This is a genomic window from Streptomyces sp. NPDC028907 (assembly GCF_055564995.1).
On the sequence record NZ_JBVHVE010000006.1, the window covers coordinates 55363 to 112422 of the forward strand.

47 protein-coding genes and 3 pseudogenes (1 of these 50 only partly in view) are annotated in these 57060 nt (G+C 69.9%); 24 read left to right on the top strand and 26 right to left on the bottom strand.

From position 1 onward, the window contains the following. Window positions 1–4: 4 nt before the first annotated feature. Both ACZ4UU_RS19290 and ACZ4UU_RS19295 read left to right on the top strand, forming a co-directional pair. Window positions 5–1276 (top strand): amino acid deaminase, encoded by a 1272-nt coding sequence (locus ACZ4UU_RS19290; protein WP_468041236.1) that lies wholly within the window; start codon window positions 5–7, stop codon window positions 1274–1276. Between the two features lie 29 nt (window positions 1277–1305). After that, on the top strand, window positions 1306–2928 hold the full coding sequence (locus ACZ4UU_RS19295) for an N-acyl-D-amino-acid deacylase family protein (protein WP_468041238.1): 1623 nt from the start codon (window positions 1306–1308) through the stop codon (window positions 2926–2928). 11 nt (window positions 2929–2939) lie between these two features. On the opposite strand, the gene ACZ4UU_RS19300 is transcribed toward ACZ4UU_RS19295, so the two are convergent. Both ACZ4UU_RS19300 and ACZ4UU_RS19305 read right to left on the bottom strand, forming a co-directional pair. Continuing rightward, window positions 2940–3872, bottom strand: a complete 933-nt coding sequence (locus ACZ4UU_RS19300) for a S1 family peptidase (protein WP_468041239.1) — start codon at window positions 3870–3872, stop codon at window positions 2940–2942. A 487-nt stretch (window positions 3873–4359) separates the two neighbouring features. Continuing rightward, window positions 4360–5022, bottom strand: coding sequence for a hypothetical protein (locus ACZ4UU_RS19305; protein ID WP_468041241.1), 663 nt, complete (start codon window positions 5020–5022; stop codon window positions 4360–4362). A gap of 125 nt (window positions 5023–5147) precedes the next feature. Between ACZ4UU_RS19305 and ACZ4UU_RS19310 the strand changes: the two genes are divergently transcribed. Both ACZ4UU_RS19310 and ACZ4UU_RS19315 read left to right on the top strand, forming a co-directional pair. Beyond that, window positions 5148–6359 carry a pyridoxal phosphate-dependent aminotransferase gene (locus ACZ4UU_RS19310; protein ID WP_383460407.1) on the top strand — a complete coding sequence of 404 codons (1212 nt, stop codon included), beginning with the start codon at window positions 5148–5150 and terminating at the stop codon, window positions 6357–6359. A 104-nt stretch (window positions 6360–6463) separates the two neighbouring features. Beyond that, the gene (locus ACZ4UU_RS19315) at window positions 6464–6898 is read left to right on the top strand and encodes an SCO4983 family protein (RefSeq protein WP_468041243.1); all 435 of its coding nucleotides are present in this window, start codon (window positions 6464–6466) and stop codon (window positions 6896–6898) included. 379 nt (window positions 6899–7277) lie between these two features. Here ACZ4UU_RS19315 and ACZ4UU_RS19320 read toward each other — a convergent pair whose 3' ends face one another. After that, entirely contained in the window at window positions 7278–9101 is a 1824-nt protein-coding gene (locus ACZ4UU_RS19320) for a phosphoenolpyruvate carboxykinase (GTP) (protein ID WP_468041245.1), read from the bottom strand. A gap of 355 nt (window positions 9102–9456) precedes the next feature. Between ACZ4UU_RS19320 and trhA the strand changes: the two genes are divergently transcribed. From trhA to ACZ4UU_RS19335, 3 genes are all read left to right on the top strand, one after another. Then, window positions 9457–10203 (top strand): PAQR family membrane homeostasis protein TrhA, encoded by a 747-nt coding sequence (gene trhA, locus ACZ4UU_RS19325; RefSeq protein WP_468041247.1) that lies wholly within the window; start codon window positions 9457–9459, stop codon window positions 10201–10203. 119 nt (window positions 10204–10322) lie between these two features. Next, the gene (locus tag ACZ4UU_RS19330; RefSeq protein WP_468041249.1) at window positions 10323–10952 is read left to right on the top strand and encodes a TetR/AcrR family transcriptional regulator; all 630 of its coding nucleotides are present in this window, start codon (window positions 10323–10325) and stop codon (window positions 10950–10952) included. Window positions 10953–10985: 33 nt separating this feature from the next. Next, window positions 10986–11711 (top strand): Mut7-C RNAse domain-containing protein, encoded by a 726-nt coding sequence (locus ACZ4UU_RS19335; protein ID WP_468041251.1) that lies wholly within the window; start codon window positions 10986–10988, stop codon window positions 11709–11711. Here the strand turns inward: ACZ4UU_RS19335 and ACZ4UU_RS19340 are convergent. The 6 genes from ACZ4UU_RS19340 to ACZ4UU_RS19365 all read right to left on the bottom strand — a co-directional run bounded on the left by ACZ4UU_RS19340 (window position 11708) and on the right by ACZ4UU_RS19365 (window position 21801). Continuing rightward, entirely contained in the window at window positions 11708–14125 is a 2418-nt protein-coding gene (locus ACZ4UU_RS19340; RefSeq protein WP_468041252.1) for a galactose oxidase-like domain-containing protein, read from the bottom strand. The genes ACZ4UU_RS19335 and ACZ4UU_RS19340 overlap by 4 nt on opposite strands. Further along, window positions 14122–15327, bottom strand: a complete 1206-nt coding sequence (locus ACZ4UU_RS19345; protein WP_468041254.1) for a glycosyltransferase — start codon at window positions 15325–15327, stop codon at window positions 14122–14124. The genes ACZ4UU_RS19340 and ACZ4UU_RS19345 overlap by 4 nt, the downstream gene beginning before the upstream one ends. Next, window positions 15324–16982, bottom strand: a complete 1659-nt coding sequence (locus ACZ4UU_RS19350; RefSeq protein WP_468041255.1) for an ArnT family glycosyltransferase — start codon at window positions 16980–16982, stop codon at window positions 15324–15326. The genes ACZ4UU_RS19345 and ACZ4UU_RS19350 overlap by 4 nt, the downstream gene beginning before the upstream one ends. After that, window positions 16979–18268 carry a glycosyltransferase gene (locus tag ACZ4UU_RS19355; protein WP_468041257.1) on the bottom strand — a complete coding sequence of 430 codons (1290 nt, stop codon included), beginning with the start codon at window positions 18266–18268 and terminating at the stop codon, window positions 16979–16981. Before ACZ4UU_RS19355 ends, ACZ4UU_RS19350 begins: the two co-directional genes overlap by 4 nt. Window positions 18269–18470: 202 nt before the next feature. Then, window positions 18471–20504 carry a thioredoxin domain-containing protein gene (locus tag ACZ4UU_RS19360; protein WP_468041259.1) on the bottom strand — a complete coding sequence of 678 codons (2034 nt, stop codon included), beginning with the start codon at window positions 20502–20504 and terminating at the stop codon, window positions 18471–18473. After that, complete coding sequence (locus ACZ4UU_RS19365) at window positions 20482–21801, bottom strand: recombinase family protein (protein ID WP_468041260.1); 1320 nt, start codon at window positions 21799–21801, stop codon at window positions 20482–20484. The genes ACZ4UU_RS19360 and ACZ4UU_RS19365 overlap by 23 nt, the downstream gene beginning before the upstream one ends. A 172-nt stretch (window positions 21802–21973) precedes the next feature. Between ACZ4UU_RS19365 and ACZ4UU_RS19370 the strand changes: the two genes are divergently transcribed. Continuing rightward, the gene (locus ACZ4UU_RS19370; RefSeq protein WP_468041262.1) at window positions 21974–25174 is read left to right on the top strand and encodes a tetratricopeptide repeat protein; all 3201 of its coding nucleotides are present in this window, start codon (window positions 21974–21976) and stop codon (window positions 25172–25174) included. A gap of 70 nt (window positions 25175–25244) precedes the next feature. Here ACZ4UU_RS19370 and ACZ4UU_RS19375 read toward each other — a convergent pair whose 3' ends face one another. Beyond that, window positions 25245–25505 carry a hypothetical protein gene (locus ACZ4UU_RS19375; RefSeq protein ID WP_468041264.1) on the bottom strand — a complete coding sequence of 87 codons (261 nt, stop codon included), beginning with the start codon at window positions 25503–25505 and terminating at the stop codon, window positions 25245–25247. Next, the gene (mca, locus tag ACZ4UU_RS19380; protein WP_471905073.1) at window positions 25498–26358 is read right to left on the bottom strand and encodes a mycothiol conjugate amidase Mca; all 861 of its coding nucleotides are present in this window, start codon (window positions 26356–26358) and stop codon (window positions 25498–25500) included. Before mca ends, ACZ4UU_RS19375 begins: the two co-directional genes overlap by 8 nt. A gap of 168 nt (window positions 26359–26526) precedes the next feature. Between mca and ACZ4UU_RS19385 the strand changes: the two genes are divergently transcribed. From ACZ4UU_RS19385 to ACZ4UU_RS19400, 4 genes are all read left to right on the top strand, one after another. After that, window positions 26527–26925 carry a DUF4307 domain-containing protein gene (locus tag ACZ4UU_RS19385; RefSeq protein ID WP_468041266.1) on the top strand — a complete coding sequence of 133 codons (399 nt, stop codon included), beginning with the start codon at window positions 26527–26529 and terminating at the stop codon, window positions 26923–26925. A 256-nt stretch (window positions 26926–27181) separates the two neighbouring features. Further along, a complete protein-coding gene (gene greA, locus ACZ4UU_RS19390; RefSeq protein WP_234764774.1) occupies window positions 27182–27682 on the top strand; it encodes a transcription elongation factor GreA in 501 nt (166 codons plus the stop codon). Between the two features lie 498 nt (window positions 27683–28180). Beyond that, window positions 28181–29269, top strand: a complete 1089-nt coding sequence (locus ACZ4UU_RS19395; RefSeq protein ID WP_468041268.1) for a homoserine dehydrogenase — start codon at window positions 28181–28183, stop codon at window positions 29267–29269. Further along, on the top strand, window positions 29262–30692 hold the full coding sequence (locus tag ACZ4UU_RS19400) for an aldehyde dehydrogenase family protein (protein ID WP_468041270.1): 1431 nt from the start codon (window positions 29262–29264) through the stop codon (window positions 30690–30692). The genes ACZ4UU_RS19395 and ACZ4UU_RS19400 overlap by 8 nt, the downstream gene beginning before the upstream one ends. Before the next feature lie 116 nt (window positions 30693–30808). Here the strand turns inward: ACZ4UU_RS19400 and ACZ4UU_RS19405 are convergent, their stop codons facing one another. After that, the gene (locus ACZ4UU_RS19405) at window positions 30809–31270 is read right to left on the bottom strand and encodes an Lrp/AsnC family transcriptional regulator (protein ID WP_468041271.1); all 462 of its coding nucleotides are present in this window, start codon (window positions 31268–31270) and stop codon (window positions 30809–30811) included. Beyond that, a pseudogene (locus ACZ4UU_RS19410) lies at window positions 31234–31533 on the bottom strand (helix-turn-helix domain-containing protein); the annotation flags it as partial. The pseudogene ACZ4UU_RS19410 and the gene ACZ4UU_RS19405, both read right to left, overlap by 37 nt. Window positions 31534–32096: 563 nt before the next feature. Between ACZ4UU_RS19410 and solA the strand changes: the two are divergent. Continuing rightward, window positions 32097–33236, top strand: a complete 1140-nt coding sequence (gene solA, locus ACZ4UU_RS19415) for an N-methyl-L-tryptophan oxidase (RefSeq protein WP_468041273.1) — start codon at window positions 32097–32099, stop codon at window positions 33234–33236. 16 nt (window positions 33237–33252) lie between these two features. Next, complete coding sequence (locus ACZ4UU_RS19420) at window positions 33253–34224, top strand: succinylglutamate desuccinylase/aspartoacylase family protein (protein ID WP_468041274.1); 972 nt, start codon at window positions 33253–33255, stop codon at window positions 34222–34224. Window positions 34225–34527: 303 nt separating this feature from the next. Here the strand turns inward: ACZ4UU_RS19420 and ACZ4UU_RS19425 are convergent. The 3 genes and pseudogenes from ACZ4UU_RS19425 to ACZ4UU_RS19435 form a co-directional block, all read right to left on the bottom strand. Then, window positions 34528–35532: pseudogene (locus ACZ4UU_RS19425) on the bottom strand (transposase); the annotation flags it as partial. Between the two features lie 159 nt (window positions 35533–35691). Next, a complete protein-coding gene (locus ACZ4UU_RS19430; protein WP_471905074.1) occupies window positions 35692–36639 on the bottom strand; it encodes a helicase associated domain-containing protein in 948 nt (315 codons plus the stop codon). A gap of 284 nt (window positions 36640–36923) precedes the next feature. Further along, the gene (locus ACZ4UU_RS19435) at window positions 36924–37319 is read right to left on the bottom strand and encodes a hypothetical protein (RefSeq protein ID WP_355822719.1); all 396 of its coding nucleotides are present in this window, start codon (window positions 37317–37319) and stop codon (window positions 36924–36926) included. Window positions 37320–37404: 85 nt separating this feature from the next. On the opposite strand from ACZ4UU_RS19435, the pseudogene ACZ4UU_RS19440 reads away from it, so the two are divergent. After that, window positions 37405–37705, top strand: a pseudogene (locus ACZ4UU_RS19440) (transposase); the annotation flags it as partial. Between the two features lie 87 nt (window positions 37706–37792). On the opposite strand, the gene ACZ4UU_RS19445 reads toward ACZ4UU_RS19440, so the two are convergent. The 4 genes from ACZ4UU_RS19445 to ilvA all read right to left on the bottom strand — a co-directional run bounded on the left by ACZ4UU_RS19445 (window position 37793) and on the right by ilvA (window position 41187). Beyond that, on the bottom strand, window positions 37793–38593 hold the full coding sequence (locus ACZ4UU_RS19445; RefSeq protein ID WP_468041276.1) for an ABC transporter permease: 801 nt from the start codon (window positions 38591–38593) through the stop codon (window positions 37793–37795). Next, window positions 38590–38793, bottom strand: coding sequence for an integral membrane transport protein (locus ACZ4UU_RS19450; RefSeq protein ID WP_468041277.1), 204 nt, complete (start codon window positions 38791–38793; stop codon window positions 38590–38592). Before ACZ4UU_RS19450 ends, ACZ4UU_RS19445 begins: the two co-directional genes overlap by 4 nt. Then, window positions 38790–39770: an ATP-binding cassette domain-containing protein gene (locus ACZ4UU_RS19455; protein WP_468041278.1), complete on the bottom strand. Its 981-nt coding sequence runs from the start codon at window positions 39768–39770 to the stop codon at window positions 38790–38792. The genes ACZ4UU_RS19450 and ACZ4UU_RS19455 overlap by 4 nt, the downstream gene beginning before the upstream one ends. Before the next feature lie 187 nt (window positions 39771–39957). Beyond that, window positions 39958–41187 carry a threonine ammonia-lyase gene (gene ilvA, locus ACZ4UU_RS19460; RefSeq protein WP_468041280.1) on the bottom strand — a complete coding sequence of 410 codons (1230 nt, stop codon included), beginning with the start codon at window positions 41185–41187 and terminating at the stop codon, window positions 39958–39960. A gap of 163 nt (window positions 41188–41350) precedes the next feature. Between ilvA and ACZ4UU_RS19465 the strand changes: the two genes are divergently transcribed. The 3 genes from ACZ4UU_RS19465 to ACZ4UU_RS19475 all read left to right on the top strand — a co-directional run bounded on the left by ACZ4UU_RS19465 (window position 41351) and on the right by ACZ4UU_RS19475 (window position 42694). Then, window positions 41351–41857: a MarR family winged helix-turn-helix transcriptional regulator gene (locus ACZ4UU_RS19465; RefSeq protein ID WP_471905075.1), complete on the top strand. Its 507-nt coding sequence runs from the start codon at window positions 41351–41353 to the stop codon at window positions 41855–41857. A gap of 109 nt (window positions 41858–41966) precedes the next feature. Continuing rightward, on the top strand, window positions 41967–42449 hold the full coding sequence (locus ACZ4UU_RS19470) for a sigma factor-like helix-turn-helix DNA-binding protein (RefSeq protein ID WP_468041281.1): 483 nt from the start codon (window positions 41967–41969) through the stop codon (window positions 42447–42449). After that, entirely contained in the window at window positions 42446–42694 is a 249-nt protein-coding gene (locus tag ACZ4UU_RS19475; RefSeq protein ID WP_468041282.1) for a hypothetical protein, read from the top strand. The genes ACZ4UU_RS19470 and ACZ4UU_RS19475 overlap by 4 nt, the downstream gene beginning before the upstream one ends. Before the next feature lie 9 nt (window positions 42695–42703). Here ACZ4UU_RS19475 and ACZ4UU_RS19480 read toward each other — a convergent pair whose 3' ends face one another. Then, window positions 42704–43858, bottom strand: coding sequence for a cystathionine gamma-synthase (locus ACZ4UU_RS19480; protein WP_468041284.1), 1155 nt, complete (start codon window positions 43856–43858; stop codon window positions 42704–42706). 132 nt (window positions 43859–43990) lie between these two features. On the opposite strand from ACZ4UU_RS19480, the gene ACZ4UU_RS19485 reads away from it, so the two are divergent. From ACZ4UU_RS19485 to ACZ4UU_RS19500, 4 genes are all read left to right on the top strand, one after another. Continuing rightward, a complete protein-coding gene (locus tag ACZ4UU_RS19485) occupies window positions 43991–45109 on the top strand; it encodes a hypothetical protein (RefSeq protein WP_468041285.1) in 1119 nt (372 codons plus the stop codon). A gap of 104 nt (window positions 45110–45213) precedes the next feature. Continuing rightward, window positions 45214–45879, top strand: coding sequence for a peptide-methionine (S)-S-oxide reductase MsrA (gene msrA / locus ACZ4UU_RS19490; protein ID WP_468041286.1), 666 nt, complete (start codon window positions 45214–45216; stop codon window positions 45877–45879). Beyond that, window positions 45876–46361: a DUF3885 domain-containing protein gene (locus ACZ4UU_RS19495; RefSeq protein ID WP_468041287.1), complete on the top strand. Its 486-nt coding sequence runs from the start codon at window positions 45876–45878 to the stop codon at window positions 46359–46361. The genes msrA and ACZ4UU_RS19495 overlap by 4 nt, the downstream gene beginning before the upstream one ends. Before the next feature lie 87 nt (window positions 46362–46448). Beyond that, window positions 46449–46913, top strand: coding sequence for an SRPBCC family protein (locus ACZ4UU_RS19500; protein ID WP_468041289.1), 465 nt, complete (start codon window positions 46449–46451; stop codon window positions 46911–46913). 51 nt (window positions 46914–46964) lie between these two features. Here ACZ4UU_RS19500 and ACZ4UU_RS19505 read toward each other — a convergent pair whose 3' ends face one another. Next, on the bottom strand, window positions 46965–47900 hold the full coding sequence (locus ACZ4UU_RS19505) for a helix-turn-helix domain-containing protein (protein WP_468041290.1): 936 nt from the start codon (window positions 47898–47900) through the stop codon (window positions 46965–46967). A 172-nt stretch (window positions 47901–48072) separates the two neighbouring features. On the opposite strand from ACZ4UU_RS19505, the gene ACZ4UU_RS19510 reads away from it, so the two are divergent. Next, window positions 48073–49113 carry an NAD(P)-dependent alcohol dehydrogenase gene (locus ACZ4UU_RS19510; protein WP_468041292.1) on the top strand — a complete coding sequence of 347 codons (1041 nt, stop codon included), beginning with the start codon at window positions 48073–48075 and terminating at the stop codon, window positions 49111–49113. A 219-nt stretch (window positions 49114–49332) separates the two neighbouring features. Continuing rightward, window positions 49333–49716 (top strand): VOC family protein, encoded by a 384-nt coding sequence (locus ACZ4UU_RS19515; RefSeq protein WP_468041293.1) that lies wholly within the window; start codon window positions 49333–49335, stop codon window positions 49714–49716. 120 nt (window positions 49717–49836) lie between these two features. On the opposite strand, the gene ACZ4UU_RS19520 is transcribed toward ACZ4UU_RS19515, so the two are convergent. From ACZ4UU_RS19520 to ACZ4UU_RS19535, 4 genes are all read right to left on the bottom strand, one after another. Then, window positions 49837–53118, bottom strand: a complete 3282-nt coding sequence (locus ACZ4UU_RS19520) for a S8 family peptidase (RefSeq protein WP_468041294.1) — start codon at window positions 53116–53118, stop codon at window positions 49837–49839. A gap of 234 nt (window positions 53119–53352) precedes the next feature. After that, complete coding sequence (locus ACZ4UU_RS19525) at window positions 53353–54036, bottom strand: ABC transporter ATP-binding protein (RefSeq protein ID WP_468041296.1); 684 nt, start codon at window positions 54034–54036, stop codon at window positions 53353–53355. 290 nt (window positions 54037–54326) lie between these two features. Then, window positions 54327–55805: an ABC transporter permease gene (locus ACZ4UU_RS19530; RefSeq protein WP_468041297.1), complete on the bottom strand. Its 1479-nt coding sequence runs from the start codon at window positions 55803–55805 to the stop codon at window positions 54327–54329. A gap of 157 nt (window positions 55806–55962) precedes the next feature. Beyond that, a protein-coding gene (locus ACZ4UU_RS19535; protein WP_468041299.1) for a L,D-transpeptidase crosses the window boundary here: on the bottom strand, window positions 55963–57060 show its 3' portion. It continues 153 nt past the right edge of the window; only the last 1098 of its 1251 coding nucleotides appear in the window; its start codon lies off the right edge, out of view; its stop codon occupies window positions 55963–55965.

Consider the following 57060-nt stretch of genomic DNA (forward strand, 5'->3'; position numbering starts at 1 on the left):
TTCCATGAGCAGCGAGGCGCTCGCCCGTCTGGCCGAGGAACGCGTCGACCACCGCTTCAAGGGCCTCCCCCCGGACGCCGACGGCCTGACCGTCGCCGAACTGACGGCCCAGCGCCGCAACCTCTTCACCGACGGCTTCGCCACCCCCCTGCTCGCCCTCTCCGCCGAGCGCCTGGAGCACAACCTCGACCTCATGGAGACATACGCCGTCCGCCACGGCCTCACCTTCGCCCCGCACGGCAAGACGTCCATGGCGCCGCAGCTGTTCCGGCGTCAGATCGAGCACGGGGCGTGGGGCATCACGCTCGCGGTGCCGCACCAGGTGCGGGTGGCGCGCGCCTACGGCGTCCGGCGGATCTTCCTCGCGAACGAACTGGTCGACGCGGCCGCCCTGCGCTGGGTCGCCGCCGAGCTGGCGGCGGACGACGACTTCCGCTTCGTCACCTACGTCGACTCCGTGCGCGGCGTGGAGCTGATGGACGCGGCCCTGCGCGACGCCGGGGCCACCCGCCCCGTGGACGTCGTCGTCGAGCTGGCGGCGGGCGACGGCGCCCGTACCGGTGTCCGTACCGAGGCGGAGTGCGCCGCCGTCGCGGAGGCGGTCGCCGCCGTGGCCACGCTGCGGTTGGTCGGCGTCGCCGGATACGAGGGCGAGGTCCCGCGGGCGGACCCCGAGCGGGTGACGGCTTGGCTGCGCCGGCTGGTCGCACTGGCCGCCGAGTTCGACAAGGCGGGGCGTTTCGCGGGGCTGGACGAGATCGTCGTCAGCGCGGGCGGCAGCGCCTGGTTCGACGCGGTGGCGGAGGTGTTCGCGGAGATCCCCGAACTGTCCGCCCCCGTGCTGAAGTTGCTGCGCTCCGGCGCGTACGTCTCGCACGACGACGGCCACTACCGCAGGCTGACCCCGTTCAACCGGGTCCCCGCCGAGGGCGCCCTCGAACCCGCTTTCCGCCTCTGGGCCCAGGTCGTCTCCCGCCCCTCCCCCGACCAGGCCTTCGTCAACGCGGGCAAGCGCGACGCGGCGTACGACCTCGATCTGCCCTTCGCCCAGGTGGTCCGCCGCGACGGCGTCGAGCGCCCGGCCACCGGCGTCTCGGTGACCGCGCTGTCCGATCAGCACGCGTGGCTGCGGACGACCGGGGAGGCGGACCTGGAGGTAGGGGACTGGCTCGGCATGGGGCTGTCGCACCCGTGCACGTCGTTCGACAAGTGGCAGCTGATTCCGGTCGCGGAGGCGGACGGGACGGTCGTCGAGTACATCCGCACGTTCTTCTAGGGGATGCGGGAGACAGGGGAGGCAAGGCCATGGAAGAGCTGGTGATCCGGGACGCGGAGGTGGTGGACGGCGGCGGCGGTCCCTCCTACCGCGCCGACGTCGTCGTGGACGGCGGCAGGATCGTGTCGATCGTCCAGGAGGCGGCCGCGGCGGGCTGTCAGCGGCCGAAGGCCCGCCGGGAGCTGGACGCGGAGAGCCTCGTCCTCTCCCCCGGCTTCATCGACATGCACGCCCACAGCGACCTGGAGCTGCTGCGGGACCCCGACCACAGTGCGAAGGCCGCGCAGGGGGTCACCCTTGAGGTGATCGGCCAGGACGGGCTGTCGTACGCCCCCGTCGACGACCGCACGCTCGCCGAGGTCCGCCGCGCGATCACCGGCTGGAACGGCTCGGGCGACGACATCGACTTCGACTGGCGGACGGTGGGCGAGTACCTGGACCGCCTCGACGCCGGGTTCGACGGGCAGGGCATCGCCGTGAACGCGGCGTACCTCGTCCCGCAGGGCACGGTCCGCGCGCTCGCCGTCGGCTGGGAGGACCGGGCGGCGACGCCGGACGAGCTGGACCGGATGCGGCAGTTGGTCGCGCAGGGCATGGCGCAGGGCGCGGTCGGCATGTCGTCCGGGCTGACGTACACGCCCGGCATGTACGCCAAGGAGGCCGAGCTGACGGAGCTGTGCCGGGTGGTGGCGTCGTACGGCGGCTACTACTGCCCGCACCACCGCTCCTACGGGGCCGGGGCCCTTCAGGCGTACGAGGAGATGGTGGCCCTGACGCGGGAGGCGGGCTGCGCGCTCCATCTCGCCCACGCCACCATGAACTTCGGCGTGAACAAGGGCCGTGCGCCGGAGCTGCTGTCCCTGCTGGACAAGGCGCTCGACGAGGGGGCCGACATCAGCCTGGACACCTACCCCTACACCCCCGGCTGCACGACCCTCGTCGCGATGCTGCCGAGCTGGGCGAGCGAGGGCGGCCCGGAGGCGATCCTGGCCCGGCTGTCGGACGACGACGCCGCCGAGCGCATCCGGCACCACATGGAGGTCGTCGGTGCCGACGGCTGCCACGGTGTGCCCATCGAGTGGGACACGATCGAGATCTCGGGCGTGAGCGACCCGGCGCTCGGGGACTTCGTCGGCCGGACGATCCGGCAGTCGGCGGACGCCCGGGGCGAGGCCCCCTGGGTGACGGCCCGTCGGCTGCTGCTCGACGACCGGCTGGGCTCGACGATCCTGCAGCACGTCGGCCACGAGGAGAACGTACGGACGATCATGCGGCACCGTGTCCACACGGGCGGCTCGGACGGCATCCTGCGGGGCACGAAGCCGCATCCCCGGGCGTACGGCACCTTCCCGCACTATCTCGGCCGGTACGTACGGGAGTTGGGGGTGCTGTCCCTGGAGGAGTGCGTGGCCCATCTGACCGGGCGTCCGGCGGCGCGGCTGCGGCTGGCGGACCGGGGGCTGGTCCGCGAGGGGTATCGGGCGGACCTGGTGCTGTTCGACCCGGCGACGGTAGCGGCGGGCTCCACCTTCGAGGAGCCGCGCACGCTACCGACGGGCATCCCGTACGTCCTGATCGACGGCCGTTTCGTGATCGACGACGGCCGCCGCACGGACGTACTGGCGGGACGGGCGATCCGTGGCACCCGATAGCCCTTGGCCGGTTACGGCTTGGGCAGTACGCAGCCGCTCGCGCTCAGGTCGAGCTTGTTGTCGACGCCGAAGCAGGCGGGGATCTGGTAGGTCTGCTGGGCGTAGTTGATGCCCTGGCGGACGGTGACGTCGCCGCTCTCGTCGACCTCGCACGGGTTGTTGACCGTGCAGCGCTCGCCGTCCTCGTTGCCGGTGTTGTTGACGGCGACGACCTGGTTGGTGGCCTGGTCGATGACGGGGGAGCCGGACGTGCCGCCGATGGTGTTGCAGGCGGACGTGTAGCGGACCGAGTCCTTGAAGGTCCAGTCGCCTTCCTTGAGCCGGTAGGCGAACCCGTCGATGTTGCAGTTGTACAGCCGCTTCCAGTAGCCGGAGGCGACGGTGATGGCGGTGCCCTTGACCGGGTGGGTGTCGGCCACCGTCAGCGGGTTGATGCTGTACGAGCTCTTGATCTGCGCGTACGTGGTGGTGAGTTGGTAGAAGGCGACGTCCGTGTCGGTCATCGTCCCGTAAGCGATCTTGCTGGCCCGCAGTGTGCCGACCCGGCTGCCCGAAGCGTTGAGCAGACTGAACGTACGGCTGGAGGCCCGGTCGACCACGACTTCGCCGGGGCCCGGCATGCCGGTCTCCAGACAGTGGCCGTTGGTCATGACCAGCGCCGGGTCGTTGTCCTCCGAGTCCGGGAAGCGGACGACGGAGCCCGAACAGTTGCTGAGCGCGACGGTGCCGGCGAAGTTCACGGCCCGGACCTTGGGACCGTTCAGGACCTGGCCGAGGGTGTCGGCGGTGGAGGCGACGGTGTCATTGACCACCGACGTGACCGAGCCCGTGTCCACGCCCTTGCCGAAGGCAGCGGCCGGTTCCACGGGAGCCGCGACCGCGGGTGCGGCGCCGGCCCCGGCTATCGCCAGGGCGAGGAGGGCGGCGCCGAGAGGTTTTCTCATGTGGGGGTCCCCTCATACGAGGAGGGTGACCGAAGAATCTCCGGCCACCCGCACTTTTGTCATGCACATTCTCACGCAGGAGGGGGGTGGGGACAAGGAGTTGCTTACCGGCGAGTTCAGTCCGTAGGGCTTTCCCTATCACGGGGAGCGAGGAGGGCCGGGGCGGCGGCACAGGACACCCACGAGAAGTTGACGGAGCCGCCTCATGGACACCGGGACGTCATGACATCTACACAGCACTGTCGGCCACGACAGGCCGTGCCGTTTCGGTGAGTGGTCGCCGCGTACAACGCAAAGCCGCGTCTGACGCGTTGCATCACTCCTGTCGCGGAACAGCCCATCGGCCATGACCAGTTGGAGATCCTGGTCGGCGAGGGCGAGCGCGGGCACCGGCCTCGGTGTTCCGGCGCGACCAGCCGAAGACCGATGGAGTTCACCGGCCGCCGCGCGCTCGCCACCACCCGGGGGCGCCCTCACCGTGCCCCTGCTATCGGGGGCCCTTCGTCTTTCCCAGCCCTCGGCCCGGATGGTCGTCCCGTCCCTCGTCGCCCGGTGTGGCCGTGCTCGCCGTGGCGGTCGGGGTCGAGGGCGCCGCGCTCGTGACGGAGGGCGTCGACGAGGGGGTGCTGTCGTCCACGTCGGAGGCGGTGGGGCTCGGCGAGGTGCCCGGGGCGTCGGCACGGGGCGCGGCGGTGGCGTCGGACGTGCGGGGCGTGTCCGGCTCGGTGTCCGAGGCTCCGGTCGGGTCCACCGAGGGCGCCGCCGTCGAGCTCGTACCGTCGCCGCTCTGCTTGCCTCGCGGGGCGCCCTCCGGCGAGGAGCCGGACGGGGAGAGCCCCGCGATCAGCGCCGCCGCCGACAGCGCGCCCACCGCGCCGGCCGCGATCACCAGACGGCGCGACGCCCGAGCCCGCGCCCTGCGGCGCGCTCGTCGACCCACGCCCCCGGCCACTCCGGCGCCCACTCCCTCGGCAGTCCCGGCGTTGCCCACCCGAGGCAGCTGCGCCGTCTCGTCGTACGCGTTCTGCCAGCCGTGCGCGGCCGCCGGGTCCGTGTACGCCTCGTAGGCCGGGGGCGCCGCCGGCCGTGGGTGGTACACGTTCGGCTGCCCCTGGGGCGTCTCGTTCTCGCGCTCAGGCGGCCTGGACATGGGCGCGCATTCTAGGGACGGCGACGATCCCGGGACAGCTACCGGCGATAACAACCCAAATCGGCACGTCTCACGTGGCGGAAAACACGACCCACCGGACGTTACGCAGCCGTAAGCTCCTTGACATGCAGGTGATCCAGTCGACCAAGCTCGCCAACGTCTGTTACGAGATCCGGGGCCCGGTGCTCGAGGAGGCGATGCGGCTTGAATCGGCGGGGCATCGGATCCTCAAGCTGAACACCGGCAACCCGGCCGCGTTCGGCTTCGAGTGCCCGCCCGAGATCCTGGAGGACGTCCTCCGGAACGTGTCCACGGCGCACGGATACGGCGACGCCAAGGGGCTGCTCGCCGCGCGCCGGGCCGTCGTCATGCACAACCAGACCCTCGGCATCGAGACCGACGTCGAGCACGTCTTCATCGGCAACGGCGTCTCCGAGCTGATCGTGATGGCGATGCAGGGGCTGCTCGACGACGGGGACGAGGTTCTCGTGCCCGCGCCCGACTATCCCCTGTGGACCGCCGCCGTGTCCCTCTCCGGCGGCACCGCCGTCCACTACCGGTGCGACGAGCAGTCCGACTGGATGCCCGACCTCGCCGACGTCGAGCGCAAGGTCACCGACCGCACCAAGGCCATCGTCATCATCAACCCCAACAACCCGACGGGGGCCGTGTACGACGAGGCGATGCTCCGGGGGCTGACGGACATCGCCCGCCGGCACAACCTGCTCGTCTGCTCGGACGAGATCTACGACAAGATCCTCTACGACGGTGCCACGCACACCCCGACCGCAGCCGTCGCCCCCGACCTGCTCACCCTCACCTTCAACGGCATGTCGAAGGCATACCGGGTCGCCGGGTACCGGGTGGGCTGGATGTCGATCTCGGGTCCGCGCGCCCACGCCGACTCCTACATCGAGGGCCTCACCATCCTCGCGAACATGCGACTGTGCGCGAACATGCCCGGCCAGCACGGGGTCGTCGCCGCGCTCAGCGGGCGGCAGTCCATCAATGACCTGGTGCTGCCCGGGGGGCGGCTGAAGGAGCAGATGGATGTCGCCTACGAGCTGCTGACCCAGATCCCCGGCGTGAGCTGCGTACGGCCGAAGGGGGCGCTGTACCTCTTCCCGCGCCTCGACCCCAAGGTCTTCAAGATCAAGGACGACCGGCGGATGGTCCTGGACCTGCTGCGCAGCGAGAAGATCATGGTGGTCCAGGGCAGCGGCTTCAACTGGCCCGAGTCGGACCACTTCCGCGTGGTCACGCTGCCGACGGTCACGGACCTGCGGGACGCGGTGACCCGGATCGGACGGTTCCTGGACGGGTACAGCCAGCCCTGACGCTCACGCTGCGTACAACGGACGGCCCTGTCTTGTGAACGGCTCAACTTTAGACGAAATCTAAGCTAGGATGGCTTCCTGTCAGCGCACAGGAGGCCATCCCCATGTACGAACCGATCCGAACCAAGTCGGTCCACAGCACGATGGCCGGCAACACCACCGACTTCCCTCACCGCTCGCGCGAGGAGGAGTTGGACATCCAGCTCGCCGGCCATCTCGCCGCACTGCTCGCCGTCACCGACGAGCTGCGCGCGGCGGCCCCCACGGCCGACCTCGACACGGCGGCCGAGCGGCTCGCCGAGCAGGTGGCCCGACTGCGGGGCGGTCCCGCGCCGGCCCGCGCGGGTGCCTCCGGCGGTCAGGCGAGGCTCGCGGCACTGCATCGGCGTGCGCATGCCCTTGCCGGGCGGGCACTGGTTGTCGCCGCGTCCCGTGCGGATACGGCGGTGGCGATTCTGGCCGCGGAGCGGATGGACGCGCATGCCGCTGCGCAAGCTGCTGCGCAGGCCGAGCCGCAGGAGTTGACCGGCGTCGGCTGACGTTCACTGCGTGGCTTGGGCCGGGGGCATCGCCTTCGCCCTGGGGAGTGCTGTCGTAGCGCGGCCGGCGGTTCGTTGTGGCTGGTCGCGCAGTTCCCCGCGCCTCTAAAGACACGGCACGGCGCCGGCCCCGCTTTCAGGGGCGCGGGGAACTGCGCGACCAGCCCCCACCCACCCGCACCCGGCGAAGCACCCGCGCCCGATCGGCGAAGGCCTGCCGTTGCCCCACCCCCCGTCGGGGCGAGCGGGAGAAGGCAACAGCAGGCCCAGGGCCACGCACGCCATTGTGCGCGGCCTCGCCGTTCCACACCGCGGCCGGCCGTGACGATCACTGGTCAGGGCGCATCCAGACCGGCCGCGGAGTCTTGGGAGTCGGGCTTCAGCCCAGGCGCGAGACCAGCGCCCGGTACTCGTCCCACAGTTCCTTCGGCGTGTGCTCGCCGAACGTGTTGAGGTGGTCCGGCACCAGCGCGGCCTCCTCGCGCCAGATCTCCTTGTCGACGGTGAGGAGGAAGTCGAGGTCGGAGTCGGCCAGTTCGAGGCCGCTCGTGTCGAGGGCGTCCTTGGTCGGCAGGATGCCGATCGGCGTCTCCACGCCCTCGGCCTTGCCGTCGAGGCGCTCGACGATCCACTTCAGGACGCGGCTGTTCTCGCCGAAGCCGGGCCAGACGAACTTGCCCTCGTCGTTCTTGCGGAACCAGTTGACGTAGTAGATCTTCGGCAGCTTGGCCTGGTCCTTGTCCTTGGCCACGTCGACCCAGTGGGCCATGTAGTCGCCCATGTTGTAGCCGCAGAACGGCAGCATCGCGAACGGGTCGCGGCGCAGCTCGCCGACCTTGCCCTCGGCGGCCGCGGTCTTCTCGGAGGCCACGTTGGCGCCGAGGAACACACCGTGGTTCCAGTCGAAGGACTCCGTCACCAGCGGTACGGCGGTGGCGCGGCGGCCGCCGAAGAGGATCGCGGAGATCGGCACGCCCTTGGGGTCCTCCCACTCGGGCGCGATGATCGGGCACTGGGAGGCGGGGACGGTGAAGCGGGCGTTGGGGTGGGCGGCCGGTACGCCTGCCTCGGGCGTCCAGTCGTTGCCCTTCCAGTCCGTCAGGTGGGCCGGGGTCTCCTCCGTCATGCCCTCCCACCAGATGTCGTTGTCGTCGGTGAGGGCGACGTTGGTGAAGACCGAGTTGCCCCACAGCGTCTTCATCGCGTTGGCGTTGGTGTGCTCACCGGTGCCGGGCGCGACGCCGAAGAAGCCGGCCTCGGGGTTGATGGCGTAGAGGCGGCCGTCCTCACCGAAGCGCATCCAGGCGATGTCGTCGCCGATCGTCTCGACGGTCCAGCCGGAGATGGTGGGCTCCAGCATGGCGAGGTTGGTCTTGCCGCAGGCGGAGGGGAAGGCCGCCGCCACGTACTTGGACTCGCCCTGCGGCGGGGTCAGTTTCAGGATCAGCATGTGCTCGGCCAGCCAGCCCTCGTCGCGGGCCATGACCGAGGCGATGCGCAGGGCGTAGCACTTCTTGCCGAGCAGCGCGTTGCCGCCGTAGCCGGAGCCGTAGGACCAGATCTCGCGGCTCTCCGGGAAGTGGGAGATGTACTTGGTCTGGTTGCACGGCCAGGGGACGTCCTGCTCGCCGGCCTCCAGCGGGGCGCCGACGGAGTGCACGGCCTTCACGAAGAAGCCGTCCTCACCGAGCTCGTCCAGCACGGCCTGGCCCATACGGGTCATGGTGCGCATGGAGACGGCGACGTAGGCGGAGTCGGTGATCTCGACGCCGATCGCGGAGAGCTCGGAGCCGAGCGGGCCCATGCAGAACGGGACGACGTACATCGTCCGGCCGCGCATCGAGCCGCGGAAGACGCCCTTCTCACCGGAGAAGACCTCGCGCATCTCGGCGGGGTCCATCCAGTGGTTCGTCGGGCCGGCGTCCTCCTCCTTCTCGGAGCAGATGAAGGTCCGGTCCTCGACGCGGGCGACGTCGGTCGGGTCGGAGGCGGCGTAGTACGAGTTGGGGCGCTTGATCGGGTCGAGCTTCCTGAAGGTGCCCTTCGCGACGAGCTCCTCGGACAGACGCTCGTACTCGGCCTCGGATCCGTCACACCAGACCACGTTGTCCGGCTGCGTGAGTTCTGCGATCTCGTTCACCCACGAGACCAGCTCCGGGTGGTGGGTGGGGACGACGGGGGGAGCCGCGATGTCGCGCGCCACGGTTGCTCCTAAGAGAGGGATTTTTTGTCCTGAATATGCCCTTGTATGCCCCGTGGGGGCCGCGACCCGGATGCTTCGCGAACGGGAGTGGTCTGGATCCGCCGTCCCGATCTTTCGCGCTCATCCGGTGCCGACCGCACTCATTTGATCATCCGACGCGTCTGCGCATATGTCCAGAGGGCGTCACAAGTGAGCGGCGTGAGCATCGCCACTCATCCAGATGTTTTCGATGCGTCACCGCGTCTTCACCCCAGGTGCGCGCCGCGCGGGCATCCCATGAGATGATGGCCACTTCCGGGCTCTCATCTCACCGTGCTGATACGTAACTTACGGTTCCGTAGGTACGATGCCCCCCATGACTGCGCCTGTCCCCGACGCGCCAACGGACACGCCGGCCGCCGGCCGCGGATCCGGCGCGCCCTCCCTGTCGCACCAGATCGCGCACCACGCCCAGCAGCTCACGGACGAGATCAAGCCCAAGCTCCGCGGCTGGCTGCACCTCGGCATGTTCCCGGCCGTGCTCGTCGCGGGCCTCGTGCTCACCGCCCTCGCGGACTCGACCAGAGGCCGGATCGCCTGCGGGATCTTCGCCCTCACGGCCTGCCTGCTGTTCGGCGTGAGCGCGCTGTACCACCGGGGCAACTGGAGCCCCCGCATGGACGGCATCCTGCGCCGACTGGATCACGCCAACATCTTCCTGATCATCGCGGGCACCTACACACCGCTGACGATGCTGCTCCTGCCGGAGGCCAAGGGTCAGTGGCTGCTGTGGGGCATCTGGGCCGCCGCGGCGGCGGGCATCGTCTTCCGGGTCTTCTGGGTCGGCGCCCCGCGCTGGCTCTACACCCCCTGCTACATCGCGATGGGCTGGGCGGCCGTCTTCTTCCTGCCGGACTTCATGCGCACCGGCGGCATCGCGGTACTGGTCCTGGTGATCGTCGGCGGCGTCCTCTACAGCGCGGGCGGCGTGATCTACGGCATCAAGCGCCCCAACCCGTCACCGCGCTGGTTCGGCTTCCACGAGGTCTTCCACTCCCTCACCCTCGCGGCGTTCATCACGCACTACGTGGGCATCTCGCTGGTCGCCTACCAGCACGCGTAGCCCACCCGGTCACCGGCGGCCGGCTGCCGCCAGAGGGCGGCTCGGCAGCCTGCTCTCCGGGGAGCCCGTCGCGACCCAGGACATGGCTGTCGAGGGGGCTGATGCCCGACAATGAGCCCATGACCCCCGCGCGCTCCTCCCCTCTGGCCGACCACCCCCAGCTGGGGCTTCGGGAGCGGAAGAAGATCAAGACCCGGACGGCGATCCGCGACGCGACGTACGCGCTGATCAAGGAACAGGGCTACGACGCCACCACGATCGAGCAGATCGCCGAGCGCGCCGAGGTGTCACCGTCCACGGTCTTCCGCTACTTCCCGACGAAGGAGGACATCGTCCTCACGGACGAGTACGACCCGACCCTGCTGGACGAGCTGCGCAGGCGGCCGGCGGACGAGCCGTGGACGGAGTCCCTGCGGCACGTCATGCGGCTGGCGATCAGGGCCGGGATGGAGGAGGGGCCAGAGGTCGTCCGGCTGCGGTCGCATCTGCTGGTGCAGGTCCCGGCCGTGCGGTCCCGGATGCTGGAGAGCATGTCGGTCACCGGCCGGATGCTCGCCGAGGCCGTCGCCGAGCGAGGCGGCCTCGACCGGAACGGCCTGGAGGCACGGGTCTACACGATGTCCCTGATCGGCGGCCTCGCGGAGATCTCCCTGTACTGGGCCGAGAACGACTTCAAGGACGACCTCCTCGACCTCCTCGACCGCGCCCTGCACGTCATCGAGCACGGCCTCCCCGCGAAAAACACCTGAGGCGCGAGCGCCGTACCGTGACATCCTGACCAGGTGAACGGTCCCGAGATCCAGGTCGAGTTCGCCCCCGAGCTGTGCCTGTTCCTGCCCAACGGACGGCGCGCCGGCGCGAGCGCCGTCACCACCGACGGCGTCTCGACCCTCGGCCACGTCGTCGAGTCCCTCGGCGTCCCGCTGACCGAGGTCGGCACCCTGGTCGTGGACGGCCGGGAGGTGCCGGTGTCGCACATCCCGACGGCGGGCGAGGCCGTGACCGTACACCCCGTCCGGCACCCCCAGCGGGTGCCCGGCGCTCCCCTGCGCTTCCTGCTCGACGTCCACCTCGGCACCCTCGCCCGCCGTCTGCGACTGCTCGGCGTGGACACGGCGTACGAGTCGACGGACATCGGCGACCCGGCGCTGGCCGCGCTCTCGGCCGCCGAGCAACGGGTCATGCTGAGCCGTGACCGAGGGCTGTTGCGCCGCCGTGAGCTGTGGGCCGGGGCGTATGTCTACAGCACGCGGCCCGACGACCAACTCCGCGACGTCCTGGACCGGTTCCGGCCCGAACTGCGCCCCTGGACCCGCTGCTCCGCCTGCAACGGCCTGCTCACGGCAGCCACGAAGGACGAGGTGGCGGACCAGCTGGAGGGCGGAACGCAGCGGTCGTACGACGTGTTCGCGCAGTGCACGCAGTGCAAGCGGGCGTACTGGAAGGGCGCGCACCACGAACAGCTGGTGGCCATCGTGGAGCGCGCCCTCGCCGACTACGCGAGCTAACGCCGGGTCACATCACCCTTCCCACAGGCGGTCCCGTCCCGGTTCGGGTCCAGCCGCAGCGGGTCGTCCTTGCCGTTGACCTTCAGGCGGCCGTAGTCGTTCTTCTTCAGCCAGTCGCAGCGGGCCTTCGTCGTCGCCTTCACCGTCGGCGGGAAGTCCGTAGGCACGCAGACGTTGACGGAGCCGTAGTGCCGGTCGCAGCCCGAGACGGTCGGGCTGACCTTCTGGGACGTCCGCTTCTTGCCGGGGCCCGTGACCTTGCCCTTGAGGTGGTCGGCGAAGTCGTGGACGTGCGCGGAGGCGTCCGTCGCGCTCAGGGCCTGCGGGCCCTGGAGGTGGACCCACTTGGCGACCGAGGGCACGCCGTTCGCGTCGACCGCGAAGAGCATGTACCAGCCGGGCGGGGCCAGGTTGGGGTTGCTCGTCACGTTCAGGTCGACGTTGTCGCCGTCCACCGACAGCGGCAGGTCCACGAACCGCTGGTTGGGGTCCGAGGAGTGGGTGACGGCGGCCGGTCGGATCAGCTCGGCCTTGGCGATGGGCCGGTCGACGGTGATCCGCTGGGTGTCGCCGTACGTCCACTCGGTGTCGATGACCGAAGTGATCGTCGGACGCTCGCCCTTGAGGAGGTAGGGCGGGGTGTAGATCGACACGTCGTGGTTCCAGCTGCCGTTGCCCGGGTTGTCACCGGTCGCCATCACCCGGCCGTCGGGCAGCAGGAACGCCGAGGAGTGGTAGCCGCGCTCCTCCGGGTCGGTCGCCACCGGGTCGAAGGTGCCCGTCGCCGGGTCGTAGAGCGACGACTCGTACACCGGGTCGGCCCGGTTGTGCAGCGCGCCGCCCGTCTCCAGGACCTTGCCGTCGGGCAGCAGCACGACGGAGGCGTACATCTTGCCCTGGTCGCCGGTCTGCGGGACCTTGCCGGCTCCGAGGTCGACGGTGCCCTGCGGGAGCGGCGGTCCGGCGACGTAGGACGGGTTGGGCTGCTTGAGGTCGATGACGTCGGTGAGGCGGTTCGCGTCCGGGTTGGAGTCGATGTTGCCGCCGCCGATGGTGAGGACCTTCTGGTCCTGGGCCGGCGGCAGCAGCACGCTCGCGGACTGGTCGCGCTCGTCCTTGTTCTGCAGGCCCGGGACCTGGGTGATCGTGTTGGCGTCGTAGTCGTAGATCGCCGAGCCCGTGCCCGGGATGTTGTTGCCGAAGACATGGCTGCCGGAGTAGAAGAGGCGGCCGTCCTGCATCAGGATCATCGACGGGTACAGGCCCCAGTACGACCAGGTCTGGTTGACCTTCCAGAGCTCCAGCCACTTCTGCTCGGCGTCCGACCACAGCTCGGCGGTCACCGAGCCGGTGGAGTCCTCCTTGAGTCCGCCGAAGGAGATGACGTCACCGTTGCCGAGGATGGTGGCCGACGGGTACCAGTGGCCGTCGTTCATGTCGTTGGTCTTGCTGTACGTCTCGGTGACCGGGTCGAAGACGTACGAGTCCTTGTAGCCCTGGTAGCCGATCGTGCCGTCGGCGGACGGATAGCCCTTGTTGCCGCTCATCACGAGGACACGGCCGTCGTCGAGCTGGACGTGCCCGGCGCAGAACATGTCCTTGGGCGTGGGGATCTGCTTGTACGTGCCGTTCTGCGGGTCGTAGACCGCGCTGGTGAACGTGCCCGCCTCGAAGGCCGTCGGGTCGTTGCCGGAGCCCGCGATCAGTAGCACCTTGCCGTTGTTGAGGACGACGGAGTGCATGGAGCGCACCGGGTTCTGGGTCGGCAGCACGTCCCAGCGGCCGTTCGCGCACTCCTCGGCCGTACCCGTGCACACCGGGTCCGGGACGGGGTCGGCGACCTGGTCCATCGTGTAGTCGTCGGTCGTGACCGAGCCGGTGCCGTAGACCGAGACACCCCAGGCGATGCGGTCGGTGCCGGCCGGCACCTCGGGTGTGCGGACCGTCGCCTCGGTCCAGCCGGCCGCCAGCTCCAGCGTCTTGAGGTCCGTCCAGTACTGCCAGCCGGCTGTCGCGTCGTGCCGGAAGAGCGTGACCGAGGCGTCGGGGGTGGTCGACTTGTACCAGAGCCCCAGGTCGTACTGCTTGCCCGGCGTGACCACGGGCGCGCACTCGGCGGACTCGGTGATCAGCGCCTTGCGGTCGCCCTCGACCCGGCGGGTCAGCGACACCTTCATCGCCTTGGAGCCGCTGTGGGCGTCCGTCGTCGTCTCGAAGGTGAAGTCGTTGTCGCCCCAGCCGGACTTCTTCCAGCAGTAGGGCATGTCGTCGGTGCCGGCGGTCTCGAAGCCGGGGTTCTTGATGAGGTTGGCGGCGGAGGCGGACTCGGGCGAGGTGAGAAGGAGGCCTCCGGTGAGGCCCATGACGGCCAGCAGGGCCGTTCTCCTCCCGGATCTCTTGCGGCTGGTTCTCATGCGGAACTCCTTGCTGTGCGGCTCCCGCGCGCGGTGCCCTTCCCGCTCCGGCGCGGCAGATAGACCAGCGCTTCGGTACCGACGAAACGCAGGACGAAGGTGATGACCAGGGCCAGCGCGGTGGCCGGCAGGACGGCCAGCCCGAACTGGCCGACCAGCAGCGCGATCAGCGGAATGCGCAGCACCAGGTCGGCGTTGGCGAGGAGCGCGAACCGGACGGTGCGGTCGGCCCAGTGGCGGTGGACACGTCGGTCGCGGAACAGCAGCTTCTCGATGAGCAGGAAGTTCCAGGCCACGCCGAACTGGTTGGCGACGATCTCGGCGGGGAGGTAGTGCAGGCCCGCCCGGGTCATCGCCCACAGCGCGACGAGGTTCGGCACGAAGCCCGTCAGGCCGATCAGTCCGAACACGACCATGCGGGCCAGCGGGTCCGCCGTACGCAGTCCGGCGAGGTGGCGCAGGAAGCGGCGCCCCTCCGCAGCCGTGGACTTGGACTCCCCCGCGAACCGCTCCTGGAAGACGAACGGCACCTCGGTGACCGTGCGCGGGCGGCTGCGGACCGCCAGCTCCAGCAGGATCTTGTAGCCGAGCGGTTTGAGCGCGTCCGCGGTGATGTCACTGCGGCGGATGGCGAAGAAGCCGCTCATCGGGTCGCTGACGCCGTGCAGCCGGCGCGGGAAGAGGGCTTTGGTCAGCCAGGTGGCGCCGCGCGAGACGGCGACCCGGTAACTCCCCGCGAGCCCGGCCCGGCTGCCGCCCTTGATGTACCGGGAGGCGACGACCAGCCCGGCGTTCGCCCGCTCACCGGTGGCGACCAGCTCCGGGACCAGGGACGGCGGGTGCTGGCAGTCGCCGTCCATGACGACGATCCAGTCCGAGCCGGCCGCCTTCATCCCCTCGACGACCGCGCCGCCGAGCCCGCCGACCGGTTCGTCGCGGTGGACGACGGTCACGGGGAACGGGCAGTCCTGGGCCGCCTCCTTGATGACCTGCGGGGTGTCGTCGGTGGAGTCGTCCACGAAGACGACCTCGCAGGGCAGCCGGGACGGCACGGATTCGGTGATCTGGTTCAGCAACTGCCGTACGTTCGCGGACTCGTTGAAGGTCGGTACGACGATGGTGACGGCGCCCGGCTCCGGCACCTCGGTGGCTTGGACGGACGGTTCGCCCAACTCGCCCGGGGCGGTGAATTCGTGGGTCATCGCACGCCTCCGGATGATGTCTGGTTCTGGCGGATCCGACGGATCTCGATGCGGTCATCGCCGGTGCCGAACACGGCGACCGGCGTCGAGTGCTCCATCGCCGCCCGCACGTTGGGCAGGTCCACGGCGTCCCGCCGTACCGTCGGCGAGGCGACCACGTAGTCGAGGTCCTTCCAGCCGCGCGGCATCGTCTTCGTCACGGCCGGGTCGAGGTCGGCCTTGTAGAACCAGATGGCCCCGAGCCCGGGCTCGTACCCGGCGTGGACCAGGTCCAGCCACAGCGCGTCGTCGACGAGGACCCGGGTGTCCTTCGGGTCGGCCACCTTTGTGGCCAGCCACTTCGAGGCGGCCTGGTAGGGCGCGTTGGCGTCGGCGGTGACGGCGGTGCGGGCGCCGTCGTACCAGCGCGGGACGACATAGGCGCAGGCGGCGAGCGCGAGGGCGGCCGCGAGGGCGTACCGCGCGCCGGTGACGTACCGCTTCTCCGCCTCGGACCGCCGGCGCCGCAGTACGGCGTGGGCGACGGAGGCCGTTCCTCCGGCGAGGACGAGGGCGAGGAAGGGCAGGGCCTGGATGACGTACATGGCGGGCAGGTAGCCGCTGGGGCGCATGGCGACCAGGGCTAGGACGACGACCGCGCACGAGGGTCCGGCCAGGGCACGGGCGGTGACCGACCAGCGCCAGGTGAGCAGGAGCAGCAGGCCGCCCGCGAGGCCGCCGACGATGAGGACGCGGTCGTAGTAGAGCCACGACTGCAGGACGCCCCAGGAGCCGGAGCCCTGGTCGAGGATGAAGCCCGAACCGGGCCTGGTCATCTGGTACTTGATGCCGTCCCACAGCGAGACGTGCCCGCTGCCCGGGAACAGCTCGCCCTTCAGCAGCGCGAACAGCGGATACGACAGGCCGATCAGCACGCAGGCGGTGACGGCGCCGGTGAGGGCGAACTTGCGGGTGTCGCGGTGGCTGTGCCGCCACATGGTGACCAGGACCGCGGGGAGGACGAAGAGCATCGTCTCCTTGGTCAGTACGGCCGTGGCGGCGGCGATCCCGGCGCCGAAGTGGTGCCAGAGGTGTCGGCTCGGGGAGGCGGCGAGAGCGAAGGCGAGCAGCGTCCACATCACCGCGAGGTTGTCGAGGAAGATCTCCCGCTGGAGCACGACCGACAGCGGGGAGAGGCCGAACAGGACCATGCCGAGCCCGGCCGCCCAGCGCGGCAGCGACAGCCGACGGCCGAGCACGTAGACGAGCACCGCGCTGACCGCGCTGATGACGAGCATCGCGGCGCGCATGGTGCCGACGGTCATCGAGTCGGGGCTGAGCGCGGCGGGTATCCAGGTCAGCAGGGCTATCTGGATCCAGCCGAGGGGCGGGTGGTCGTACCAGTAGGTGTAGTGGGCGAGGCCCCGGCCCTCCTGGACGGCCCAGGCCTGGGCGAGATAGGTGCCCTCGTCGTCGCTGAGGGTCGGGTAGTCGGCGATGTTCCAGCCCTGCACGACGAGGATCGCGACGAGGAGTACGCCGCACAGGATCAGGTCGGGGCGGGAGGAGCGGAGCCGACTCGGCGGCTCTGTTCGGCCGGTCGAACGCTGCGTAGGGACAGGTTGTCTCTGCGCGGGGACCTTCGGAGTGGTCACCGCGGGAAGGGTGGAGGTCACGCGGTGACGTCCTCTCGGAGGTCTCGGGCCGTTCCGGCACGGGTTTCGGCGTGGGTGAGATGCGCGCCGACGTGGGTGGTGAGCTCCCAGTCGTTGCGGCCGCGCTGCTCACGCCATACGGCGCGGACGGCGGCGCCGGCGAGGAGCACCTGGTAGAAGGGGCCGCCCACGATGAGCTTCAGATAGTGGGCGAAGCGGACGCGCAGTCCGTACTGCTTGCCGAAGTCGTGCAGTCCGACGACCTCGAAGACGAAGGTGACGAGCGCGGTGACGGCCGGCAGGAAGGTGATGAAGGCGACGCTCACCGGCACGTCGAGGAAGACGGCGATCACGATGTTGAGCGGGATGACGAGCCCGGTGAAGGCCTGCATGAACGGTGTCATGAGCGTGTAGCGGGCGAGCAACCGCTGTCCGAGGGTGGGCAGTTGCTTCCAGTCCTTCTTCCGGTAGACCTGCAGGAAGCCCTGGTTCCAGCGGGTGCGCTGCTTGAGCAGCGACATCAGGCTGCCGGGCGTCTCCTCCTTGGTCACCATGTCGGAGTCGTAGGCGACTACGACCTTCTTGCCGACGCTGGACAGCCGTACGCCCAGGTCGCAGTCCTCGGCGAGGCAGTTGGGGTCCCATCCGTCGGCTTCCCGCAGCACGTCGGTGCGTACGAAGACGGTGTTGCCGCCGAGCGGGATGAACCCCTTCTGCGCGTGCAGGTGCAGTCGGGACCGGAACCAGAAGAAGTACTCCAGGCAGTTGCGCAGGCTGTACCAGCTGGAGTGGAAGTTGATCAGCTGGACGCCGCCCTGGACGACGTCCGCCCCGGTCGTCCGGAACGCGTGGTCCACGTGGGCGAGCAGCTCCGGGTGGACCTGGTCCTCGGCGTCGAAGACCCCGACGACGTCGCCGCGGCAGTGCGGCAGCGCCGTGTTCATGGCCTTCGGCTTGTCCTTCTTCTCGTGGGTGTCGACGACGACCCGGACGCGCGGATCACGTGCCGCGGCCTTCTCGGCCACCTCCGTGGTCTCCGGGTCGTCGTGCCCGACGATGACGATGATCTCGAAGTCGGTGTGTGTGGACTCCAGCAGCCGCTGGATGGTGTGGTCCAGCACGGCTTGTTCGTGCCGGGCCGGCAACAGCAGCGAGAACGACACGTGCTCGCCGCCGTCCGGTCTGCTGAACCGGGTGGAGGCGAGCACTTCGGGCGTGCGCCACGCGTGCATCTGCCACCACAGGGTGAAAGCCGCCATCCAGAACAAGGCCAGCGAGACGACGGCTATGAAGACAGACGTCAGCAACAGATCCCCCCAGATCCCCAATGCCCCCTGTCGCGACGGTGAGTTACACCTGTCGCGTCACTGTGCAGACATTAGGGGGGATCTGTGAAGCGTGCAGGCCCTTTCGGTGAAGAGCGCGTTTCATCACAACGAGCCGCGAGAGTGAACAATTCGAACACAGGTTGCGTAACCACCCCGCTCGGACTGCTGTTGCACTCCTCTCTCAGCTGCTCAGCGCGGTTCGCAAGCGGTCCGGATCGGTGGTCGGGGCGTCGCAGGTGAAGTTGCGGCAGACGTACGCGGCGGGCTGCCCCTGCTGGAGGGGCCGGTCCGCGAGGAGCGGGAACTCGTCACTCCCTGGAGTCCCCACGGCCACGACCGCGCCCGGAGCGGGGGCCAGAAGTGCCGTATGGTGCAGGGCCTTTGTGCCCTCGTCCGTGAGGGACGGACCGACGACGGCGACCTCGCGCGGCCCGTCGAGGTTGGCCTCGGCGACGGCCAGACCCCAGCCGATGAACCGGGGCACCCGCGGACCGAGGGCCTTGACGACGCCCAACGCCTTCTCTGCGGCGGCCCGATGGGGCTCCGCACCGGTCTGCGCCGCATAGCTCAGCAGGGCACCGGCGGCCGCGCTCCAGCCGGAGGGGGCGGCGTTGTCGGTGGGGTCCTGGGGGCGGCGGATCAGCTGCTCGGCGTCGGCGGCGGTGTCGTAGAGCGCGCCGGACTCCGCGTCGGTGAAGCGGGCGATGACGTGGTCGAGCAGGAACCCGGCGAACTCCAGCCAGACCCCCTCGCCGGTGACGGACGCGAGCGCGAGGAAGCCCTCGGAGACATCGGCGTAGTCCTCCAGTACGCCCGCGTTGGCACCGACCTTGCCGTCCTTGCTGGTGCGGGCGAGGCGGGCGTGGTCGTCGAGGTGCAGCCGTACGAGCAGGTCACCGGCGCCGAGCGCGGCCTCCACCAGGTCGGGGCGGTCGAAGTAGGCACCTGTCTCGGCGAGGGCGGCTACCGCGAGGCCGTTCCAGGCGGCGACGATCTTGTCGTCCCGGCCGGGCGCTGGGCGCGTACCGCGCCGCCGGAGCAGCCGCTCGCGGATCGAGGCGACCCTCTCGGCGTCGAACAGCCCGTCCTGCTGCGGGAGTTGCAGCACGGACGAGCCCTCCTCGAAGGTGCCCTCCTCGGTGACGCCGAAGTACCGGGCGGCGAGCTCGGCGTCCTCCTCGCCCAGCACCTCGCGCAGCTGCTCCGGCGTCCACACGTAGTACGCGCCCTCGACGTGCCGGCCGGTCCCGTCGTCACTGTCGGCGTCCAGCGCGGAGGCGAACCCGCCCTCGTTCGTGCGCAGTTCCCGCACCATGAAGTCGGCGGTCTCCAGGGCGACGCGGCGGGCCAGCTCGGAGCCGGTGGCGCGCCACAGGTGGGCGTAGACGCGGCACAGCAGGGCGTTGTCGTACAGCATCTTCTCGAAGTGCGGCACGACCCAGTCGCGGTCGACGGAGTAGCGCGCGAACCCGCCCCCGAGCTGGTCGTAGATACCACCCCTGGCCATCCGCTCACAGGTGTCCCGCGCCATCTGCAGGGCGCCCTCGGAGCCGGTCCGCGCATGATGCCGCAGCAGGAACTCGATCACCATGGACGGCGGGAACTTGGGCGCGCCCCCGAACCCGCCGCGCTGCGGGTCGTACTCCCGCGTCAGCCCGAGCAGCGCCTGCGCCAGCTCCTCCTCACCGGGTGCCTCGCCACCGCCGTAGGAGATCTCCCGCTCCGCGAGATCCCGGGTGATCTTCCCGGCGACATCGGCGACCTCGTCCCGCCGGTCGACCCAGGCGCTGCGCACCCCCTCCAGCACCTGCCGGAAGGACGGCATGCCCTGCCGGGGCGCGGGCGGGAAGTACGTGCCGAAGTAGAAGGGCTCGGCGTCCGGGGTGAGGAACACGGTCATGGGCCAGCCGCCCTGGCCGGTGGCCGCCTGGACGGCCTCCATGTAGACGGCGTCCACGTCGGGGCGTTCCTCGCGGTCGACCTTGATGTTGACGAAGTGCGCGTTCATGTAGGCGGCGACTGCCTCGTCCTCGAAGCTTTCCCGAGCCAGGACATGGCACCAATGGCAGCTGGAATATCCGACGCTCAGGTGTACGGGAACTTCTCTCCGTCGCGCCTCCGCGAAGGCCGCTTCCGACCAGGGCCACCAGTCGACGGGGTTGTCGGCGTGCTGGAGGAGGTACGGGGATGTCTCATGGGCCAGTCGGTTCGGCATGTCTCCATCCTGCCTGACCGGAGTGCTCCAGCAGGGGTTGCACTCGCGTGTGATCCCAGTGCGCGGTCCCCTTCACCCCGGGGCGGACGATGCAGCGAGGAACGACGGATGCGGCGACCTCTCGCTTCTCCTCAAGCCCCATGTCCCCGGATCGCCAGCGGTCACGCACGAGCTGTGGCAGCTTCCCGGTCCCTGAGTATTCAGACAGGACCAGCCGTTCAAGGGCCTCGTCAGCCAGTGGCCCGCTGATGCTGCATCGACCGCAGTCTCGGCAGGAGTAGACGTACGGGCTCTTCTTACTCCTTCCCTTCTGAGCGCACAGCGCGCCCCGACACATCTTGCCGTCGGGACGTTGCGCCCCACAGCGCAGAAAGCCAGTGGCCAGGTGGCGAGGAGTTGTCCGTCGCTGCCCAGAACGTCTGGGAGCACCGCTTCCCCTGTGGAGATACAGGCTCCCGGGCGAGAACGTGGCGCACACCTTGCGCCACTGCTCCGGCATGACAATGGGCTCCCACTGCCCGTGCACAGGCTGCCCTGTCTCCGGGATGAACAGCAACTCGCCTCGGTTGGCCCGATAGCCGCAAACTCTTGGCGCAGTGATGATCTGTGTGACCGTCTGTGCGTTGGGCCTGCCACCACGAGTCCCCGAAACCCCGAGATCACACCAGTCGGCCGCGATGGCCCGGACCGCCTTCCCTGCGATGCGGTCGCGGATCGCCTGCTCAACGAGCTTCGCTTCCTCAGGGTGAAGCGTGATCCGGTCTTCCTGCCAGCCGAAGGGCCTCGGCCCGCTGTGCGGTTCGCCTTCGACGGCACGCGCCCAGTGCCAGTCCGACACCCGGCGACTCCTGACCAGTGTCTCCGCTACCGCCACGTCCAGTGATCGCACCGCCTGCAACAGCCCCTCCCGCGAGTACGGATCCCGGGCTCCCTGCGGATCGACGTAGATCCGTCCGGGCCGACTGGTCAATGCGGCGAAGAACCGCGTCAGATCCTCCGCGCGGCGATACAGCCGGTCGTCCGCGACGCAGACGACCCCGTCGATCCGCTGTCCGCTGTCGGTCCTCCCACGTGCCAGGTCCGCGACCAACCGGTCGAATCCAGGCCGGACCACTCCCGTCTTGGACGCGCTGCGACCGTTGTCGCTGTACGAGGCAACCACCGTGCATCCGAATTCACGCGCTGTCCGTTCATTGATCCGCAACTGATAGCGCACCCCGTGGCCATCACGCTGCCGGACGTCCTCCGACGTACGCGCGTAGGAGACAACCGCAATCAATCGGCTCGGCTCAGCCACTCCAACGTTGTTCACACTGCCCCCAGTTCGACAATCAGCCCGACAGCCATACGAACGATCGACCGATGCCATGAGTCACGGAACCGGACCCGATGATCGCTGCCCCCTCGCGCCAACGGCTCCTCCGAAGGACACTCATAGCCAAACCGTTGCCGCCGGAGGGGGACGTGACATGCGGGACAGCCACCGGGTCGATGCCGAGCGGCTGTTGGCCCGGGCCGTGGAGGAGGAAGTGCGGCGCTCGGGCGGGCGGGTCGACGGGCAGGTGCTGCTGTCGCGGGCGCGCGGGGCGCTGGACGCCATGGCGTCGGCGGCGACCGAGGAGTACGAGGCGTATACGCGGGCGCTGGACGAGGCGGAGGCCGGGCGGCTGACGTTCGGGCAGCGGTTCGCGCGGGAGGGCGGCGCCACCCCGCTGATGGTGGCGGGCGTCGCGGCGGTCGCGGCCGCCGTGTCCGACCTGGCGCTAGGCACCGGCGCGGGCACCGCGGTGGGCGCGGGCGTGACCGTCGGCGTCGTGGGCGCGGCGGCGACGGTCGTGAAGGTCGCCGGCACGCATCTGCCCGCCGCGCACCACCGGGCGGGCGCCGTCGGCCAGCCCGGCGGCCCGCAGCAGCTGCGGCTTCAGTGGCTGACGGCGCTGGAGGTACGGGGCATCCGCCCGTTCCTCGACCAGCAGCGGGTGCTGAGCGCGTCCACCGGCCCGAAGCAGACCGGGCCTCGGCTGCGGGGCGCGGACAAGAGCGCGGCGGCTCGCGGACGGAGCGTGCTGGAGCAGTCGTTCGGTCAGCTCCCGGAGCCGATGGGCCCGTTCGCGGGCCGCCGGCAGGAGATGGCCCGGATCCGGCAGTGGGTGCAGGCGGCGCGGGCGAGTACCGAGACGAAGCCGACGGTCGTCGTCCTGCACGGGGCGCCCGGCGGCGGCCGTACGGCACTGGCGATCCGTGCCGCCCATGATCTGAAGGACCAGTTCCGCGGGGCGTGCGTGGTGGATCTGCGCGGCGACACGACGGAGGAGGCGCCGCTGTCGACGAGGGACGCGCTGCTGCATCTGCTGAACCGTCTGGGTGCCCCGCGCGAGCAGCTCCTCTTCCGTGAGCGTTCGTCGGCGGACCAGCAGGTCAAGCGGCTGAGCGAGCTCTACCATCAGCACCTCGCCGGTCTGCCGGTCACGGTCGTGCTGGACGACGCCTCGGACGCGGCGCAGGTCCGCACCCTCGTCCCCGAGCGTTCCGACAGCCTGGTCCTGGTCACCGCCCGCGAGCCCCTCGACCTGCCCGCCGATCTCGCCGCCTGGGTGCATCAGCTGCCGGTCGCGCCGCTGGACGAGGCGGGCGCCGAGGAGCTGCTGAGCGCGGCGGCGGAGGATTCCTCGGCGCCCTACGACGCCGAATCGGCCGACCGGATCCGGCAGTTGTGCGGCGGACTGCCGCTGGCGCTGCGCATCGCGGGCTCGTCGCTGGGCCCGCGTTCACCGCGCGCGCTGGCGACCGACCTCGGCGCGTACGGCCCGGTGGGGCCCGTCGAGCGAGTGCTGTGGCTGCGCTACACCGACCAGTCGGAGGCGGCCCGGCGGCTGCTGCGCAGACTGGCCCTGGCGGGCCGCGCCTCGCTGGGCGCGGCAGCGGCGGCGGCGCTCCTGGCCACGGACGAGGCCGACGCCACGCGGCACCTGGAGGCCCTGTCCCGGTCGGGCATGATCGACCACGTCCGCGGCAACCGCTACCGCCTGCACGACCTGGTCCGTGCCTTCGCCCACGCCCGTCTCCTCGACGAGGAGGAGGCGGTGGAGCGTACGGCGGCGCAGGAGCGGCTGATCGTGAACTACGCCGACCTCGCGGAGTCCGTGCTGCGCCTGGTCGACGGCAACATGTCGACCCGCTCGGACCGCTTCAGCCCGCACGGATTCACCTCGCTGGACGACGCGCTGCGCTGGCTCGACGACGAGTCCAGCTTCATCACGGCGGCGCTGCGGCACACGGAGGACGCCAACCAGGCGGCCGTGCTGAACCTGCTGGGCGCCCTGTGCGACTACTGCCTGCTGCGCGGCGACCTCTACCGCCTCGGCGAGATCAGCGAGCTCGCCCAGGCCGTGGACCAGGGCCTGCTGGTGCGCTCGGTGCAGTGGCGTACGGGCATCGCGGCCCGCCAGCTCGGCGAGCTGGACAAGGCACGTACGACCCTGACCTCGGTGGTCGACCTCTATATGGAGGCCCACCACGACGCGGGCGCGGCCCGCGCGCTCTGCTCCCTCGGCATCACCCTGCACCACCAGGGCAACCTCACCGAGGCGGTGACGAAGCTCCGGGAGGCCCTGGACCTCCAGTCGCCGCCCCAGCTGGCGACGGACCGCGCCTGGACGATGCACGCGCTGGCCGCGGTGGAACGGGACCGTGGCCGCGTGCCGGAGGCGATGGACCTGCTGACCGGGTCCCTGGCCCTGCACCGCGCCGGCGAGTCCGTGCACGGCGAGGCATGGGCCCACTTCCAGCTGGGCCAGCTGAGCCTGCGCATGGGTGACGTGCCGCGCGCGGAGTCCGAGCTGCGCGAGGCCCTCGAACTGTACGGCCGTACCCGCGACGCCCGCGGGGAGGCCTGGGCGATGACCCAGCTGGCCCGCGCCCGCCTGGTCGCCGGCGATCCGTCCACGGCGGTGGACGGACTGCGGCAGGCGGCCGCCCGGCATCGCGACAACGAGGACGCGCGCGGCGAGGCCTGGTCCGTCTACTACCTGGGGCAGGCCCTTGAGGAGACCGGCAACCTGGACGTCGCGGTACGCGAGCTGGAGCGTTCCCGCACGATGTTCTCCCGGATGCAGGACGTCTACGGCCTGGCCTGCGCCCGGCATCACTCGGCCCGCGTGACCCGGGACCAGCGGGCCGCCCAGACCGGCTCCCTGAAGAACTCCGGCTTCGCCCGCCAGCTCCTCGTGGACGCCCGCGCCAACTTCCAGCGCATCGGGGTCGCCCACGGGGAGGCGTGGACCTGCCTGGAGCTCGCCGTGGTCGACGCCGGGAACGCCCGGACCCAGCAGGCACTGGCGCTGTGCGACGACGCCGTGGCGTTGTTCGCGTCCTACGGCGACCGCAGAGGCGAGGACTGGGCCCGCTTCCTGCGCTGCACCCTGCTGCCGTACGCGGCACCGGGCGGCGTAGAGGTCGGAACGGCGGTCGCACAGGAGGAACTGGCACAGCTGGGCCGGAGCGGGCACGCGCTGCGGGACGGGAAGCTGGGCGACTATGTGGCGGCGTACCAGCTGCTCCTGGAACGCGGCGTGGACCTGGACGCGGGCTGGCAGGCCTGGCGGCTCGGCATGGTGCCGAACCGCCATGCACGGGAGGTCATGGGGGTGCCGGTGGCGGCCCGGCCGTGACGGGCATGACCGCAGTCAGGGGCGTCACAGCCATGGCACGGGCCTGATGCTCAGCCGGCCGGCCCTGTGCTCAGCCCTTCCGGGGCGTCGCCGACCCGCCGGACTCGGCCGCCTCGGCGGAGGCGGCCGCCTTCGCGTCCGGAGCCTCCTTGAAGTCGACCCTGCTCATGTGCCGGTTCATCGACTTCATCAGACCCCACACCGCCAGGGCCATCACCGCGAAGACGATGAAGCCGAGGACACCGGGGGTGACCTTGTCCTCGTCCACCTCCTTGGCGATGGTGGCGAGCTGTGTCATTGCCAGGCTTGCGCTTGCGCTCATGTCAGGCATTGTCGCGGATGCCCGCAAAGAGGTCGTCCTCGGGGAGGGAGGTATCGACGAGGGACTTCGCCAGCTCGTACTCCTCCGTCGGCCAGACCTCCTTCTGGAGCTCCAGCGGCACCCGGAACCAGCCGCCGTCGGGGTCGATCTGCGTGGCGTGCGCGATGAGCGCCTTGTCACGGATCTCGTAGAAGTCACCGCACGGAACGTGCGTGGTCAGCGTGCGCTGCTTCATCCCGAACTCGTCCCAGCGCTTGAGCCAGTCCCCGTACGGGGACTCCAGGCCGCGATCGAGCATGGCCTGGTGCAGCGCCTCGGTGCGGGGGCGGTTGAAGCCCTGGTTGTAGTAGAGCTTCCGCGGCTGATAGGCGGGCCCGTACTCCGCCTCCGGGTACTTCTCGGTGTCCGCCGCGCCCTCGAACGCCACCATCGAGATCTTGTGGGTCATGATGTGGTCGGGGTGCGGGTAGCCGCCGTTCTCGTCGTAGGTGGTGATCACCTGGGGACGGAACGAGCGGATCTGCTTCACCAGCTCACCGGCCGCCTTGTCGACGTCCTCCAGGGCGAAGCAGCCTTCGGGGAGCGGGGGCAGCGGGTCGCCCTCGGGCAGTCCGGAGTCGACGAAGCCGAGCCACTCCTGCCTGACCCCGAGGATCTCGCGGGCCTCGTCCATCTCCTTCTTGCGTACCTCGTGGATGTGCTCCTCGATGTACTTGTCGCCCTGGAGCTTCGGATTGAGGATGGAGCCGCGCTCCCCGCCCGTGCAGGTCACGACCAGCACGTCCACCCCCTCGGACACGTACTTCGCCATGGTCGCCGCGCCCTTGCTCGACTCGTCGTCGGGGTGGGCGTGCACGGCCATCAGTCGCAGCTGGTCAGTCAAGACTCAATCCTCGTAAGTCGGCGCCCGGTGTCTTCGGGCGCGAACGGCGGCTTCTATAGTGACCGAATCGGGGGGCGGATAATTCCGGGGTCCGGACGTCAGGCCCCGTTTCGGGACATCCGTCCCGCCCCGGCCGAGAGGACGATCATGAGTACGGCGAGCACGCGGCTGCCCGAGAGCCGCTACGGCCGCTCCTCGGACGAGCGCGCCGACCGCACGCTCAAGGTCGTGGGTGCCGTCCTCGGAGCGGTGCTGCTGGCGGTGATCGGCTACTTCGGCTATCACTACGTCGGCCAGAACAAGATCAGCGCCGAGGTGATCGAGTTCGACGCGGGCAAGGACGCGGTGAAGGTGCATCTGGAGGTCCGCAAGGACTCCGGCGCCTCCGGCTACTGCACGGTGCGCTCGCAGGCCGAGAGCGGCGCCGAGGTGGGCCGCGCCGACTTCCGCTTCGACGGCGACGCCACCCGTATCGACAAGGTCGTCACACTGCGGACGACGTCCCAGGGAACGACGGCCGAACTGCTCGGCTGCCACGCCGTCTGACCGCCACCGCCTGCCGCGCGACCGCGCCACCGGTCATGCCGCCGATCACGCCGACCGAAACCGACCGGCCCTGATCGACACTGACCGGTCGCGTCCGGATTGCAGAGGCGCTGACCTGCGTTGACGTGATTCTGATGGCTTATGTCCTCCCCCTTCGGCCATTGAATTGTTAGGCTCGTGGTTTCGCCCATCCGTGAAGGAACATCCTTCTGGGTAGGGCGATGCTTTGTATTCCCAGTACCTACGAGGAGCACCTGTGACCCAGACCAGCGAGAACGTCACCTGGCTGACCCAGGAGGCGTACAACCAGCTCAAGGCCGAGCTGGAGTACCTGTCTGGTCCTGCGCGCACGGAGATCGCCGCCAAGATCGCGGCCGCGCGCGAGGAGGGCGACCTGCGCGAGAACGGCGGGTACCACGCGGCCAAGGAGGAGCAGGGCAAGCAGGAGCTCCGAGTGCGCCAGCTGACCCAGCTCCTGGAGAACGCCAAGGTCGGCGAGGCGCCGGCGTCGGCGGACGGCGCGGTGGCTCCGGGCATGGTCGTGACGATCGCCTTCGACGGTGACGAGGACGACACCCTGACCTTCCTGCTCGCCTCGCGCGAGTACGCCAGCTCCGACATCGAGACGTACTCCCCGCAGTCCCCGCTGGGCTCCGGCGTGATCGGCCACAAGGTCGGCGAGGACGCCGAGTACGAGCTGCCGAACGGCAAGACGGCCTCGGTGAAGATCCTCAAGGCCGAGCCCTACAACGGCTGACCCCGGCCTCGGGACCTCCAGCACCGGTCTTCCACGAGCCCCCGGCCGCCTCCCGGCGCCGGGGGCCTCGTCATGCGGTCGCCGAGCGGTACTTGCGTACCGCGAGGGTGCGGAACATGGACCAAGCGCCGAACTTGCCGTTCTGGTACGCCTGCAGGAGGGCACCCGACCCGACCGTCGGCCAAGCGAGTCGGTGACGCGAGGGGGGCGGGCGCACTGCGTCCGTGCCCAAGCGCCCGCGGACTCGTTCTGCCGCAGCCTCAGCCGTAGGCCTTGTGGAGCAGTAGGCACACGGTGGGAGCCGTCGCCCCGGTCCCCGTACAGGCCGTCCGGCCCCTTCAGCGCGGTGTTGCCGGGGGTGGGGGTGGGCGAATCGCCAGGGGAGACAGCAGATCGTCATGCGTGGTGGTCGTTGTGGCATGGAGCAGGTGACAGGCGGGGGAGCGACGCTTCGAGCATCCGCACCGTGAAGGCGGCGGACAGTGAAGGAGCGATCTCATGGGCCGATACGATCTCGCCCTCATCGGCTTCGGCGGCGTCAATCGCGCGCTTGCCGAGCTGATATCCCAAAGCGGGGAGCGCCTGGCCGAGGAGCTGGGTTTCGCCCTGCGGGTGGTGGCGATCACCGATCTGCGGGCCGGTTCCCTGGTGGACACCGACGGCATCGATCTGGCGCCGCTGCTGGCCGCCGGGCCCGGGGAGCTGAGCTTCGCGGGCCTTGCCGGAGGCAGCGCTGATCCGCGCAACGAGTGGGTGATCCGCGAGGTCCCGGCGGACATCGTCGTGGAGGCGACGTTCACCAACCCCACCGACGGCGAGCCCGCCCTCTCCCATGTGCGCTGGGCCCTGGAATCGGGCAAGCACGTGTGCACCACCAACAAGGGACCGGTCGCACTCGCCGGCCGGGCGCTGAAGCAGCTGGCCGCCGAGCGTGGTGTCAGCTTCGAGTTCGAGGGCTCGGTACTCAGCGGCACTCCCGTCCTGCGCACCGCCGAGCGCATGTTCGCCGGCCTGGAGATCACCGGCGTCCAGGGCATCATGAACGGCACCTCGAACTACGTCCTGGGCCGCCTCGAAGAGGACATCGAGCTGTCGGCGGCCATCGCCGAAGCCCAGGAGCTCGGGTACGCCGAAGCCGATCCCACCGCGGACATCGAGGGCCACGACGTCCGGCTCAAGGTCATGATCCTGGCCAACGAGGTCCTCGGCGCCGACCTGCGCCGTGAGGACGTCTTCTGCGAGGGCATCTCCGCGATCACCCCCCAAGAGGTGCGGGACGCCGCCTCGAAGGGGCTGCGCTGGAAGCTGGTCGGCTCCGCCACTCGCCACGAGGACGGCAGCGTCGACGCCCGCGTCGCCCCGCTCGCCCTGGCCGCTCAGCACCCGCTCGCCGGGATCTCCGGCCCCCTCAACGCGGTCGCCTTCCACACCGACCTCCTCGGCACCGTCACGGTGTCCGGGCCGGGCGCCGGGCGCATCGAGACCGCCTACGCACTGCTGTCGGACGTCATCGCCATCCACCAGCGCCACGCCGACGATGACACCGCCCCCACGCGCCCCGTCCTGAAGGAGACTCACCGTGTCTGACACCGTCGCGCCCCCCGGCGTCGAACTGGGCACCGGCACGGCGCCCGTGCACAATCCCTACACCGGCGAGGTCATCGCCTCGGTGCCCACCGTCGACGCAAGCGCCGTCGGCGGCATCCTGCAGCAGGCCAGGTGCGGGCGCCGTACCGCGGCCGCGCTGTCCCGCGCCTCCAGGGCCGCGGTCCTGGAACGCGCCGCCCACCTGATCGAGCGGCGCGCCGAATCCTTCGCCCAGCTGATCGTCAGCGAGGCCGGCAAGACCATCACCCAGGCCCGCAAGGAAGTCGCCCGCGCGGTCAACACCCTGTCCCTGTCCGGAGCCGAGGCACGGCGCAACGCCGGCGAGGTCATCCCCTTCGACTCCTACGAGGGCTCGGAGAAACGGCAGGGCTGGTTCACCCGCGAACCGCTGGGCATCATCGCCGCGATCACCCCGTTCAACGACCCCCTCAACCTGGTCGCCCACAAGCTCGGCCCGGCCGTCGCCGGCGGCAACGCGGTCATCCTCAAACCGTCCGCCCTGACGCCGCTGTCCGCGCTGCGGCTGGCCGACACCCTCATCGAGGCCGGCCTGCCCGAGGAGATCGTCACCGTCGTCAACGGCGACGCCGGCATCGCCGCCGCGATCGTGGCCGCCCCCGACGTGCGCATGGTGTCCTTCACCGGCGGATTCGCCACCGGCGAGGCCATCTCCCGCACCGCCGGCCTGAAGAAGCTCGCCATGGACCTGGGCGGCAACGCCCCGGTCATCGTCATGGACGACGCCGACCTGGACGAGGCCGTCGCCTCCTGTGTCTCCGGCGCGTTCTGGGCCGCGGGCCAGAACTGCATCGGCACCCAACGGATCCTCATCGCCGCCGAGGTCTACGAACGCTTCCGCGACGCCTTCGTCACCCGCACCAAGCTGCTGCGCGTCGGCGACCCCCTCGACGAGCACACCGACGTCGGCCCCATGATCACCCAGGAGGCCGCCGCCACCACCCGGGCCAAGGTCGACACCGCGGTGGCCGAGGGCGCGCGGCTGCTGTGCGGCAACGACGCCACCGGCTCCCTGTACACGCCGACCGTCCTGGAAGACGTCCCGGCGACCTGCTCGCTCTGGCGGGAGGAGGTGTTCGCCCCGGTCGTCGTGCTGCAGCCGTTCACGTCCTTCGAGGACGCCATCGAGCAGGCCAACGCCATCGACTACAGCCTCCACGCGGGCATCTTCACCTCCCGCCTGGACCGCGCCCTGAACGCGGCCCGGCAGCTGGAAGCAGGCGGAGTGATGATCAACGACTCCTCCGACTACCGCTTCGACGCCATGCCGTTCGGCGGGTTCAAGTACGGCAGCATGGGCCGCGAGGGCGTGCGCTTCGCCTTCGAGGAGATGACCCAGCCCAAGGTCGTCTGCGTCAACCACATCAGCGAAGCGGTCCAATGACCGCCTTCCGTACACCGCCGCCCGGATCGCGGAACAGGCTCTCGCGCCGGGACGGACATGGTGGACTTGGTGGTCCAGGGGCGGGCTGCTCGACCGGGAAGAGGCGACCGCGCTGCTCACGCCGGTGCCGTCGAACTCCGCCCTCCTCGCGGGCGGTCGACCACCCTGGACAGGGTGAGCGCCGTGACCGTGTCTCGTACGCCGGGCATCTGGGCGATGTCCTCCCAGATGACGCGTACGCGTTCCAGCGAGGCCGCTTCCAGGCGCACCATGATGTCGAAGTCGCCGCTGAGGATCTCGCAGATGACGACCTCGGGGATGCGTTTGAGCGCGGCCAGGACGTCGCCGCCGCGCATGCGGTCCTGGCGGTAGACGAGGACGAGCGCCGAGGCGACATCGCCGGTGTCGCTGCCTGCGCGGACGATGGTGTAGCCGGCGATGTGGCCCTGACGCTCCAGCCGTTCGATGCGCTGGCGCACCGCGTTGCGGGACAGCAGCACCTTGGCGGCCAGCTCGGAGTGCGGGATGCGGGCGTTGCGGGTCAGCTCGGCGATGATCTTCTCGTCGATGGCGTCCACGGTGGACCGTCTCCTTCGCGAATCGGTCTGGGTTGCATGCCCTCACGGCACGCTGGTCGCGGGTGGGCCGCAGACGCTGAGGCCGGTCGCGGCGGCGGCACCTGCCGCCGTGAGACGGGGAGCTGCCGTGCTTCGGGGGGGGTAGGGCGCAGGGTACGTGTGCTGCGCTCGAAGAGGGTCACGAGGGCTCGTTCGAGGTTCTGGATCTGGCGGCTGACTGTGCCATGCGTGACGTGAAGCTCGCGGGCGGCGATGGTCATGCGCGCGTGGCGAACGGTGACTTAGAAGGGGAGCAGGGTGTTGAGCGGGGGAAGGTCCGGCCGGCGCATGCGTGAACTTTATTCACACCAGCTGTGAGAACGAATCGTTTGTCCAGTGACTTTGGCGGCATCAGTATTGGTTGGGTCACCGGGGGGCAACGAAATCGAGAGGCGGGATGGCATCGGGCGCCGAAAGGTGGATCGCCTCGGGTCTCATCGAACTCCCCGGCGGTGGGGGCTGGTGCGGGTGACCGCCTCCCGGGCGCGCGGTGACCTGGAGGCGCTCTGCGTTTCCATCCCGTTTCCCCCGTCAATCCCCGGAATTTCTGTCCAAGACCCTCTTGACCCCCCTCCGAGTCGCTGTCATTGTCTGTGCCAGATTTCAGCATAGCGTTCCACATTGCGGCACGATCCGGAAGATCCCGTCAGAACTGAGCCGGTACTCCGAGACGTGACGGTTGCGAGCCGGGGGTTCCTTAAAGCCCAGGCCCCGCCCAAACAGCCTGGAATCGACAGCTCACGTCGGGGGCCAGCATGCGCCTCGGCGATACGAAAGGAAAGGTCCTGTGTCGACTGCCAGGAAGCGCGTCGCCGTCGTCGGCGTGGGAACGATGGGCAGCCAGGCCGCCTGGCGGCTGGCGGCCCGCGGCGCCGAGGTCGTCGGATACGACCGGTTCGCCCCCGGCCACGACCGCAGCGCCGCCGGCGGTGAGACCCGGGTCTTCCGCAGCGTGCAGACCCACGACGGCCGCTATGTGCCGCTCGTCCGGTACGCCGACGCCCTCTGGAAGCAACTGCAGGCGGAGACCGGGCGGGAGCTCCGCCGCCTGACGGGAGCCCTGGTCATGGGGCCGGCCGACGACCCCGAGATGCGTACCGTCATGGACGGCATCGCCGAGCACGGCCTCGACCACGAGGTGATCGACGCCGACGCGATGGCCAAGCGGTTCCCCCAGTTCCGCGTCGACGACGGTGACCTGGTGATTCTCGACCGCCACGCGGGCTTCATCCGCCCCGAGCTGACAGTCCGGACCGCGGCCCGGCGCGCCGAGGAACTGGGCGCCCGCATCCGCCGCTACACCCCGGTACGGGAGGTCACTCCCGTCGCCGGGGGCGGCGTGGAGATCCGCACCGACACCGGCACGGAGCGCTTCGACGCCGCGGTCGTCACCCCCGGCCCGTGGGTGGGTGACCTGCTGCCCGACCTGCCGTGGGAAGTGAGCGTCTACCGCGCGATCAGCGCCTGGTTCCTGCCCCACGAGGACCACCCGGCAGACGCGGAGCGCCCCGCCTTCATCCGCTGCGGGGACATCCCGTTCTACGGCATCCCGTCCCCGGACGGCCTGGCCGTCAAGCTCGGCCTGCCCCAGGCCCACCACAAGCCCGTGGGCGACCCGAACCGCCTGAACCGGACCGTCGCGCCGGAGGAACTGGAGACCTTCACGGCGGCGGTGCGCCGCCATCTGCCGGGCCTGAACCCCGATCCGGTGCGCCTGTCGGTCTTCATGGAGGGCTACACCGACAGCACCCTGCCGCTGGTCGGACCGCTGCCGGGCTGCGACGACATCGTCCTGCTGGCCGGGTTCTCCGGCCAGGGCTTCAAGATCTCGCCCGCCATGGGCGACATCGCCGCCGACCTCGCCCTTCAGGGCCGCACCTCCCAGCCGATCGACTTCATCACCACAAACGGCCGCACCGCGGCCTGAGCGAATGAGGCAAGACATGACCCTGACCATCGGCTCGCTGCGGGCCGAGCCCGGCCAGAAGACCCGCGGCAGCCTGACCGCCGACCTGGGCACCACGACCGTGGAGGTCCCGCTGGTCCTCGTCAACGGCTCCCGGCCCGGCCCCAGGATGGTGATCACCGGTGGTGTCCACGGCGGTGAGTTCATCGGCGTCGACGCCGCCACCCGCCTGGCCGGGCTGCTGGAGCCGGAAGAGGTCGCCGGCCAGGTGGTGATCTGCCCCGTGGCCAACCCCCCGGCCGTGTACGGGGGCAGACTCAACATCTCCCCGCTGGACGGTGTGAACATCAACCGGGTCTTCCCCGGCGACAAGGACGGTGGCCCCACCGAGCGGATGGCGGCCTGGCTGTTCGAGCACCTGATCGACGGCGCCGACGCCTACGTGGACCTGCACAGCGGCGGCATCGACCAGCATCTGCTCGACTTCGCCGCCTACCGGCTGACCTCCGACACCGAACTGGACGCGAAGAACAGGGCGATGGCCCACGCGGTCGGTTACGAGCGGATCATCGTCCGTCCCCTCCCCGACGGCGGGAACAGCCATGCCGCTGCCAACCGGCTGGGTGTGCCCGCGATTCTCGTGGAGACGGGGCAGCTCGGCGACCGCGAGTCCGCCACCGTGCGCAGGCTGCTCGACGCCCTGTACCGGATCCTGCACCACCTCGGTGTCATCGAGGCGTCGGAGCACGTCAAGCCGGCGCCCGCGCAGCCACGCGAGTGGATCTGGACGGGTGACGTCGTCTCCGAGATCACCGGTCTGTGGTACCCGGACGCGGTCACCGGTGACGAGGTGACCGAGGGACAGACCATCGGCCTCATCATCGACCCGGTCGACGGCGCCGAGCACAAGGTCACCGCCACCGCCACCGGAAAGATCCTCTACGGCATGAACGGGCTCTCCGTCCGCCCCGGCACGGAGCTCGCCGCCATCGTCACCCCGCACGACTGACGGGCCGCATGCCCGCCCACTGATTTCCACCCCCTACTCCCTGCTGGGCATCCCCACCAGCATCGGGCTGAACGACCGTCCTCCGTTCTGCCTCCGGCGCCGCCGATTGCAGCATGACCGATCGACCACGAGTCGAGCGCATGCCCCGATCGCCGCACTCGGATTGCGCCACCCACAGTGTGCCCGTGCCGAGGACCGCATCCGCGCCACCCCGGCCACCCCGTCGCCGACCGCGACGCGTCGCCGGCCTCCGTACATCGGGAACGGGCCACGCCCACGCCACGGCCTGGTAGCCGCGGCCGCTCAGCGGCCCGGCCCCTGCCCGCTACCCACGCGCGAAGCCGCACCCCTCGTGGCCCTTGAGCCGCACGGCGGGCAGCGGCGCCCGCGCAGCGACCAGCGGATCCAGGTAGGCCTCCAAGGCGGCCTGGCCGGCCGAGGTGCTGGGGATCGTCCGGCCAGTCTCCGCCCGCCGCTGGGTCTCGGCGAAGCCTGCGATGATGTCTCGGCGAGGTCGTCGGCCATGCGCAGGGCCCAGACCAGCAGCGGCCCCATGGTCTCTTCCGCGATCGGCTCGCTGGCGTTCTCCCCACCGCTGGCGGAGGACGCGGCCGGCGGGTAGTCGTCGGCACCGAGTTCATCCCACGGCGGTCGGGCGATACCGACGAGGCGGGCGGAGAGCTGGTCGAACGCCCACAGGCGGGTGAGGGTGCCGCGCCGAGTAAGACGCCTTTTGAGGCGGCAGTCGCGGAGGATCTTCCAGGTCTTCATGCGGGCGAAGACGTGCTCGACACGGGCGCGGACCTGCTTGTGGGACTTGTTGTGTTTCTCTTTCCAGGCTGGCAGTTGGGCCTGGCCGCGCTCGCGGCGGTGCGGGATGACGAGTCCAGTGCCCGGGTAGCCGCCGTCGGCAATCGTGACCGTGTTGCCGACGGCGTCCTTGGCGCCGGACTCCTCCCATGCCTTGCAGTCGTTGCGGTTCCCGGCGAGTGGCCGGCCAACCACGACGACCAGGCGGGTGTCGGCATCAATGACGACCTGATGGTTGGTGGAGTACCGGTAGTTCTTCGACCGCTCGGCGATCGTGTGGTCGCGGGTGGGCACCAGGGTGCCGTCCACGATGAGCACGGTGTCCTTGCCGAACCGCTTGCGGGGCTGGAGTGCGAGCAGGGGTCCGAGGCGGTTGATGACTCGGCTGGCCGTCGGCTTCGAGACGCCGAACAGCGGAGCGAGTTGCCGTAACGTCAGATTGGTGCGCCAGTAGGTCGTGACGAGCAACACCCGGTCCTCCAGCGGCAGTCGACGAGGACCGTCGGTTAGCTTGCTTTCCTGTCTGGTCCCGGGCGACGAGGAAGGCCCGGACCGATGTGGTCCGGGCCTTGCTGTCTGACGGTGAGCGCTCCAACTTCACCGGTGTACTTGTAATCGGGGAATCTGGCGCGGATGTGACGCCGGCAGCCGCGCTTTCTACCAGCGCATGTCGAGGGCGTCGAGATCCGCGCGCCGTTCTGCTGGCAGCTTCGCGGCACGGCGGCGGATGTTGTCCAGGAACGATCCGAGCTTGATCCCCTCACCGTCGACGATCTCGATGTGCTTGCGCGCGGGCCGCAAGTGCCCTTCCCGGGCGTGGAACTGGCGGGCGGCCGCGAGGTTGGCCGCCCACCGGTCGCTCTGCGAACGCCGCGCCGGCACCACCACGCCCCTGCTCTCGGGATCCACGCCGATCGTCTCCAGGAGGTACTGCTGTGACGGCGTCAGCTTGTCCCACGCGGCCACCTGCCCGGCGATCCACACTCCGAGGTCCTCGCCCTGGACGACGACGTCGCCCGGCCTGGCCGGGAGCGCGCCGCCAGCCTGCACGTGTGCGAGCGTCAGCCGGTACGCGCGTTGCCAGCCGATCTCCCACTCGGGTGCCCACCCCGGACCAATCTCGGAAAGCGCCTCCATACGGGCCTCGGACAGCTCCCCGGCATACGAGATGTCGGTCTCGCCGTTCGCGCGGCGTGCGGCTTTCTCACGGGCCTTCCTGGCAGCAGCCCGCATGTTCATCATCCAGGTCCCCAGGGGGAAGCCGTCCCAGGCCACCGCGGCGCCTGGGAGGCAGTGGCCGTGGACGGTTGCGTAGTCGCGGGCGACGGCGAGGCCGGCGTCCCACGCGGAGGCGTGCACGGACCAGACCATGCCGAGGTTCTCCAGCGCGGTGCCCCGCTTGGCGTCCAGCGTCCCGGCCGCGTAATAGCGGCGTTGATCTGCGACCCAGACCCCCAGCGGATGTCCCGCACTGCTGTCCCAGTCCTCCGGACACACGAAGGTGTACGGCACGCGCAGCTCGCTGCTGCGGGTCTCGCGCAACCACCGTGTGGTTGCCTCGATGCCACGGCGCCAGTAGGCGCCTTCGGGGTCGATGACCCGCAGCCGGACGAACTGGGTGAGGACGGCCGGGCGCGTTCCTCGCTGAACCGCAGTACTCCCGCTGCCGCGGCCCCGACCGTCGGAACGAGGTCCTGCTCCTGGCCGTCCTCACCGTCAGTGTCCTCCGGCACGTCTTCGCCACCGTCGACGTCGTTCTCGGACCGCCAACTGCCGCTGCGCAGACGGGGATGGCAAGCGCCTCGACACCGATCAGGCCATGGGGGACGAGACGCTGGAGTTCGAGGCGGGCCGGGTGATGGCGGAGGAGATCGCGGGACCGCTGGGAATTACCGGTACAGGACGATCGAGTTGATCGGGGTCAGGTTCAGGTACTCCCCGTAGCCCGGACCCAGTACTTTGCTGCAGTCGCCGGTGCCGTTGTAACCGGTGCACAGCTTCACGTACGCGTCCTCGAACGGGCCGTTCTGGTTGTTCAGGACCCAGTGCTGGTTGACCTGGTTCGACAGGTTGTAGGTGCCGTAGCGGAAGTACTTGTTGGTGATGTCTCCGGCGCCGATGTTGCTGTAGCGGCCCTCGGCGTAGATGCAGACGTTGCCGTCCGGGCAGCCGGCCCAGTCCGCCTGAGCGGCGGCGGAGGCGCCGGTCGCGCCCGTGAGCACGGTGGTGCCGGTCGCAGCGGCGACGGCGGCCACGGCCAGCAGGTTGCGGAGCTTGTTCCTCATGGTGGTTCCCTTCCTGGCTCTGTTTGGCATGTCTCATGCCTACCAGGGGGCGTTGCCGGGCGGGTACCTGACAAATGTCAGGGTGGAAACGTGGGAGTTGTCCGGAGCGAAGGACGCCGTCGGCACCGCCACCGTGATCGCCGACGGCGGCTACCGCGGCACCGGCCTGACCATCCCGCACCGCCGCGAACCTGGCCAGACCGAACTCCCGCCCTGGAAAGAGGAACACAGCGCGTCTCACCGCAAGGTCCGTGCCCGCGTCGAGCACGCCTTCGCCCGGATGAAGACCTGGAAGATCCTCCGCGACTGCCGTCTCAGAGGGCGATGGCGTCCACCACGCGATGCTCGGCGTCGCCCGCCTGCACGACCTCGCCCTCGCCGGGTGACGAAGGGGCAGGCAGGTCAACGAACCCGTCGTAGATCATTTATGGGACAGCGCTTAGCCGACCTTGACAAACAGGATCCGGAAGCCGTCAACCGGTCGCCCGGCGGTACTTCCGCACCGCGAGCGTGCGGAAGATCAGGATGATCACGACCGACCAGATCAACGAGGCCCACACGGGGTGTTGCATGGGCCAGGCATCGGGAGTCTGGAAGCCCGGAGGAAGGTTGCCGAACAGCTCCCGGCATGCCTGCACCGTGGCGCTGAACGGGTTCCACTCCGCGATGTGCCGCAGGAAGGTGGGCATCTGGTTCGCGTCCACGAAGGCGTTCGAGATGAACGTCAGCGGAAACAGCCAGATCAGGCCGCCCGAGGTCGCTGCTTCAGGGGTGCGCACGGACAAACCGATGAGGGCACCGATCCACGAGAACGCGTAACCGAGAAGCAGGAGCAGCCCGAAGCCAGCGAGTACCTTGCCGATGTTCTCGTGCGTGCGCCAGCCGACGATCACGGCCACGACCGCCAGGACGACAAGGGTGAGCGCCGTCTGCACCAGGTCGGCGAAGGTGCGCCCGGTCAGCACCGCACCACGAGCCATCGGCAGCGAGCGGAAGCGGTCGATCAGGCCCTTGTGCATATCGTCGGCGATGCCCGCCCCCGCACCCGCTGTAGCGAACGTGACAGTTTGGGCGAAGATGCCGGCCATCAAGAACTCGCGGTAGGCCTGGGTGGAGCTGGATGAGCCAACCTGGATTGAGCCGCCGAACACGTAGGTGAACAGCACCACGAACATAATTGGCTGGATCAGCCCAAAAATGAGCATCTCGGGAATCCGGCCCATACGAATCAAGTTCCTACGGGCGATCACCGCGGAATCGTTGATGGCGCTCACTTCACCTGCTCCTTCAAAGCGTGGCTCAGCCAGTCTCGGATGCGCAGCGAGACGGATCCTGGCCGATACGAGCGAACAAGATCTGGAATCCGGGACATCCGGATCAGATTGCGCTTCGCGACGACCATCGAGTCCCGGACGGACTGGCTGAACGGGTTCGTGGCCGGTGCGACCCGCACGGCGTCGGTGACGGCGCTCACTTCGCGGCCTCCTTCTTGTCGCTCGCCTCGTTTCCGACCTCCGCGAGATGGCCCGTCAGGGACAGGAACACGTCGTCGAGGGTCGGGCGGCGCAGGCCGATGTCGTCGATCTCGATGCCGCGGGTGTCGAGCTCGCGGATGACCTCGGCGAGGAGCTTGGCGCCTCCGGTCACCGGCACGGTGAGCTTGCGCATGTGCTCCTCGACCGTGGTGTCCCCCTTGCCGAAGCCGCGCAGCACCTCGGAGGCGGGCTGGATGTCGTCGCGCTCGTGCACCACGACCTCGACGCGCTCGCCGCCGGTGCGGGCCTTGAGCTGGTCGGAGGTGCCCTTGGCGATGACATGGCCGTGGTCGACGACCGCGATGTCGTGTGCGAGGTGGTCGGCCTCTTCGAGGTACTGGGTGGTCAGCAGCAGGGTCGTGCCGCCGGAGACCAACTGCTTGATGACCTCCCAGAGCATCTGACGGTTGCGGGGGTCGAGGCCGGTCGTCGGTTCGTCCATGAACATCACGGGCGGGGAGACGACCAGAGCGGCCGCCAGGTCCAGGCGGCGGCGCATGCCGCCGGAGTAGGTCTTCGTGGGGCGGTCGGCGGCGTCGGCGAGGTCGAACTGGGCCAGCAGTTCGTCCGCGCGGGCCTTCGCCGCCTTCGCCTTCATCTGGTAGAGCTGGCCGACCATCTGCAGGTTCTCGCGGCCGGTGAGGTACTCGTCGACCGCCGCGAACTGGCCGGACAGGCCGATGGAGCGGCGGACCGCGTCGGGATGCTTGAGGACGTCCATACCCGCGACGACCGCCGAGCCGCTGTCGGGGCGCAGCAGGGTCGTCAGGCAGCGGACGGCCGTCGTCTTGCCCGCGCCGTTCGGCCCGAGCAGGCCGAGGACCGTGCCCTCGGGGACATCGAGGTCGACGCCGTCCAGAGCCCTTACGTCACCGAAGGTCTTCACCAGGCCTTCGGCATAGATGGCGCCTGGCATATGAATCTCCACGTCGTCGGGGAAACTTCGGAAAGCCTAGGTTTGCACTTTTCGTTCCGCCGGGTGGCGGAATCACGAGACACACCATAACGCGATGTATCGCGTCTCACAACGGACTTGCCCGAATGAGTGACAAGGGGCCTTCGACCTGCGCTTTCGCACGCTGACACCTCAGCGCACCCGCACCTCAGCCGATGACGGTGTAGCCCGCCTCGCGCAGGGCCTGGCCGACCTCGACGCAGTGCGTACGGCCCTTCGTCTCCAGGTGCAGCTCCACCTCCGCCTCCGTGAGCCCGAGCCGTGGGTCGGTCCGTACATGGCTCACATCGAGGACGTTAGCGTCCACCACTGACAACACCCCGAGCAGCGTGGCGAGCGCGCCCGGCCGGTCCGTCAGCCGCAGCCGTACGGCCAGGTAGCGGCCCTGCGCGGCCATACCGTGCCGCAGGACGCGCTGGAGCAGCACCGGGTCGACGTTGCCGCCGGAGAGCAGCGCGACGACCGGGCCCTCGAAGGCCCCGGGGTCGCTGAGCAGCGCGGCGACGGGGCTGGCCCCGGCCGGTTCGACGACCAGCTTGGCCCGCTCCAGGCACAGCAGCAGGGCGGTGGCGATCTCGTCCTCGGTGACGGTCCGGACCTCGTCGACCAGGTCGCGGACGAGTCGGAACGGCACGTCACCGGGCCGGCCGACCTTGATGCCGTCGGCCATCGTCGCCGGGTTGCCGACGGCGACCGGGTGTCCGGCCGCCAGCGAGGGCGGGTACGCCGCCGCGCCCGCCGCCTGCACGCCCACGATCCGTACGTCGGGACGCAGCGTCTTCACCGCCGCCGCGACACCCGCCACGAGCCCGCCCCCGCCCACGCCGACGACGATCGTGCGCACCTCGGGGCACTGTTCGAGGATCTCAAGGCCGACCGTGCCCTGGCCCGCGATGATGTCGGGGTGGTCGAAGGGGTGGATGAAGACCGCGCCCGTCTCGGCGGCGTACTCCTGCGCCGCGGCGAGCGTCTCGTCGACCACCTGACCGTGCAGACGCACCTCGGCGCCGTAGTCCCGGGTGGCGCTGATCTTCGGCAGCGGGGCGCCCTTCGGCATGAACACGGTCGAGCGGACGCCGAGCAGTGCCGACGCGAGCGCGACGCCCTGCGCGTGGTTGCCGGCGCTGGCGGCCACGACCCCCGCGGCCCGCTCCTCCGGCAGCAGCCCGGCGATCCGCACATACGCGCCGCGCAGCTTGAACGAGCCTGTCCGCTGGAGGTTCTCGCACTTGAAGTGCACCGGCGCGCCCACCAGCTGGGACAGGTGCCTGCTGCCCTCCATCGCCGTCACCCGTGCCACGCCCGTCAGCATCTTCTGGGCGCCCCGTACGTCGTCGAGCGTGACGGGAGGCAAGGAGTCAGCCGTGCTGTAGCTCATGACACAAGTCTCGCAGTTCACAGGCGCGAGGCCCTGTTGTGACCAAGCACCGAGATGGGTTTGCGCAGCGCCGGTACACCCCGGGTCCGGGCCGCGTACCCTGTCCCCCAACCCAGCACCCCCTTCATGAAGTGAGCCCCCGGCCATGCCCACAACACCCGACATGTCGATGGACATGACGACCGTCGCCGACAGCGGTCTCCTCGACACGCTGCAACACGAGGTGGCGGTCTTCGCCCGCCGTGCCGAACAGACCCGGCTCGGTGGCGTCGGTCAGGTGCGCAACTCCATGGACCGCGCCGCATACCTGCTGCTCAACCGTCTCGACAAAGAGGGCCCCATGGGGGTCAAGGCGCTGGCGGCGAGCATGGGGATCGACTCGTCGACGGTCACCCGGCAGGTGGCTCCCCTCGTCGACACGGGCCTCGTCAAGCGCACCTCGCACCCCGAGGACGGCCGGGCTGTGGTGCTGCAGCTCTCCCCGCGCGGGCAGTCGCGGCTGGAGGAAGTGCGCTCGTCGCGACGTCAGTTGATGGCCGAGCTGACGCACGACTGGGCGCCGGAGGAGCGCGAGGCGTTCTGCTCGCTCCTGACCCGCTTCAACACGGCGCTCTCCACACGGATGGCGGCGCAGGGAATCTCCGGCGCGGAGACGCCCCCGGCGTCCTGAGGGTGATCCGGTCCCGGCTCTTGACCCGGGCCCGCGGCTGGCCTCATATGAAACCGGGTCCTCCTCATGCGGGGCCCGGTTCCTCAGGGTCGGTCAGGCGGGAGGGGCGGTGGGACGACGACGTGTGGTCCAGGACGCCCGCCGGGACCGCGAGTTCGAGGCGTTCGTCGCGGGTGCGGCCGGACGGCTGATGCATGCCGCCACGCTGCTCACCGCTGAGCCGCCCGATCGCAACCCACGCGCGCGACGCCTGCTGACGCTGTCCCTGGCGCACACGTACGCGTGCTGGGACGGACTGCGCGGCGAGGACCCGTACGACCGCACCCGCGGCCACCTGGCCACCCGCTTCGCCCGTTCCACGTGGCGTCGGCACCACCCGCACCCCGACAGCCCACTGGCCCGGCTCTCCCCGCAGGAACGTCTGATCCTGGTCCTACGGCTGTACGAGGGGGTCGCCGAGGAACAGGCGGCGGCTCTGCTCGGCCTGCCCCGGGAACGCGTCCAGACGATCTGCGACCGGGCGACGGCGCACCTGCTGCATCCGCAGGACACCCCGCCGGCGGTGCCGGTCGCGAAGGCGGTGTCCTCGTGAGCCGCGCCCGACGTGAAGCGGCCGCGCGCCGGATCATGGAGCGCTCGCCGACCCCGGTCCCGCCCGATCTGTACCCGGAGGTCCTGCGACGCGGCGGCCGCATGCTGCGCCGCAGAAGGGCCACCGCACTGCTGATGTGGCTGCTCCTGCTCGCGGCCGCGGTGGCGTTCACCGTCTGGGCAGTGACGGCCCGCCCGTGGGTGGAGCCGCCGTCGGAGACGACCCCACCGCTGACGGGCTGGTGAGCCGGGGGGCTATCCCAGCGCCTGCTGAAGGTCCTCGATGAGGTCCTCGACGTTCTCGATGCCCACGGAGAGCCGGACGAGGTCGGCGGGAACCTCCAGGGCGGAGCCGGCCACGGAGGCATGGGTCATGCGCCCCGGGTGCTCGATGAGCGACTCGACACCCCCCAGGGACTCACCGAGCGTGAACACCTTGGCGCGGTTGCAGACCTCGACGGCCGCCTCCTCGCCGCCCTCGACCCGGAAGGAGACCATGCCACCGAACGCCTTCATCTGCTTGGCGGCGACCTCGTGACCGGGGTGGTCGGGCAGGCCCGGGTAGAGCACACGCGTCACGCGCGCGTGCCGGGTGAGCATGTCGGCGATCTTCGTGGCGTTCTCGCTGTGCCGGTCCATGCGCACCGACAGCGTCTTGGTCCCGCGCAGCACCAGCCAGGAGTCGAAGGGCCCGGCCACGGCACCCATGGCGTTCTGGTGGAAGGCCAGCTCGTCACCCAGGTCCGTGTCGCCGACGATCAGCGCGCCGCCCACGACGTCCGAGTGGCCGCCCATGTACTTGGTCAGCGAGTGCACGACGACGTCCGCGCCCAACGACAGGGGCTGCTGGAGATACGGCGTGGCGAAGGTGTTGTCGACGACGAGCTTCGCACCGGCGTCCCGGGCGATCTGTGCGACGGCGGCGATGTCGGTGATCCCCAGCAGCGGGTTGGAGGGGGTCTCGACCCACACCACCTTGGTCTTCGGGGTGATGGCTGCCCGCACGGCGGCCGGATCGCTGGTGTCGGCGACCGACCACTCCACCCCCCACCGTGCGACGACCTTGGCGAACAGCCGGAACGTGCCGCCGTAGGCGTCATTGGGGATGACCACGTGGTCGCCGGGGCTGAGCAGCGTACGCAACAGGCAGTCCTCGGCCGCCAGTCCGGACGCGAACGCAAGTCCGCGGCGACCGCCCTCCAGGGCGGCGAGGTTCTCTTCCAGGGCGGTCCTGGTGGGGTTGGCGCTGCGGCTGTACTCGTAACCGCCGCGTAGCCCCCCGACGCCGTCCTGCTTGTAGGTCGAGACCTGGTAGATCGGCGGGACGACCGCGCCGGTGAGGGGGTCGGCGGTGTTGCCCGCGTGGATCGCCAGGGTCTCGAAGTGCTGACTGATGTGCCTGTCACTCATGGGCACCGAGCGTAGTCCGCGAACGACAGGGATGCGCCCACAGCAAGGCCGGCAGCCCGCACCGGGCATCCCCGCCCGACCGTCGGCGACACCCGTTGGCCAATTGTCAGCGTCGTCTGGAACGCTGGAGGCATGGAGATTCTCTGGGTCCTGATAGCGCTGGTCATGCTCGGCTTCGTGGTGCTGCCGTTCATGCGGCGCCGGCGGGGCATGATCGAGCAGGTCCCGCCGGGCCACCCCGACGCCGCGGACCCGGCGAACTACGGCTTCGTACGCCAGGAGGAGCTGGACGTCCGTATGCCCGGCCCCGACCAGGACCTGCTGGACGTCCTGGATCTGGTGCAGCGCACGCAGGACTACAAGGCGGCCTCCCAGCTGCTCGCGGGCACCGAGACGGAGGGCGAGCTGCGCTGGCAGCGGGTGCAGGCCTTCGCCGGAGCCGCGTCGCTGGAGCTGCAGCAGCGCCCGGGCGGGGTCAGTGAGTCGCCGGGCGGCCAGTGGCTGCGGGTGTGGCGCACCGAGCAGCCCAAGGACGCGGGCGGCGCGGCCGTGCACGCGGAGTTCCTGGTGCAGCAGGCGTGGCGGACGGCGACGCCGGGCACGGACGAGTTCCGGATCATCATGGAGGAGGCCAAGTCGGCGTGCGGTGACGCGGCGCTGCTGGCCCCGGGTGACCCGATCCCGTACATCATCGAGCTGTCGGTGGCCCGCGGACTGGCCTACGCCCGCCCGGAGTTCGAGCAGCTCTGGCTGAAGATCCTGGACCGGGCCCCGGCCCACATGGGCGCGCATCTGGCGGCCCTGCACTACTGGTGCGAGAAGTGGCACGGCTCGCGGCAGCTGGCGTACGACTTCGCGGAAGCGGCGGCGGCCCGCGCGCCCCAGGGCTCCCTGCTCGCGGCGATGCCGCTGTTCGCGGTGTTCGAGCACCTGCCCGAGGTGAACCTGGTCAGTGGCTTCTACCAGAGCGAGGTCGTGACGAAGGCGATGCACGGCGCGCTGTTCGCGGCGCACGCGGCCCGCCACGACGACCCGATGCTTGCGCACGTACGCCATCTGCTGGTCTTCTTCCTGGTCCGCGGCGAACGCTGGGCGGAGGCCATGGACCAGCTGGTCCACGTCGACGGCCATGTCGGCGCGCTGCCCTGGACGCTCTCCCCGGACCCGGCGGCGGAGTTCGCGGTGTACCGCGCGCTGGCGGTGGCGGGCTACGAGGCGAACGGCGGCAGCCCGGCGACGCTCCCGCACTGAGGCCGTCGGCCGCGGCGAAGGCGCCGGGCGGAATCTGCGGGCCCGGCCGTACGTTGAACGGGGTACCGCCCGGTTGGGAGGTGTCCCGCGAGGAAGGAACCCTCATGCTCTTCGGCCGTACGCCCGTCCTGCCCACGCCCGAGCAGGCACTGCAGGGCCGTCCGGAACCGATCTTCACGGTCCCCGACCGCCACACCGTCCTCGGCAACCCGCTGCTCGGCCCCTACCCCGAGGGCCTGGAGACCGCCGACTTCGGCCTGGGCTGCTTCTGGGGCGCCGAGCGCAAGTTCTGGCAGCTCCCGGAGGGTGTGTGGACGACCCTGGTCGGCTACCAGGGCGGCTACACCGAGCATCCCACCTACGAGGAGGTGTGCTCGGGCCTGACCGGTCACACGGAGGTCGTCCGCGTGGTGTACGACCCCTCCGTGATCTCCTACGACCGCCTCCTGAAGACCTTCTGGGAGGCCCACGACCCCACCCAGGGCTTCCGCCAGGGCAATGACGTGGGCACGCAGTACCGCTCGGCGATCTACACACACACCCCGGAACAGGCGAAGACGGCCGAGGCCTCCCGGGAGGCGTACCAGAAGGTCCTCTCGGACTCCGGCCACGGCACGATCAGCACCGAGATCCTCCCGGCTCAGGGCCGGACCTTCTACCCGGCCGAGGCGTACCACCAGCAGTACCTCGACAAGAACCCGGCGGGCTACTGCGGGATCGGCGGCACGGGCGTCTCGTGCCCGATAGGTGTGGCCAAGGCCGACGGGTGAGCGAGGGCGTCAACCCGACGCGGTTGGCACAGTCGTGGCGGGCCAGGCGGCCGTCGGGCCCGCCCGTCGCCCACACGGTCCTCGACGAACTGTTCACGGGCCTGGACGTGTTCGTCGTGACCATGGACTGGTCGTACGCGCCGACCGGCCCCGCCGGTTATCCGACGCCACGCCAGGAGCTCCACCCCGGCAGCGTCCGCTGGTGGATCGAGTCGGACCAGGACGACCCGGACCCGGAGTTCCACACCCACACCCGTCTCCACGCCGACCGGCGTCGCTGGCGGCACGGCTGCGCCGACGACCTGCTGCGTGCCGTCGCCGACGAGACGCTCGTGGAGGTCTTCGTCACCGACACGGAACTGCGCCGCATCCACCATCCGTACGACGGCGGCGCGGACGTCGTCCTCGCGTCGGCCGCCGAGCGCGACGAGCTGCGTGAGCGGCACGCCGCCTGGCTCTCCAGCCACCCCTCCGGCCTCTGACACGCGGGAACGTCGCGGCGTCATCGCGTCACCGGTCCAGGCCCGGTCGTCGGGCGGCGGTCGGTCCCGGCTGCTTTCATGGAGGGCATGACCAGCACAAGCGTCGTCGTGGAGCGGCGCATCGCCGCAGGCCAGGGGCCCGTGTGGGAGTCCTTGACCGATCTGCGGGGCATGGAGCAGGTGCTCAGCGGGGTCACTCGCGTCGAAGTGCTCACGGCCGGGGTCTTCGGCGTCGGCACGCGGTGGCGTGAGACGCGGCGCATGTTCGGCAAGGAGGCCACCGAGGAGATGTGGGTGACGGCCTGCGAGCCGCCCGAGCGCTATGTGGTGGAGGCCGAGTCGCACGGCACCCACTACGTCTCGGAATGGCGGCTGCTGGCGGACGGCCCGACGGCGACGACGGTCCGTATGACGTTCACGGGCGTGGCCTCCGGCGGCGTCACGGGCCTGCTCGCCAAGGTTCTGGGCGGGGTGGGCGCCCGGGCGGTGAGCAAGGCTGTCGCGAAGGACCTGGAAGACGTCGCGGTGGCGGTCGAGGGCCGCAGACGCTGACCGCCCGCCCGAGACCCGCGCGTCCGGCTCCCCCGGGCCCTCACCTCCGACCTACGGCCCCGAAGCCCCGGTTCCCGATCCCGACCCCGCCTTCGTCGCGTCCGCCCCCCAGCTGGCCAGCAGCCGCAGGGCCTCCGCCGAGGGCGACCCCGGCTCCGCGTGGTACGTGATCAGGACCTGTTCGGTGCCGTCGCCGAGGCGGAACGACTCGAAGTTCAAGGTCAGCTCGCCCACCAGCGGATGCCGCAGGTGCTTGACGCCGTACGTCTTCTCCTTGACGTCGTGCGTGGCCCACAGCCGGCGGAACTCCTCGCTCTTGAGTGAGAGTTCGCCGACGAGGGCCGACAGGCGCGGGTCGTCGGAGTGGCAGCCCGCGTCCATGCGCAGATAGCTGACCATGTCGGACGCCTTCTGGTCCCACTCCACGAACAGCTCGCGGTACTCCGGCCGCAGGAACACCAGCCGCGCCCAGTTCCGCTCCTGCGCCGGCAGCTCCGACCAGTCGCCGAAGAGCGCCGCCGCCATCCGGTTCCAGGCGAGGATGTCCGAGCGCCGGCCCGAGATGTACGCGGGCACGCCGTCGATCGAGTCCAGCAGCTGCCGCAGCGCGGGCCGTACCTGCTCGGGCCGCGTGACCTGCTTCTTCTTGTGCTGCTTCGGCTTCGCGAGGTGCGTGAGGTGCGCGTGCTCGGCGTCGTTCAGCCGCAGCGCCCGGGCGATGGCGTCGAGGACCTCCGCCGAGACGTTGCGCCCGTTGCCCTGTTCCAGGCGGGTGTAGTACGCCACGGACACCCCGGCCAGCTGCGCCAGCTCCTCCCGTCGCAGCCCCGGCACCCTGCGGTGGCGACCGAAGTCCGGCATCCCGACGTCCTCCGGCTTCAGCCGGGCACGCCGGGTGCGCAGAAACTCGCTGAGCTCGGCACGCCGGTCGAGGCCCGTGCCGGTGTCGGCGGCGGAGCCGGATGCGGATTCGGGGTTTTCGTCCATGCCTCAAGTATTCCCGGTCATACGCCCACGATCCTGACCCCGCCAGTGGTAGGACCGGCGAACGTACGCAAAGCCGTGGTCTGGGTGGCATCCCGAACTCCCGGCAGGCTGGACATCGCGCCCAGGTCAGAAGGCAGCCGGGCGCGAAACCCCCTGCTAGGAGAACCCCGGCATGACCACTGTCGCTGCGTACGCCGCACCCGCCGCCAAGGCTCCGCTGGAGCGCACCACCATCGAGCGCCGTGCCGTCCGCGAGCACGACGTGCTGATCGACATCAAGTTCGCGGGCATCTGCCACTCCGACATCCACCAGGCCCGGGAGGGCTGGGGCGAGGCCATCTTCCCGATGGTCCCCGGCCACGAGATCGCGGGCGTCGTCTCCGAGGTCGGCCCGGGCGTCACGAAGTACAAGGTCGGCGACCGCGTGGGCGTCGGCTGCCTGGTCGACTCCTGCCGTGAGTGCGACAACTGCAAGGCCGGCGCGGAGCAGCACTGCACCGGCGGCTCGGTCGGCACGTACAACGCCATCGGCAAGGACGGCGAGCCCACCTACGGCGGCTACTCGGAGAAGGTCGTCGTCGACGAGAACTTCGTCGTCCGGATCCCCGACGGTCTGCCCCTGGACGTCGCAGCGCCGCTGCTGTGCGCGGGCATCACCACGTACTCGCCGCTGAAGCACTGGGGCGCGGGCCCGGGCAGGAAGGTCGCCGTGGTCGGCCTGGGCGGGCTCGGCCACATGGGCGTGAAGATCGCGCACGCGCTGGGCGCCGAGGTCACCGTCCTCTCCCAGTCGCTGCGCAAGAAGGACGACGGCCTGAAGCTGGGCGCCGACCACTACTACGCGACCAGTGACCCCAAGACGTTCGAGGAGCTCGCCGGCTCCTTCGACCTGATCCTCTCCACGGTGTCCGCGCCGCTGGACTTCGGCGCCTACCTCAGCCTGCTGCGGACGGGCGGCGCCCTGGTGAACGTGGGCGCCCCGGAGGAGCCCGTCGCCCTGAACCTGTTCTCGCTCATCGGCGGCAACAAGACCCTCGCCGGCTCCATGATCGGCGGCATCGCCGAGACCCAGGAGATGCTGGACTTCTGCGCGGAGCACGGCTTGGGCGCCGAGATCGAGCTGATCGACGCCGACCAGATCAACGAGGCGTACGAGCGGGTCCTGAGCAGCGATGTGCGCTACCGGTTCGTGATCGACACGGCGACGATCTGACGTCCCGCCGCTGACCGGGATCTCCAGCGGGGGCAGCAGGGTCCGGGCGGCGAGATCGGCGGCGATCAGCCGACCTCATGCGGAACGCGCGACTTCGGAGGGCGGAGTACCGCAGAAGTAGAACCACCCCCTCCCCAGGACCGATGCGCCGCCCGGCGCCCCTTGCCTAGCGTGAGATCAGGAGCCCGTCCGGACCGTGCACACGAGGAGGCAGCCCCGATGACCGTCCGGCTCAACCACACCATCGTCGCCGCGCACGACAAGCAGGCCTCGGCCCGGTTTCTCGCCGACATCCTGGGCCTGGACGTGAGCCCGCAGTACGGCCCGTTCATCCCGGTCGAGATCCCGAACGGCGTGACCCTGGACTACGCGGACTCCCGCGACGCCATCACGCCGCAGCACTACGCGTTCCTGGTGTCGGAGGACGACTTCGACACGATCTTCGGCCGGATCCGGGAGGCCGGCCTGACGTACTGGGCCGACCCGTACCACCGCCGCGCCGGCGAGATCAACCACAACGACGGCGGCCGCGGCACCTACTTCGAGGATCCGAACGGCCACAACCTGGAGATCCTCACAAGGCCGTACGGCAGCGGCGACTGACGTCTTTTCAGCCCGCAGCATGAACCCACGGAAACACGAACGCCCGCCGGAAGCCGCACTTCCGGCGGGCGTTCGCTGACGGCCTGTTTCACGCCGTGCGGCCCGCTTCACGCCTTACGGCTACTTCCCGTAGTACGCGTTGTAGATCGAGATCGTCGACTTGTTGCCCTTCTTGTCGGCGATCTTGGCGTGGAAGGAGACGGCCTTCCCCTTCGCCGGGTTCTTCACGGTGATCTTGCCGTTCCTGACGTCGAGCTTCTTCCAGGTCTGGCCGTTGTCGTACGACACGTACACGTGCAGCGACTTCAGGTTGCTGCCCGCGGCCGCGCCCGCGACGGTGACCGGGAACGTCACCTTCCGGTTGGCCTCGACCCGGCTGTCCAGCCCTGTCTTGGCGTTGAAGCGGACCGTGGAGGCCGGGAGCACGGCCTGCTCGGTGGACGGCTTCTTGGAGCGGAAGGTCCAGCTCGCGTCGATCCGCGTGGAGGCGGCCGCGACCTTGACGCTCCGCTTGACCGAGGTCGTCAGCTTGTACTCGGCGTCCCCGGCCGGGACCTTGAACGTCCCGCCGCCGAACACCGTGTCGTCGTAGCTGCCGATCTTGGTGCCGTTGCGGTACAGGCTCGTGGTCGCCGAGGTGAAGACCGAGGAGCCCGCGTGCCGGCCGCCGTCCGCGAACACCGGTACCTGGCCGTAGATGTCGTTGCCCTCGCGGAACAGGCCGTAGTCCTTGTCGATGTGCGGGCCGAAGACCGCCGTGTTGAAGGTGTTGGAGTAGCTCTGACCCGCCTTGTAGGTCCGCGACTCCCCCAGGGCGTAGGACGCGTCGATCACCGGGAGGCCGTCGGCGTCCCGGCCGCCGTACTGCTCGAAGTCGAACGACCACTTGATCTTGTCGGACGTGGACAGGTACACCGTCCGCGTCGCCGGCAGCCTCTGCTCGATCGGGTCGCTGACGATGCCGCCGTCGGGGAAGCTGCCCGCGGTGAGCAGCCCGCCGGTCTTGCCGGGGGCCGCGGCGCCGAGGCCGTTCTTCACCTTGGCGAGCTCACTCGCCTTGAAGTGGCGGACCTTGCTGCCCTGGATCTTCTTGACCTTGGCGACCGTGGCCACGTTGTACTCGGTGTCCGCGCCCTTGGTCCACTGGCCGTTCCAGGTCTGGCTCAGGCCGCTCGCGACCGCCGGGCCGACGTGCGCCATGCGCAGGTTGGCGAAGGTGTCGACGCTGATACCGAGGCCGATGCCCACCGGGTCGTAGAAGTAGTCGGCGGCGGCGGCCACCTGCTTGGCCCGCGGGTCCGGCACGGTGATGTCGGCCGGCTTGGTGGTGCGGGCGTCGATCGTCACGGAGGTGTTCCTGGTGAGGTCCAGCTTCGGCTGGACCAGCCAGTCGAGCCCGCCCTCGAAGGAGTCCGGGTTCTTGTCGATGAAGGCGTTCAGCAGATACGAGCCCCTGGGCAGCCGCATCTTGACGGTGCCGGACTCGGTGACCGGCACCTTCTGGTTCAGGTTCGTCGCCAGGCCCGAGTACCCGAACAGGGTGGTGTCGTACTCGGACGCCGGTTCGCCGTCCCGGCCGATGTGCCTGACGGTGACGTCGTAGGACTCCACCTCGCGCTGCACCGCGGCGGCCGTACGGACGGTCTGCCGGCCGCCCGTCGCCGTCACGTACGCGGAGTAGGCGCCGTCGACCGTGCCTCCCAGCTTGGTGTTGACGGTGAGGTCGACGGCGGCCTCCCTGCCCGCCGGAACCGTCACTTTCGTCGCCCCCAGCTTGAAGGCGCCCTCGGGAGCCGGCCGGCCCTCGGGATCCGTGGCCGTCACGGCGAGGGTGAGCGTGACGTCCTGGGTGCCGAAGTTGCGATACGTCACCTTCCTGGTGACCGGCTTGTCGTCGGTGTGCGGCCACTGCTGCACACCGAAGCTCACCGACGCCGGGTCGGCGATCACGGTCTGCTTGATGGCCTTGTCCACCTGGATACGGCCCGAGCCCTGCTGGAACGGCGTGTACTTGCCGCCCTTGGCGGAGCCGGTCAGCGCGCTCTTGAGCTCGGCGTACGTCCAGTCCGGGTGCTGCTGCTTCAGGATCGCCGCCGCGCCCGCGACATGCGGGGTCGCCATGGACGTGCCCTCGATGGTCAGGTAGCCGGGCGGGTTCTCGCCGACCTCCTGCTCGACGATGCTGCCCTTGGCGGACGCGGCCGTGATGGCGACGCCCGGCGCGGTCACGTCCGGCTTGACGGCGCCGTCACCGAGCCGGGGGCCGGTGCTGGACCAGGGCGCGAGCACGTCCTGGTCGTCGACGGCTCCGACGGTGAGCGCAGCCTCCGCGCTGCCGGGTGAACCGAGGCTCTCCGGGCCGGCGTTGCCCGCCGCGATCGCGAAGAGGATGCCCTTCTCGGCGGACAGCTTGTTGACCGCAGCCTCCAGCGGGTCGATCTCCGGGGAGTCGGCGCCGCCCAGGCTCATGTTGACGACCTGGGCGCCCTGCTCGGCGGCCCACTCCATGCCGGCGAGGATGCCGGAGTCGTCGCCGAAGCCGTCGTCGTCGAGGACCTTGCCGCTGATGATGTCGGCGCCGGGTGCGACGCCCTTGTACTTGCCGCCGGCCCCCGCGGGAGATGCAGCGCCGGTGCCCGCCGCGATGGACGCGACGTGCGTGCCGTGCCCGTACTTGTCCTGGGCCGTGGGAGCGGGGGTGAAGTTCTTGGCGGCGACGACCTGGTCCTTGAGGTCGGGATGGGTCGCGTCGACACCGGTGTCCAGGACGGCGATCTTGACGCCCTTGCCGTCGTAGCCGGCCGACCACGCCTTGGGGGCGCCGATCTGGGCCACGGACTTGTCGAGGCTGGCCTTGCGGACGCCGTCGAGCCACACGTGCGCGATACCGGAGGCGGTCCGGTCCCCGTTGGTGAGCGCGTCCCACAGATCGGGCGTGTCCGGGTGCGAGGTCTGCACCGCGTCCGCGTTCAGGGACCTCAGGGTCCGGCGCAGCTTGCCCGCGTCGCGGACGTCAGCCTTGGCACCGGTGGCGGTGCCCTTGTATCCGACGATGACCTTCAGACCCTTGGCCTGGGAGGTACGGATCGCGGACTTGGTCAGCTCGGTGACGTCGAACAGTCGCTGGTCGAGCTTGCCCGCCGCCACCAGCCGAGCCGCGTCGGCCGGGATCACGAGGGTGTGCCCGCGGATCTCGCGGATCTGGACGGGTATGTGCCGGCGCCCCTCCGCCCGCTCCAGGGCGACCACCCGGCCCTCGGCGTCGACGGCGACCCGGTCACCCGTGATCAGGGTGACGCGGTGGGGAGAGGTGAGTGAATCAGCGGTGCCGGAGGTGCTCTGTTCCGGTTCGGCCGACGCCGGGCTGGTCATTCCCGAGGCGAGGGCCACGGCGGCCGCCATGGCGACAAAGGCCGCGCATACGCTTTTGAGTTGTCTGCGCAAGATTCCCCCTTGCAGATGGTCCAGGCGAATTCCCCTTCACCCGGCCGGGGGAGATCACATACGCATACATCACCCCCCGGAATACGCAGTATGCCGAGGGGCGATCAAAGGCCTCAATAGATGAGAAGAAGGTGAGAAGCACGCCGGTCAACTGTTACGCGGCGGCGAGAACTCCGTTACACAGTGCTCAAGTTACGCTCCCGCGTTTTCCTTGACACTGATGCGTCCCTTGCGGATGGTGGCCACCCGCGGGGCCTTTTTCGCGATCGCGGAATCGTGGGTGACCATGATGAAGGTCAACCCGAGTTCCTTCCACATGCGTTCGAGTACGTCCATGATCTCGTCGCGCATCGACTCGTCGAGGTTTCCGGTGGGTTCGTCGGCCAGCAGCACCTTGGGCTGCTTGACGAGTGCGCGGGCGATGGCGACGCGCTGCTGCTGTCCGCCGGACATCTCGGACGGCAGATGTCCGAGGCGCTCGCCGAGGCCGACCGACGTCAGCGCCTCGGCGGCCCGTTCGCGCCGTTCCTTCGCCTTGATCCCGAGGGGGACGAGGGCGGTCTCGACGTTCTCCTGTGCGGTGAGGGTGGGGATGAGGTTGAAGGCCTGGAAGACGAAGCCGATGTTCTCGCTGCGGACCTTTGTCAGCCGGGCCTCGGGGAGCTTGGCCAGGTCGGTGCCATCGAGCACGACTTCACCTGCGGTGGGCCTGTCCAGTCCGCCGAGCATCTGGAGCAGGGTGGATTTGCCGCCGCCGGTGGGGCCCTGGATGACGAGGCGGTCCCCGTCGGCGATGGTGAGATCGACTCCGTCGAGGGCGTGGACAGTGTCCTTGCCCCGGGTGTAGCGCTTGGTGACGTTTCTGAGCTCGTACATGGTGGTGGCTCCTGGGAGTTGAGGGTCGGGGGTGGTGTGCGTGGTTCTCGGCTGCGGGTGGGTGGGGGCTGGTCGCGCAGTTCCCCGCGCCCCTGGTGGGCTGTGGACCGGTCGGCCGTGACTGCGGGGCATGAGGGCTGGGTGCGCGGTTCCCCGCGCCCCTGGGGCGAGCGGGGGCTGCAACCCCCCAGGGGTTCGCGGATCGGTCGGCGGGACTGCAACCCTCAAGGGGCGCGGGGAACTGCGCGACCAGCCCCCACTCACCGCAGACGACCGACGCAACCCGACGACTACTCGACCCGCCGCAACGCATCCGCAGGCCGCAGCCGAGACGCCCGCCACCCCCCGAACGCGCCGGCGATCAGCCCACCCGTCACCGCGAGGCCCACCGCGAGGGCGACCGTCGTGAGGCTGACGGGCGCGGTCAGGGCGACGTCCAGTGTCGTGGACGCCGTCTGCCGACCGGGGCCGCCGCCGAAGCCGCCGCCACCCCCCGGCCCTCCGCCCATGCCGCCACCGGCACCACCGCCCAGCTGAGCCTGGAGCGTCGGGCTGATCGCGGTCACCACGTACGCCCCCGCAAGTCCCACCGCGATCCCCAGCGCACCGCCGAGCAGCCCGTTGACGACGGCCTCACCGACCACCTGCCGGGTCACCCGCCCCGACTTCCACCCCAGCGCCTTCAGCGTGCCGAACTCCCGCACCCGGCGGGAGACGGCCGACGAGGTGAGCAGACCGGCGACCAGGAACGCGGCCACGAGCACCGCGATGGACAGCCACTTGCCGACACTCGTCGCCAGCGAGGACGCCGTGGACAGGGAGCCGGACACCGTGTCGGCGAGGTCCGCGGAGGTCGTCACCGTCGTACCGGAGATGTTCTTCTGGATGGCCGACTTGACGGCGTCGATCCGCTGGGAGTCGGACGCCTTGACGTAGATGGTGGTGACCTTGTCCTTGGCGTCGGCGAGCGTCTGCGCCTGCTTCAGCGGGATGTAGAGGTTGGCGGCCGCGTCCCCGCTGTCGGGCGTGGCGATGCCGATCACCTTGAACTCGGTGCCCTTGACGGTGACCGTCGAGCCGACCTTGAGCTTCTTCTCCTTGGCGTAGGAGGTGTCGGCGACCACGACCTCGGCGTTCGTCTCCGTCGTCCTGAAGGTACGGCCACTGGTGATCTTCGACGACGTCAGCGGACCGAGCGCCGGCTTGGTGACGTCCGTGCCGAAGACGGAGTAACTGTTGACGTCGAAGTCGGCGCCACCGCCGCGCACTTCACCCTGCGGCTGCCCGGTGCCGCCCCCGCCCTGACCGGGTCCACCGCCCTGCTGACCGCCACCGCCCTGGTCCTGCTGGAACTGACCCCGCGTGAACTGCCCGCTGACCTTGACGACCTGAAGGCTCAGCCCGCCCACGGCGTCCGAGACCCCGTCCTGCGAGCCGACCTTGGTGACGGTCGAGCTCGCGAGCGTCTGGAAGCCCTGGACCATCACCCGGTCGCTGGACTGCTCCTCGTCGGAGCCGTCGTCCTGCGCATCGAACCGGAACCGCGGCCGCTCGGAGCTGCTCGCGGCCGGCTCGGCGGCCTTGGTGACGGTCATGTCCGTGCCCAGGCCGTACAGGGACTGCAGGACCTTGTCCTGGGCCTGGCCCATGCCGGACGACACGGAGTTGACCACGATGACCAACGCGATACCCAGCGCGAGTCCGGAGGCGACGACGAGGGCCGCCTTTCTACGGCGGCGCAGCTCGCGCCTCAGGTAGGTGAAGAACATGCGCCGCAAGCTAGGGACGGCGCGTGATGACTGGATAAGGCCGAAATAAGAGATGGATGAGAAGGCTGGGAGCATCCCCGGAAACACCGATGCCGCCCCTGGGGGCGGCATCGGTCACTTGTGCGGGAGCTGTGCGGCGGCTGCGCGCCGGCGTCGGTCAGACCGCCGAACCGGCCTTCCACTGCGCCCAGTCCATGTTCCAGCCGTTGAGGCCGTTGTCCGGGGCGATGGTCTTGTCACCGGTGTTCTGCACGACCACCACGTCGCCGACCATCGAGTTGTTGTAGAACCAGTAGCCCGCGGTGCCCTTGTCGTTGGCACCCTTGGTGTCGGACAGGCCCACGCAGCCGTGGCTGGTGTTGACGCTGCCGAAGATGGACTTGGCGCCCCAGTAGTTGCCGTGGATGAAGGTGCCGGAGGTGGACAGGCGGATGGCGTGCGGCACGTCCTTGATGTCGTACTCGCCCTTGCCGTCGTCGTCCGTGAAGCCCACGGTCGCGCCGTTCATGCGCGTCTCCTTGAACTTCTCGGACATCACCATGATGCCTTCGTAGGTCTTGTTGTCCGGGGAGCCTGCGGAGATCGGGATGGTCTTGATGGTCTTGCCGTCCTGCGTGACCTTCATCTGCTTGGTCTTCGCGTCGACGTACGAGATCTGGTTGCGGCCGATCTTGAAGGTGACCGTCTTCTCCTGGACGCCGTAGACACCCTCGGCGCCCTCGACGCCGTCCAGGGCCATCTTCAGGGTGACGGTCGAGCCGCCCTTCCAGTACTCGTCGGGCCGGCAGTCCATGCGGGTGTCGTTGAACCAGTGGCAGACGACTTCCTGGCCGCTGGTCGAGGTGACGGTGACGCCCTTCTGGACGGCCGCCTTGTTGGTGATCGACTTGTCGAAGTTGATCGAGACCGGCATGCCCACGCCGACCGTGGAGCCGTCCTCCGGCGTGAAGTAGCCGAGGAAGCTGTTCTTCGGGGAGACCGTGGTGAAGGAGGCGTTCTCGTGGGCCTCCAGGCCCTTGGCGTCCTTCGCGGTCACGGTGACCTTGTAGGTCGTGGAGCGCTCCAGCTGGGCGGTGGGCTTCCAGCTGGTCTTGTCCGCGGATATCTCGCCCTCGACCGCGGCCCCCTCGGCGGTCGTCATCGTCACGTCGGTGAGCGTGCCCTTGCTCACGGTGACGGCGGCGGAGTTGTTGATGGAGGCGTTGTCGGTGCCGTCCTCGGGCGTGATCTTGATCTGCGCCGCGGAGGTCTCCTT

Excerpts from the sequence above, each read along its gene's own strand:
- ACZ4UU_RS19315 (WP_468041243.1), top strand. The coding sequence starts at position 6,464 with ATGTACGAACCGATCCGAACCAAGTCGGTCCACAGCACGATGGCCGGC.
- ACZ4UU_RS19305 (WP_468041241.1), bottom strand. The coding sequence starts at position 5,022 with ATGTCCAGGCCGCCTGAGCGCGAGAACGAGACGCCCCAGGGGCAGCCG.
- ACZ4UU_RS19455 (WP_468041278.1), bottom strand. The coding sequence starts at position 39,770 with ATGCCAGGCGCCATCTATGCCGAAGGCCTGGTGAAGACCTTCGGTGAC.
- ACZ4UU_RS19290 (WP_468041236.1), top strand. The coding sequence starts at position 5 with ATGAGCAGCGAGGCGCTCGCCCGTCTGGCCGAGGAACGCGTCGACCAC.
- ilvA (WP_468041280.1), bottom strand. The coding sequence starts at position 41,187 with ATGAGCTACAGCACGGCTGACTCCTTGCCTCCCGTCACGCTCGACGAC.
- ACZ4UU_RS19510 (WP_468041292.1), top strand. The coding sequence starts at position 48,073 with ATGACCACTGTCGCTGCGTACGCCGCACCCGCCGCCAAGGCTCCGCTG.
- ACZ4UU_RS19500 (WP_468041289.1), top strand. The coding sequence starts at position 46,449 with ATGACCAGCACAAGCGTCGTCGTGGAGCGGCGCATCGCCGCAGGCCAG.
- ACZ4UU_RS19525 (WP_468041296.1), bottom strand. The coding sequence starts at position 54,036 with ATGTACGAGCTCAGAAACGTCACCAAGCGCTACACCCGGGGCAAGGAC.
- ACZ4UU_RS19420 (WP_468041274.1), top strand. The coding sequence starts at position 33,253 with ATGACCCTGACCATCGGCTCGCTGCGGGCCGAGCCCGGCCAGAAGACC.
- mca (WP_471905073.1), bottom strand. The coding sequence starts at position 26,358 with ATGGCCGTGCACGCCCACCCCGACGACGAGTCGAGCAAGGGCGCGGCG.
- ACZ4UU_RS19310 (WP_383460407.1), top strand. The coding sequence starts at position 5,148 with ATGCAGGTGATCCAGTCGACCAAGCTCGCCAACGTCTGTTACGAGATC.
- ACZ4UU_RS19370 (WP_468041262.1), top strand. The coding sequence starts at position 21,974 with ATGCGGGACAGCCACCGGGTCGATGCCGAGCGGCTGTTGGCCCGGGCC.
- ACZ4UU_RS19395 (WP_468041268.1), top strand. The coding sequence starts at position 28,181 with ATGGGCCGATACGATCTCGCCCTCATCGGCTTCGGCGGCGTCAATCGC.
- ACZ4UU_RS19345 (WP_468041254.1), bottom strand. The coding sequence starts at position 15,327 with ATGACCCACGAATTCACCGCCCCGGGCGAGTTGGGCGAACCGTCCGTC.
- ACZ4UU_RS19530 (WP_468041297.1), bottom strand. The coding sequence starts at position 55,805 with ATGTTCTTCACCTACCTGAGGCGCGAGCTGCGCCGCCGTAGAAAGGCG.
- msrA (WP_468041286.1), top strand. The coding sequence starts at position 45,214 with ATGCTCTTCGGCCGTACGCCCGTCCTGCCCACGCCCGAGCAGGCACTG.
- ACZ4UU_RS19375 (WP_468041264.1), bottom strand. The coding sequence starts at position 25,505 with ATGCCTGACATGAGCGCAAGCGCAAGCCTGGCAATGACACAGCTCGCC.
- trhA (WP_468041247.1), top strand. The coding sequence starts at position 9,457 with ATGACTGCGCCTGTCCCCGACGCGCCAACGGACACGCCGGCCGCCGGC.
- ACZ4UU_RS19330 (WP_468041249.1), top strand. The coding sequence starts at position 10,323 with ATGACCCCCGCGCGCTCCTCCCCTCTGGCCGACCACCCCCAGCTGGGG.
- ACZ4UU_RS19435 (WP_355822719.1), bottom strand. The coding sequence starts at position 37,319 with ATGAGGAACAAGCTCCGCAACCTGCTGGCCGTGGCCGCCGTCGCCGCT.
- ACZ4UU_RS19515 (WP_468041293.1), top strand. The coding sequence starts at position 49,333 with ATGACCGTCCGGCTCAACCACACCATCGTCGCCGCGCACGACAAGCAG.
- ACZ4UU_RS19485 (WP_468041285.1), top strand. The coding sequence starts at position 43,991 with ATGGAGATTCTCTGGGTCCTGATAGCGCTGGTCATGCTCGGCTTCGTG.
- ACZ4UU_RS19505 (WP_468041290.1), bottom strand. The coding sequence starts at position 47,900 with ATGGACGAAAACCCCGAATCCGCATCCGGCTCCGCCGCCGACACCGGC.
- ACZ4UU_RS19360 (WP_468041259.1), bottom strand. The coding sequence starts at position 20,504 with ATGCCGAACCGACTGGCCCATGAGACATCCCCGTACCTCCTCCAGCAC.
- ACZ4UU_RS19385 (WP_468041266.1), top strand. The coding sequence starts at position 26,527 with ATGAGTACGGCGAGCACGCGGCTGCCCGAGAGCCGCTACGGCCGCTCC.
- ACZ4UU_RS19340 (WP_468041252.1), bottom strand. The coding sequence starts at position 14,125 with ATGAGAACCAGCCGCAAGAGATCCGGGAGGAGAACGGCCCTGCTGGCC.
- ACZ4UU_RS19480 (WP_468041284.1), bottom strand. The coding sequence starts at position 43,858 with ATGAGTGACAGGCACATCAGTCAGCACTTCGAGACCCTGGCGATCCAC.
- ACZ4UU_RS19520 (WP_468041294.1), bottom strand. The coding sequence starts at position 53,118 with ATGGCGGCCGCCGTGGCCCTCGCCTCGGGAATGACCAGCCCGGCGTCG.
- ACZ4UU_RS19300 (WP_468041239.1), bottom strand. The coding sequence starts at position 3,872 with ATGAGAAAACCTCTCGGCGCCGCCCTCCTCGCCCTGGCGATAGCCGGG.
- ACZ4UU_RS19295 (WP_468041238.1), top strand. The coding sequence starts at position 1,306 with ATGGAAGAGCTGGTGATCCGGGACGCGGAGGTGGTGGACGGCGGCGGC.
- ACZ4UU_RS19465 (WP_471905075.1), top strand. The coding sequence starts at position 41,351 with ATGTCGATGGACATGACGACCGTCGCCGACAGCGGTCTCCTCGACACG.